49 protein-coding genes and 1 tRNA gene (2 of these 50 only partly in view) are annotated in these 56682 nt (G+C 62.9%); 38 read left to right on the top strand and 12 right to left on the bottom strand.

From position 1 onward, the window contains the following. The 3 genes from A3A9_RS0127510 to aceA form a co-directional block, all read right to left on the bottom strand. Positions 1 to 114 carry the start of a response regulator gene (locus A3A9_RS0127510; protein ID WP_245279136.1) on the bottom strand. Its footprint begins 267 nt before the window's first position, so 114 of the gene's 381 nt are visible here — the first part of the coding sequence; the start codon lies at positions 112 to 114; the stop codon falls past the left edge of the window. A 304-nt stretch (positions 115 to 418) separates the two neighbouring features. Continuing rightward, positions 419 to 661 (bottom strand): SMc00767 family acetate metabolism repressor, encoded by a 243-nt coding sequence (locus A3A9_RS0127500; RefSeq protein WP_006202762.1) that lies wholly within the window; start codon positions 659 to 661, stop codon positions 419 to 421. A gap of 58 nt (positions 662 to 719) precedes the next feature. After that, positions 720 to 2009 carry an isocitrate lyase gene (gene aceA, locus A3A9_RS0127495; RefSeq protein ID WP_027033534.1) on the bottom strand — a complete coding sequence of 430 codons (1290 nt, stop codon included), beginning with the start codon at positions 2007 to 2009 and terminating at the stop codon, positions 720 to 722. A gap of 237 nt (positions 2010 to 2246) precedes the next feature. Between aceA and A3A9_RS0127490 the strand changes: the two genes are divergently transcribed. From A3A9_RS0127490 to A3A9_RS0127465, 6 genes are all read left to right on the top strand, one after another. After that, positions 2247 to 3695, top strand: coding sequence for a helix-turn-helix domain-containing protein (locus tag A3A9_RS0127490; protein WP_027061508.1), 1449 nt, complete (start codon positions 2247 to 2249; stop codon positions 3693 to 3695). Positions 3696 to 3831: 136 nt separating this feature from the next. Further along, positions 3832 to 4803 carry a DMT family transporter gene (locus A3A9_RS0127485; protein WP_027061507.1) on the top strand — a complete coding sequence of 324 codons (972 nt, stop codon included), beginning with the start codon at positions 3832 to 3834 and terminating at the stop codon, positions 4801 to 4803. A 326-nt stretch (positions 4804 to 5129) separates the two neighbouring features. Continuing rightward, positions 5130 to 6227, top strand: a complete 1098-nt coding sequence (locus A3A9_RS0127480) for a polyamine ABC transporter substrate-binding protein (protein WP_027061506.1) — start codon at positions 5130 to 5132, stop codon at positions 6225 to 6227. Positions 6228 to 6310: 83 nt separating this feature from the next. Beyond that, positions 6311 to 7453, top strand: a complete 1143-nt coding sequence (locus tag A3A9_RS0127475; RefSeq protein ID WP_027061505.1) for an ABC transporter ATP-binding protein — start codon at positions 6311 to 6313, stop codon at positions 7451 to 7453. Between the two features lie 9 nt (positions 7454 to 7462). After that, positions 7463 to 8431, top strand: coding sequence for an ABC transporter permease subunit (locus tag A3A9_RS0127470; RefSeq protein ID WP_027061504.1), 969 nt, complete (start codon positions 7463 to 7465; stop codon positions 8429 to 8431). Further along, positions 8428 to 9246, top strand: a complete 819-nt coding sequence (locus A3A9_RS0127465; RefSeq protein WP_027061503.1) for an ABC transporter permease — start codon at positions 8428 to 8430, stop codon at positions 9244 to 9246. The genes A3A9_RS0127470 and A3A9_RS0127465 overlap by 4 nt, the downstream gene beginning before the upstream one ends. Before the next feature lie 92 nt (positions 9247 to 9338). Here A3A9_RS0127465 and A3A9_RS0127460 read toward each other — a convergent pair whose 3' ends face one another. Continuing rightward, complete coding sequence (locus tag A3A9_RS0127460; protein ID WP_027061502.1) at positions 9339 to 11189, bottom strand: AsmA family protein; 1851 nt, start codon at positions 11187 to 11189, stop codon at positions 9339 to 9341. 194 nt (positions 11190 to 11383) lie between these two features. Between A3A9_RS0127460 and A3A9_RS0127455 the strand changes: the two genes are divergently transcribed. Continuing rightward, complete coding sequence (locus A3A9_RS0127455; RefSeq protein ID WP_027061501.1) at positions 11384 to 13345, top strand: acetoacetate--CoA ligase; 1962 nt, start codon at positions 11384 to 11386, stop codon at positions 13343 to 13345. A 258-nt stretch (positions 13346 to 13603) separates the two neighbouring features. On the opposite strand, the gene A3A9_RS0127450 is transcribed toward A3A9_RS0127455, so the two are convergent. Then, on the bottom strand, positions 13604 to 17659 hold the full coding sequence (locus A3A9_RS0127450; protein ID WP_027061500.1) for a PAS domain S-box protein: 4056 nt from the start codon (positions 17657 to 17659) through the stop codon (positions 13604 to 13606). Positions 17660 to 17909: 250 nt separating this feature from the next. On the opposite strand from A3A9_RS0127450, the gene A3A9_RS0127445 reads away from it, so the two are divergent. After that, positions 17910 to 18368: a phasin gene (locus A3A9_RS0127445; protein ID WP_027061499.1), complete on the top strand. Its 459-nt coding sequence runs from the start codon at positions 17910 to 17912 to the stop codon at positions 18366 to 18368. 354 nt (positions 18369 to 18722) lie between these two features. Continuing rightward, positions 18723 to 18799 (top strand) — tRNA-His (locus A3A9_RS0127440). Between the two features lie 29 nt (positions 18800 to 18828). On the opposite strand, the gene A3A9_RS39620 is transcribed toward A3A9_RS0127440, so the two are convergent. Together A3A9_RS39620 and A3A9_RS0127425 are read right to left on the bottom strand one after the other, a co-directional pair. Next, a complete protein-coding gene (locus tag A3A9_RS39620; RefSeq protein ID WP_033838833.1) occupies positions 18829 to 20391 on the bottom strand; it encodes a GMC family oxidoreductase in 1563 nt (520 codons plus the stop codon). 158 nt (positions 20392 to 20549) lie between these two features. Next, the gene (locus A3A9_RS0127425) at positions 20550 to 21263 is read right to left on the bottom strand and encodes a GntR family transcriptional regulator (protein WP_245279135.1); all 714 of its coding nucleotides are present in this window, start codon (positions 21261 to 21263) and stop codon (positions 20550 to 20552) included. Between the two features lie 138 nt (positions 21264 to 21401). On the opposite strand from A3A9_RS0127425, the gene A3A9_RS0127415 reads away from it, so the two are divergent. From A3A9_RS0127415 to A3A9_RS0127370, 10 genes are all read left to right on the top strand, one after another. Further along, positions 21402 to 22238, top strand: a complete 837-nt coding sequence (locus tag A3A9_RS0127415) for an alpha/beta fold hydrolase (protein ID WP_027061496.1) — start codon at positions 21402 to 21404, stop codon at positions 22236 to 22238. A gap of 41 nt (positions 22239 to 22279) precedes the next feature. Beyond that, positions 22280 to 23419, top strand: a complete 1140-nt coding sequence (locus A3A9_RS0127410) for an FAD-dependent oxidoreductase (protein WP_027061495.1) — start codon at positions 22280 to 22282, stop codon at positions 23417 to 23419. A 68-nt stretch (positions 23420 to 23487) separates the two neighbouring features. Further along, positions 23488 to 24081: an amino acid synthesis family protein gene (locus A3A9_RS0127405; RefSeq protein WP_027061494.1), complete on the top strand. Its 594-nt coding sequence runs from the start codon at positions 23488 to 23490 to the stop codon at positions 24079 to 24081. Between the two features lie 30 nt (positions 24082 to 24111). After that, positions 24112 to 24570, top strand: a complete 459-nt coding sequence (locus tag A3A9_RS0127400) for a YbhB/YbcL family Raf kinase inhibitor-like protein (protein ID WP_027061493.1) — start codon at positions 24112 to 24114, stop codon at positions 24568 to 24570. A gap of 71 nt (positions 24571 to 24641) precedes the next feature. Then, entirely contained in the window at positions 24642 to 25364 is a 723-nt protein-coding gene (locus A3A9_RS0127395) for a class II aldolase/adducin family protein (RefSeq protein ID WP_027061492.1), read from the top strand. A gap of 110 nt (positions 25365 to 25474) precedes the next feature. Then, positions 25475 to 27106 (top strand): GMC family oxidoreductase, encoded by a 1632-nt coding sequence (locus A3A9_RS0127390; protein ID WP_027061491.1) that lies wholly within the window; start codon positions 25475 to 25477, stop codon positions 27104 to 27106. Then, positions 27103 to 28032: a 5-formyl-3-hydroxy-2-methylpyridine 4-carboxylate 5-dehydrogenase gene (gene fhmpcd1, locus A3A9_RS0127385; protein WP_027061490.1), complete on the top strand. Its 930-nt coding sequence runs from the start codon at positions 27103 to 27105 to the stop codon at positions 28030 to 28032. Before A3A9_RS0127390 ends, fhmpcd1 begins: the two co-directional genes overlap by 4 nt. Positions 28033 to 28034: 2 nt before the next feature. Continuing rightward, complete coding sequence (locus tag A3A9_RS0127380) at positions 28035 to 28868, top strand: ATP-binding cassette domain-containing protein (RefSeq protein WP_027061489.1); 834 nt, start codon at positions 28035 to 28037, stop codon at positions 28866 to 28868. Further along, entirely contained in the window at positions 28865 to 29680 is an 816-nt protein-coding gene (locus tag A3A9_RS0127375; RefSeq protein ID WP_027061488.1) for an ABC transporter permease, read from the top strand. Before A3A9_RS0127380 ends, A3A9_RS0127375 begins: the two co-directional genes overlap by 4 nt. Positions 29681 to 29701: 21 nt before the next feature. Then, complete coding sequence (locus A3A9_RS0127370; RefSeq protein ID WP_027061487.1) at positions 29702 to 30712, top strand: ABC transporter substrate-binding protein; 1011 nt, start codon at positions 29702 to 29704, stop codon at positions 30710 to 30712. A gap of 36 nt (positions 30713 to 30748) precedes the next feature. Here A3A9_RS0127370 and A3A9_RS0127365 read toward each other — a convergent pair whose 3' ends face one another. Next, positions 30749 to 31174 (bottom strand): hypothetical protein, encoded by a 426-nt coding sequence (locus tag A3A9_RS0127365; protein ID WP_027061486.1) that lies wholly within the window; start codon positions 31172 to 31174, stop codon positions 30749 to 30751. 139 nt (positions 31175 to 31313) lie between these two features. On the opposite strand from A3A9_RS0127365, the gene A3A9_RS0127360 reads away from it, so the two are divergent. From A3A9_RS0127360 to pldH, 7 genes are all read left to right on the top strand, one after another. Continuing rightward, on the top strand, positions 31314 to 32303 hold the full coding sequence (locus A3A9_RS0127360; RefSeq protein ID WP_245279133.1) for a putative B6 ABC transporter substrate-binding protein: 990 nt from the start codon (positions 31314 to 31316) through the stop codon (positions 32301 to 32303). A gap of 76 nt (positions 32304 to 32379) precedes the next feature. After that, positions 32380 to 33939, top strand: coding sequence for a putative B6 ABC transporter ATP-binding protein (locus tag A3A9_RS0127355; RefSeq protein ID WP_027061484.1), 1560 nt, complete (start codon positions 32380 to 32382; stop codon positions 33937 to 33939). Continuing rightward, on the top strand, positions 33936 to 35033 hold the full coding sequence (locus A3A9_RS0127350) for a putative B6 ABC transporter permease subunit 2 (protein ID WP_027061483.1): 1098 nt from the start codon (positions 33936 to 33938) through the stop codon (positions 35031 to 35033). The genes A3A9_RS0127355 and A3A9_RS0127350 overlap by 4 nt, the downstream gene beginning before the upstream one ends. A 3-nt stretch (positions 35034 to 35036) precedes the next feature. After that, positions 35037 to 35972 carry a putative B6 ABC transporter permease subunit 1 gene (locus A3A9_RS0127345; protein ID WP_027061482.1) on the top strand — a complete coding sequence of 312 codons (936 nt, stop codon included), beginning with the start codon at positions 35037 to 35039 and terminating at the stop codon, positions 35970 to 35972. Between the two features lie 48 nt (positions 35973 to 36020). Beyond that, positions 36021 to 36827, top strand: coding sequence for a 4-pyridoxolactonase (gene pldA / locus A3A9_RS0127340; protein ID WP_027061481.1), 807 nt, complete (start codon positions 36021 to 36023; stop codon positions 36825 to 36827). A 26-nt stretch (positions 36828 to 36853) separates the two neighbouring features. Further along, entirely contained in the window at positions 36854 to 38032 is a 1179-nt protein-coding gene (gene ppaT / locus A3A9_RS0127335; protein WP_027061480.1) for a pyridoxamine--pyruvate transaminase, read from the top strand. Positions 38033 to 38070: 38 nt separating this feature from the next. Next, positions 38071 to 38817 (top strand): pyridoxal 4-dehydrogenase, SDR-type, encoded by a 747-nt coding sequence (gene pldH, locus A3A9_RS0127330; RefSeq protein WP_027061479.1) that lies wholly within the window; start codon positions 38071 to 38073, stop codon positions 38815 to 38817. Positions 38818 to 38930: 113 nt separating this feature from the next. Here the strand turns inward: pldH and A3A9_RS0127325 are convergent, their stop codons facing one another. Then, the gene (locus A3A9_RS0127325) at positions 38931 to 39773 is read right to left on the bottom strand and encodes a LysR substrate-binding domain-containing protein (RefSeq protein WP_027061478.1); all 843 of its coding nucleotides are present in this window, start codon (positions 39771 to 39773) and stop codon (positions 38931 to 38933) included. Between the two features lie 92 nt (positions 39774 to 39865). On the opposite strand from A3A9_RS0127325, the gene A3A9_RS0127320 reads away from it, so the two are divergent. After that, positions 39866 to 40867: a bile acid:sodium symporter family protein gene (locus A3A9_RS0127320; RefSeq protein ID WP_027061477.1), complete on the top strand. Its 1002-nt coding sequence runs from the start codon at positions 39866 to 39868 to the stop codon at positions 40865 to 40867. 112 nt (positions 40868 to 40979) lie between these two features. Here A3A9_RS0127320 and A3A9_RS39615 read toward each other — a convergent pair whose 3' ends face one another. Beyond that, complete coding sequence (locus A3A9_RS39615) at positions 40980 to 41627, bottom strand: MarR family winged helix-turn-helix transcriptional regulator (RefSeq protein ID WP_027061476.1); 648 nt, start codon at positions 41625 to 41627, stop codon at positions 40980 to 40982. A 118-nt stretch (positions 41628 to 41745) separates the two neighbouring features. On the opposite strand from A3A9_RS39615, the gene A3A9_RS0127310 reads away from it, so the two are divergent. Next, positions 41746 to 43275, top strand: coding sequence for an MDR family MFS transporter (locus tag A3A9_RS0127310; protein WP_033838831.1), 1530 nt, complete (start codon positions 41746 to 41748; stop codon positions 43273 to 43275). A 30-nt stretch (positions 43276 to 43305) separates the two neighbouring features. Here A3A9_RS0127310 and A3A9_RS0127305 read toward each other — a convergent pair whose 3' ends face one another. Beyond that, complete coding sequence (locus A3A9_RS0127305; RefSeq protein ID WP_027061474.1) at positions 43306 to 44163, bottom strand: LysR family transcriptional regulator; 858 nt, start codon at positions 44161 to 44163, stop codon at positions 43306 to 43308. Positions 44164 to 44260: 97 nt separating this feature from the next. Here A3A9_RS0127305 and A3A9_RS0127300 point away from each other — a divergent pair, with 97 nt between their 5' ends. The 4 genes from A3A9_RS0127300 (at position 44261) to A3A9_RS0127285 (ending at position 49174) form a co-directional block, all read left to right on the top strand. Continuing rightward, positions 44261 to 45595 carry an aspartate aminotransferase family protein gene (locus A3A9_RS0127300; protein WP_027061473.1) on the top strand — a complete coding sequence of 445 codons (1335 nt, stop codon included), beginning with the start codon at positions 44261 to 44263 and terminating at the stop codon, positions 45593 to 45595. A 193-nt stretch (positions 45596 to 45788) separates the two neighbouring features. Then, positions 45789 to 47135 carry an NAD(P)/FAD-dependent oxidoreductase gene (locus A3A9_RS0127295; RefSeq protein ID WP_027061472.1) on the top strand — a complete coding sequence of 449 codons (1347 nt, stop codon included), beginning with the start codon at positions 45789 to 45791 and terminating at the stop codon, positions 47133 to 47135. Between the two features lie 44 nt (positions 47136 to 47179). Beyond that, a complete protein-coding gene (locus A3A9_RS0127290; protein WP_027061471.1) occupies positions 47180 to 48073 on the top strand; it encodes a dihydrodipicolinate synthase family protein in 894 nt (297 codons plus the stop codon). An 81-nt stretch (positions 48074 to 48154) separates the two neighbouring features. Further along, entirely contained in the window at positions 48155 to 49174 is a 1020-nt protein-coding gene (locus tag A3A9_RS0127285) for an NADP-dependent oxidoreductase (RefSeq protein WP_027061470.1), read from the top strand. A 15-nt stretch (positions 49175 to 49189) separates the two neighbouring features. Here the strand turns inward: A3A9_RS0127285 and A3A9_RS0127280 are convergent, their stop codons facing one another. Next, positions 49190 to 50512, bottom strand: a complete 1323-nt coding sequence (locus A3A9_RS0127280) for an MFS transporter (protein WP_027061469.1) — start codon at positions 50510 to 50512, stop codon at positions 49190 to 49192. Positions 50513 to 50722: 210 nt separating this feature from the next. On the opposite strand from A3A9_RS0127280, the gene cyoA reads away from it, so the two are divergent. The 6 genes in view from cyoA to A3A9_RS0127250 are tightly spaced (at most 10 nt apart) and all read left to right on the top strand, a layout consistent with a single transcriptional unit that may run on beyond the window. After that, a complete protein-coding gene (gene cyoA, locus A3A9_RS0127275) occupies positions 50723 to 51901 on the top strand; it encodes a ubiquinol oxidase subunit II (RefSeq protein WP_027061468.1) in 1179 nt (392 codons plus the stop codon). A gap of 10 nt (positions 51902 to 51911) precedes the next feature. Continuing rightward, entirely contained in the window at positions 51912 to 53909 is a 1998-nt protein-coding gene (cyoB, locus tag A3A9_RS0127270; RefSeq protein ID WP_027061467.1) for a cytochrome o ubiquinol oxidase subunit I, read from the top strand. Positions 53910 to 53918: 9 nt separating this feature from the next. Further along, the gene (gene cyoC / locus A3A9_RS0127265; protein ID WP_027033585.1) at positions 53919 to 54545 is read left to right on the top strand and encodes a cytochrome o ubiquinol oxidase subunit III; all 627 of its coding nucleotides are present in this window, start codon (positions 53919 to 53921) and stop codon (positions 54543 to 54545) included. Continuing rightward, entirely contained in the window at positions 54542 to 54919 is a 378-nt protein-coding gene (gene cyoD, locus A3A9_RS0127260) for a cytochrome o ubiquinol oxidase subunit IV (RefSeq protein WP_027061466.1), read from the top strand. The genes cyoC and cyoD overlap by 4 nt, the downstream gene beginning before the upstream one ends. Beyond that, positions 54916 to 55731: an SURF1 family protein gene (locus tag A3A9_RS0127255; RefSeq protein WP_027061465.1), complete on the top strand. Its 816-nt coding sequence runs from the start codon at positions 54916 to 54918 to the stop codon at positions 55729 to 55731. Before cyoD ends, A3A9_RS0127255 begins: the two co-directional genes overlap by 4 nt. After that, positions 55728 to 56682, top strand: the 5' portion of a protein-coding gene (locus tag A3A9_RS0127250; RefSeq protein WP_027061464.1) for an ATP-binding protein. Its footprint extends 398 nt past the window's final position; the window shows 955 of its 1353 coding nt (coding positions 1–955); the start codon lies at positions 55728 to 55730; the stop codon falls past the right edge of the window. Before A3A9_RS0127255 ends, A3A9_RS0127250 begins: the two co-directional genes overlap by 4 nt.

The raw sequence follows: 56682 nt of genomic DNA, 5'->3' as shown, positions 1-56682 counted from the left end.
GTCAGGCGATTCCGAGATCGGCCTGAGCCCGGATCGCTCGACAATTTTTGACACCACCACGCGATTGATCGGCGATTTCCCGACAACAAGCACTTGTGAGGGACTGCGGGTCATCTCGGCGCTTGAATCCTGGGTCACCAGATTCGGATGTTTTGCGGTCTCGCCCTCGCTACTCACTGGGCACCCAAGTCGGCCAAGAAGCTCGCCCCTATTTCAATGCAGAGTTGAATCTGGCCGACAATTGGCGTGAGATCGCCCCCCATGTCAAGTTGAAATAAAAGGCCTTTGGAAACACTTCCTCCGACAGTGGAGTCAAGCAACAGTACTGTACTGCCCTGTCCATGGATTGGTTGCGTAAAAATAAAATTCACCTGCGCATATGCTGCGCAGGTGAAGGGTCGGTTGCAGCGATTTCCGGTCAGCCATGGCTCTGCTGGGTGACGATCACAGGGATCAGCAGATCGCCCCAATTGCCGTCGCCGCCATGGTGCCTGGCCGAGCGCACGAGTTCCACCGAGACGCCCGCCTCGACCGCCTTCATCACCGACTGGTTCAACCTGTGCAGGTCGTTGGCCAGCATCCGGATCGTCGCTTGCTGGTCGACGCTCATCGTGGTCGATTGTTCTTCCGCACGTTCCTTGACGCGGCTTATCGATGCCATTGGTCTTCTCCTGTGTCTGAAGCCCGGTTGGGCGTTTCCTCGGTTGTTTCCTGGTCCGCTATTCCGCGGCCGGCTTGAACTGCGCGTGCTCGGTCGATTCGTGCATGGCGGTGGTCGACGACTTGCCGCCGGTGATCGCCATCGACACGGCGTCGAAATAGCCGGTGCCGACCTCGCGCTGGTGCTTGGTCGCGGTGTAGCCATTGGCTTCAGCGGCGAACTCGGCCTCCTGCAACTCGGAATAGGCTGCCATCTGCCGCGCCTTGTAACCGCGCGCCAGTTCGAACATGCCGTAGTTGAGCTGGTGGAAGCCGGCGAGCGTGATGAACTGGAACTTGTAGCCCATGGCGCCGAGTTCCCTCTGGAATTTGGCGATCGTCGCGTCGTCGAGGTTCTTCTTCCAGTTGAACGAGGGCGAGCAATTATAGGCGAGCAGCTTGCCCGGATGGTGCCTGCGCACGCCTTCGGCAAATTTCTTGGCCTGCGCCAGGTCGGGCTTCGAGGTTTCGCACCAGATCAGGTCCGCATAAGGCGCATAGGCGACGGCGCGCGCTATGCACGGTTCGATGCCGTTCCTGACCTGGTAGAAGCCTTCCACCGTGCGGCCGGCGTCGTAGTCGACGAAGGGCTGGTCGCGCTCGTCGATATCTGATGTCAGAAGCTTCGCGGCTTCCGCGTCGGTGCGCGCCACGACCAGGGTCGGCGTAGCCATCACGTCGGCCGCCAGCCGCGCCGCGTTCAGGTTGCGAATATGCGCGGCAGTCGGGATCAGCACCTTGCCACCGAGATGGCCGCACTTCTTTTCCGACGCCAGCTGGTCCTCATAATGGACGCCGGCCGCACCCGCCTCGATGAACGCCTTCATGATCTCGAAGGCGTTGAGCGGCCCGCCGAAGCCGGCTTCCGCGTCGGCGACGATAGGCGCGAACCAGGTCTCGACCGAAAGGCCATTGCCCTCGGAGGTCTCGATCTGGTCGGCGCGCTGCAGTGTCCGGTTGATGCGCTTGACCAGTTCGGGCGCGGCGTTGGCCGGATAAAGCGACTGGTCGGGATACATTGCCGAAGCGGTGTTGGCGTCGGCGGCAACCTGCCAGCCCGACAGGTAGATCGCCTTCAGCCCAGCGCGCACCTGCTGCATCGCCTGGTTGCCGGACATGGCGCCGAGCGCGTTGACGAAATCTTCCTCGTGGATCAGCTTCCACAGCCGGTTGGCGCCCATTTCGGCGAGACTCTGGCGGATCTGCACCGAACCGCGCAGCCGCTTCACATCCTCCGGTGAATAGGGACGTTCGATGCCGTCGAAGCGACCTTCCGGCGCCGAGGGAACGAGATTGTAAAAATCAGTCATGTGTCACTCCGAAGGATCGCTGCACTATGTCCGCACGCCAATCTTCTGAGGCGTTGGTGTGTGACTTAATTTACATTGCGGTGCAAAATACGCCAGAAAAATCAGGAAACTCAGCTTGAGATAAGAGAAAACCTGTGTTGTGTTTGACAGGCGGCTGCTGTAAATTTGTCATGATTGTAAATGTGAGGGCGATGGAATTGCCGCGAATGCCGTGTAAATTCCTGTCAAGGATAGTCGATGGCTGACCAGAAAATCTTTGCCGGTCCGCGCATCCGCCGCATCCGCAACGCCAAGGGCCTGACCCAGACGGCGATGGCCGAGGGGCTCGGCATCTCGCCATCCTATCTCAACCTGATCGAGCGCAACCAGCGGCCGCTGACGGTGCAGCTGATCCTCAAGCTGGCATCCGTCTACAAGGTCGACCCGCATGAGCTGCAGGGCGAGGCAAGGGGGTCGGTGGCGGCCCTGAAGGAAGTCTTCACCGATCCGCTGCTGGTCGGCGAATTGCCGGGAGACCAGGAACTGATCGAACTTGCCGAGGCGGCGCCCAATGCGTCGGCCGCGGTGATAAAACTGTTCCGCGCCTATCGCGAGCAGGCCGAGCGCCTGTCCGATCTCAACGAGCTCCTGGCGCGCGAGGGTAGGGCGACGGCGCTGTCCGGTGCCCGCCTGCCGATCGATGAGGTGCACGAGACCTTCGAGCGGCGGCCGAACCATTTTACAGCACTCGAGGCGGAGGCCGAGGCGTTCACCGCGGTGCTCGATCCCGGCGACGATCTGTTCGGCGCGCTGAAGGCCTGGCTGAGGCGCGAATACGGCATCGTCGTCAAGGTGCTGCCGGTGGCCACCATGCCGAACTGGCGCCGCCGCTACGATCGCCATTCGCAGCGCTTGTTCCTGTCCGAGCGGCTGTCGCCGTTCGACCAACTGCGCGAAGTGGCGATGGAGGCCTGTCTGATCCGCATGACGGTTGCTGTCGCCGGCGAGATCCAGGCACTCAAGCTGAGCACCGACGAGGCCCGCCGCCTCGCCCGCTTCGAGCTCGGCCGCTATGCAGCGCATGCGCTGATGATGCCTTACCAAGCCTTTCAGGCGGCCGCTATTCGCTCCCGCTACGACATTGACGTCCTGCGCTCGCGCTTCGGCGTCTCCTTCGAGCAGGCGGCGAACCGGCTGACCATGCTGCAGCGGCAAGGCGCGCCCGGCGTGCCGTTCTTCATGCTGGAGGTCGACAATGCCGGGAACCGCTTCCGCAGGGCTGGCAGCCAGGGCTTTCCGCACAGCCGCTTCGGTGGCGGCTGTCCCAAGCTGCCCGTGCATGCCGCTTTCACGCAGCCGGGCCAGGTCTTCGTCGAAGCGGTGGAAATGCCCGACGGCGCCGAGTTCTTGTGCATCGCCCGCACGCTGGAGGGGCCACAGGGCGCATTCTCGGAGCGTCCGCGCCGCACCGCGCTGCTGCTCGGCTGCGACATCGGCTTTCGCGACGACATCGTCTATGGCGCGGCCTTGCCCGGCGTGGCGGTTGCGGGAAAGTCTGGACCAGGCATTGTCGCGGCGACGCCGGTCGGGCCCGCTTGCCGGCTTTGCGAACGCGTAGGCTGCCTGTCGCGCGCAGAGCCGCCGGTGACGCGTCCGCTCGGCCTCGACGAGATGGTGACGGGCCTGAGCGCCTTCGATTTCCAGTAACGCGGCAGCAAAGGTGCCACAATCATCGCTGATGTCTGGATCAGTCGCGGCCTAAGTCTTTGCGCTACGCGAACAGAGCAGTTTTTTGTCGTCCCTTGCGCATCGTCCCGTCCACAAAAGCTCGACAGTCGCGCCCATGACAGACGCAGCATCATCACCGGTCCTTGTCGCATCGCCCGGCGATGTTACCTCGACAGCCTCGCCGCGCGAGGAACGTGTCGGCATGCTTTTGGTCTTCCTGTCGGCGCTGATGTGGAGTTTCGGCGGCACCATCGCCCGCTTCATCACCGCCGGCGACAGCTGGACCGTGGTGTTCTGGCGCTCCATCTGGGCCGCCGTCTTTCTGCTCTCCTTCATGATCTGGCGTGACGGCTGGCGCGGCATGTTGAGGTCATTCCGCGACATGGGCCTGCCTGGCCTTGCCGTCGGGTTCTGCTTCACCATCGCATCGACCGCCTTCGTCGTGGCGCTCGCCTACACCACCGTCGCCAACATCCTTTTGATGCAGGCCGGCGTGCCGCTTCTGGCGGCGCTGTTTTCCTGGGCCTTGTTTCGCGAACGGGTTGGTGCCGTGACCTGGGTGGCGATTGCCGCCGTCATCGCCGGCGTTGCCATCATGGTGTCGGAATCGCTCGATGGCGCCGTCTCGCCCATTGGCGACGGGTTGGCGCTGCTGATCGCCTTGATGTTCTCGATCGCCACCGTCATCACAAGGCGGTTCGCCAGCGTGCGGATGACGCCGGCGACCTGCCTCGGCACGATCCTGGCCGCGGGCTTTGCCGCCTCGCAGGCCTCGACCTTCACCGTCTCGGCCAGCGACATGGGCTTTCTCTTTGCCTTCGGCGTGGTCAATCTCGGCATCGGCCTCGCCTTCTTCGCCACCGGCGCGCGGCTGATACCAGCAGCCATCGCGGCACTGCTTGGTACATTCGAGCCGATCCTTGGGCCGATATGGGTCTGGCTCATCCATTCCGAGGTGCCGTCGGGGCGCACCATCATCGGCGGCGCGGTGGTGGTCACGGCTCTGCTCGTTCACATCGGCCTCGAGTTCAATCGCCAGGCACGACCGCAGCGCGCTGGGGTCACTGGGGTGCCGTCGCCGAATTGATGCAGGCCGCTGAAGCTTTGCCATTGACAATGTTGCTGCCGCCCGGGCAGGCTGGGACTACGGCAACAACAAGACAGGCGTATCTTGCCAAGTGTCCCCGGCGACCCGATCGAGACCGGACCATATTTCTGTATTTCTGTCCGCGCGGCGGCGAAAGCTTCTGACGGCACCGTGATTCCTTCCAGCCCGGTACAATTGCGCGGTCGGAAGCGGCTCACCAATCGGCGCTTGTTGTCCCCTGGAAAGCTCAATAGTCTGAAAGAAATGCCCGGTCGCGCGCATGTCGCGACGAGCCGGCGATGGAACACTCACCAAAGGAGAACAGCATGATCCGCAAAGCGCTCTGGCTTTCGGCAACCTCGGTATTTCTGACATTGTTCACACCCGCCGGGCATGCCGAGGACCGCGTAGTGAATGTCTTCAACTGGTCCGACTACATCGACCCGACGATCATCGACGACTTCACCAAGAAGACCGGCATCAAGGTCGTCTACGACACGTTCGATTCCAACGAGATCCTGGAAACCAAGCTGCTTGCCGGCGGCAGCGGCTATGATGTCGTTGTGCCCAGCGGTAATTTCCTGGCCCGTCAGATCCAGGCCGGCGTGTTCCAGAAGCTCGACAAGTCGAAACTGCCGAACCTCGCCAACATGTGGGATACGGTTACGCAGCGGACCGCCAAATACGACCCCGGCAATGAGTATTCGATCAACTACATGTGGGGCACGGTCGGCATCGGCTACAACATCAAGAAGGTTCAGGCAGCGCTCGGCACCGACAAGATCGATAGCTGGGATGTGTTCTTCAATCCCGAAAGTCTCGCCAAGCTGAAGGACTGCGGTGTCTACGTGCTGGATTCGCCGGCCGACATCATTCCGGCGGCGCTGAAATATGTCGGCCTCGACCCGAACAGCACCTCGCCCGACGACATCGCCAAGGCCGAGGAAGCCCTGATGAAGGTTCGCCCCTTTATCCGGAAGTTCCACTCGTCGGAGTACATCAATGCCTTGGCCAATGGCGACATCTGCCTGGCGGTCGGCTGGTCCGGTGACGTGTTCCAGGCGCGCAACCGCGCGGTCGAGGCCAAGCAGGGGGTGGAGATCGGTTATTCCGTGCCGAAGGAAGGCGCCCAGATGTGGTTTGACCAGATGGCGATCCCGGCCGATGCGCCACATGTCGCCGAGGCGCATGAGTTCCTCAACTACATGATGACGCCGGAAGTGATCGCCAAATCGTCGAACGCCGTGCTCTACGCCAACGGCAACAAGGCCTCTCAGCAATTCGTCGACAAGGCGCTGCTCAGCGACCCGGCCGTCTATCCGGACGACGCGACCCTGCAGAAGCTCTACACGGTCTCTCCTTACGATCCCAAGACCCAGCGTGTCGTCACCCGCACCTGGACCAAGATCGTCACCGGCCAATAAGCAATCCGACACGGTCCCGGCAGTCATCTGCCGGGACCGAATTCCATCTGGGGCAAGAAGCAAGAATCAGGACGGAGTGGGATATGAAATCGCTTGGCAGCATCCGCAGGGATTTCGCGCCATGGAACGACCCGAACGCCAAGCCATACATCCAGTTCGAGAACGTCACCAAGAAGTTCGGTGACTTCACCGCCGTCAACAATTTGTCGCTGACCATATTCGAACGCGAATTCTTCGCGCTGCTCGGTGCCTCCGGTTGCGGGAAGTCGACCCTGCTGAGGATGCTCGCCGGCTTCGAGGAACCGACAGCCGGCCGCATCCTGCTGGATGGCCAGGATTTGCGCGGCATTCCGCCCTACCGCCGGCCGGTCAACATGATGTTCCAGTCCTATGCGCTGTTCCCGCATATGACAGTGGAAAAAAACATTGCCTTCGGCCTCAAGCAGGAAGGTATGCCGGGACCGGATATCGAAAAGCGCGTTGCCGAGATGCTGAAGCTGGTCAAGCTCGAGCAGTTCGCCAAGCGCAAGCCACACCAGCTATCGGGCGGCCAGCGCCAACGCGTCGCGCTCGCCCGCTCGGTCGCCAAGCGGCCGAAGGTGCTGCTGCTCGACGAGCCGCTTGGCGCGCTCGACAAGAAGCTGCGTGAGGAAACGCAGTTCGAGCTGATGGACCTGCAGCAAAATCTCGGCCTCACCTTCGTCGTCGTCACCCACGACCAGGAAGAGGCGATGACCATGGCCGACCGCATCGCCATCATCGACAAGGGCGAGGTGATGCAGGTTGCGACACCGGCGGAAGTCTATGAAGCTCCGGCCTCGCGCTTCGTCGCCCATTTCGTAGGCAACGTGAACATGTTCGAGGGCAAGGTCGCCGAGCGGTCGGCCAACACCACCCGCATCACCGGACCGAGCGGAGCCCAGATCGTCGTCGAGAATGGCGGCGGCGCCGCCGCGGCCAATGCCGATATCGTCTTCGCCATCAGGCCGGAGAAGATCAAGGTCTCGTCGAAGAAGCCGGCAGACGCCGTCAATGCGCTGGAAGGCGAGGTCTATGACGTTGCCTATCTTGGCGATATGACCGTCTACCACATCAGGCTCGACGACGGGCAGATCATCAGGGCAAGCGCCTTGAACGCCGCGCGCGTGACCGAGGATCCGCTGACCTGGAACGACCGCGCCTGGGTGTCCTTCCGGCCCGACGCCGGCGTCGTGCTGGCGCGGTAGGGGGCTGCCATGTCCAACATCGCTGTCACCGATACCGCCATGCCGTCAACTGCCGCCAAGCCGTTTCTGACGCGGCTGGGAGCCGGCTTCGTCAACCGGCTCGTCATCATCGTCCCCTATCTCTGGCTGCTGTTCTTCTTCCTCATTCCCTTCGTCATCGTCTTCAAGATTTCGCTGTCGCAGACGGCGATCGCCATGCCGCCCTACACGCCGGTGCTCGATTTCAAGGGCGGCGTCTCAGGCTTCTTCGCCGGGTTCCGCAACCTCAACTTCGACAATTATGTCTGGCTGACGCAGGACGCGCTCTATTTCAAGGCCTATGTGACGAGCGTGATCATTGCCGCGATCTCGACGCTCTTGACGCTGATCGTCGGCTACCCGATCGCCTATGGCATGTCACGCGCACCGGCCACCATCCGCCCGACTTTGCTGATGCTGGTCATCCTGCCGTTCTGGACCTCGTTCCTGATCCGCGTCTATGCCTGGATCGGCATTCTCAAGCCCGAGGGCCTGCTCAACCAGTTGCTCTTGTCGCTGCACATCATCAACCAGCCGCTGGTCATCCTCAACACCTATACGGCGATCTTCATCGGCATCGTCTATTCCTATCTGCCGTTCATGGTGCTGCCGCTCTATTCGTCGCTGGAAAAGATGGACTATTCGCTGATCGAGGCGGCCAAGGATCTCGGCTGCCCGCCGACATCAGCCTTCTGGAAGATCACCTTCCCGCTGTCGGTGCCGGGCGTCATTGCCGGCTGCCTGCTGGTGTTCATCCCGGCCGTCGGCGAGTTCGTCATCCCCGATCTGCTCGGCGGCTCGTCGACGCTGATGATCGGCAAGACGCTGTGGAACGAGTTCTTCGCCAACCGTGACTGGCCGGTGTCTTCGGCCGTCGCCGTCATCCTTCTTCTGCTGCTGACCGTGCCGATCATGCTCTTCCAGCAAGCGCAGGCCAAGGCGCAGGAGCAGGACAAATGAACGCCACCTGGAGCCGCTTCAACGTCACCTCGATCGTACTTGGCTTTGCCTTCCTGTACCTACCGATCGTGCTGCTCATCGTCTTCTCCTTCAACGAATCCAAGCTCGTCACCGTCTGGGGCGGCTTCTCGACCAAATGGTACGTGTCGCTGTTCCACAATCAGGGCCTGATGGACGCGACCTGGGTCACGGCGCGCGTCGGCGTGATTTCGGCGACGGTTGCGACCGTGCTCGGCACGCTGGCGGCACTGACCCTGACGCGCTACACGCGGTTCAGGGGCAGGGTGCTGTTTTCCGGCATGGTCTTCGCGCCGCTTGTCATGCCGGAAGTCATCACCGGCCTGTCGCTGCTGCTGCTCTTCGTTGCCGTTGGTCTCGACCGCGGCTTCTTGACGGTGACACTCGCCCACATCACGCTGACAATGTGCTTCGTGGCGGTCGTCGTGCAGTCACGCCTGGTTTCTTTCGACCGGTCACTGGAGGAGGCGGCGATGGATCTCGGCGCGACGCCGGTAAAAACCTTCTTCCAGATCACGCTGCCGGTCATCCTGCCGGCGATCGTGTCCGGCTGGATGCTGGCCTTTACGCTGTCGCTCGACGATCTGGTCATTGCCAGCTTCACCTCGGGGCCGGGCGCCACGACGCTGCCGATGAAGATCTATAGCCAGGTCCGTCTTGGTGTGACGCCGGAGATCAATGCGGCCTGCACCATCCTGATCGCCGTTGTCGCGGTCGGCGTCATCATCGCTTCGATCGCCAACAAGCGGCGTGAGGTGCAGCGCCAGCTCGACGAACAGACGGCACAGCGCGGGTGAGCATGATCCCGAAAAGCACCCCCTCGGGCCTGACCCGAGGGTGGAAGCCGATTTTCGGACAGATCATGCTCAACTGAACGAAAGCGCCGGAGTTATTCGCCCGAAACGCCGCGGCTTATCGGGGAAATGAACGGCGTGCTCCATGTTCCGCCAACGAAGAAGGACGACTGGTTGGGTCCCTGCTGGCCGGTCTTCTGCGCCGCCGCCTGGTCCGGCTGGATGACACCGCCGGACAGTGCCAGCCCGCGCCCCGCATAGGAGGCGATGCCGGAAAGCCAGATCTTGGTTTTCGCCGAATTGGCCTCGGCCTTGTCCAGCCTCGCCACGCCTCTCGAAATGGTTGCCTTCAGTTCGGCGCCGTCGATCGGCAGCGTCCCGTCCGAGACGTCGTCCAGCGCGAAGAAGCCGCCCTGTTCGGTATGCTTGAGGAAGGCCGGCAGGTTGAACTTGCTGAGCGCGCCGGGGCCGAAGGTCGCTGAGACCGAGCCGTCGGCATTTTCAAAGATCGAATCCCAGGTTCTGCCCGGTCCCTTGAGGATGACGGAAACGGTGCCCGTGCCGACCGGCACCAGCCGGGTCATGCCGGCCGCCGTGGCGAACGCCCCGCCATCGACATCGGACGCAAGCAGCCGGATCTCGACCTGGTTGCCCTCGGGCTTGCGGTCGAAACGAAGGCTGGTCTGGATGTTGCCGCCAAAGGCCGAGGCGTCGGAGATATCGAAGACGGAAAGACCATCCTTGACCTGGGCGGTCGCGGCAACATCGGCAAGCTGGATGGGGCCTGCCGTGGCATGCGCCGCCGACAGCCTGAGATCGAGGTTGATCCGGTCGGCGAAACTCGTGTCGACTTCAGGTCCTGTATCGTTAGCAGGCGCCAGCGGCGTGAAGGCGGACAGGAACGATCTGAGGTCGAGTGTGTCGAAGGCGAGCGTGCCCGAGATCACCGGCTGTGCTTCGCCAAGCGACAGGTCGAGCGCGCCCATGCCGGGATTGTTGTCCAGCGCAAGCGCGGTGTTTTCGAATTTGATTCGTCCGGCCGACGCCGTGACCTTGCTCGAAATGCTGACCGAGCCGATCGCCGCGCTTGGCGCGATGCCGGCCTGAGACCACTCCAGCACGCGGCGCAGCGAGGGTGCTGCGAACTTGACCTGGCCGTCGAAATAGCCGTTCTCGGACATGCTGGCCATGCCGTCCAAGGAGAAGGTGGCGGGTGCTGCCTTGAAAGACAGAGTGAGCGGCGCCATGCCGCCGGCAAACAACACCAGCGGCTTCGGTGAGGCGGCGTCGAGCGCCACGCTTTCGCCGCGCCAGATGCCGGTTGCGGACAGCGTCGCATTGCTGTTCATCGCCGCCCAATTCGCCTGGCCGTTAAGGCTGCTCAGGATCTCGACGTCCTTGCCGTCGACGGAAGCCACCATGCGGCCGTCCCTGAACTCCACCGTGCCGAAGGCATCGGCCGGCAACTTATCGAGATCGGGCTTGGCGGGGTCTGCACTGACGACGCCGCGCGCCGTGTCGATGGAGCGTGCGATGCGGCCGCCGGTCGGTGCCGTGGGCAGGAACAGGCCATCCACCGTGCGCTGGACCCGGATCGTCGGCCGCACCAGCCGCGCCGTGGAAAACGACACATCGCCCTGCAATGCCGCCATGGCCGAGAGGTCGATCTCGACCCGTTCGGCTTCGACGACCGGCGGCGCATCGGCGTCCGTCCACTTCGACAGCGTCACATCGGTCAGGATTGCGCGGAATTTCGGCCAGACCTCGATGCGTGGCGAGCCGTCAATGGCGACCCGGAATCCGCTCCAGGCGCTCATTTCCCAAGCGATGCGGTCGCGCACGATACGCGTCGAGGCGATCAGCGGCAGCGCGGCGACCACCAGAGCGATGACGATCACGGCAGCGCCGATCGCCCATACTCCGCGGCGGATCAAGGATGACGGCATATAGCCCTATACGCTTCCATTCCGATAAAAATTACCCAACGCCCCATTCGTCACTACGACTTACGACTTAGGCATTTCAAGTCTTTATGGCCCGGCGATGGCATTTGCGCACACCTGGCCGCTTCGGCCCAACAAAATCTTGCTCTGCTGCGCTGCGATATGCATAAGCGATGGCGACCGTGGGAGGATCGATCATGGCTGCCGAAGTACCGCTCTGGACCCCGACGCAAGACCAGATTGACGCTTCGCCGCTGACCGCCTTCCTGAAGGCCGCGGAAACGAAAGCCGGCGCCACATTCGCCTCCTACGCCGAGTTGCACCGCTGGTCGGTCGAGGATCGCGAGGCATTCTGGAGCCTGGTCTGGGATTTTTGCGGCATTGTCGGCGACAAGGGAGGCGAGCGCCTGCTGGCCGACGGCGACAGGATGCCGGGCGCATCATTCTTCCCCGACGCGACGCTGAACTTCGCCGAGAACCTGCTGAATAAGACCGGTTCTGGTGACGCAATCGTCTTTCGCGGCGAGGACAAGATCGAGCGCCGGCTGTCGTGGAAAGAGCTTCATCAGCTGACTTCGCGCTTTCAGCAGCTGTTCCTGTCGCTCAAGGTGAAGAAGGGCGACCGCATAGCGGCGATGATGCCCAACATGCCGGAGACCGTTGCCGCCATGCTGGCCATCGCCTCGATCGGCGCGGTCTGGTCATCCTGCTCGCCCGATTTCGGCGAGCAGGGCGTGCTCGACCGGTTCGGCCAGATCGAGCCCGTCATCTTCATCGCGCCGGACGGCTACTGGTACAATGGCAAGGCAATCGAGGTCGCCGACAAGATCGCGGCGGTTGCGGCCAAGCTTGATACCGTGCGCAAGGTGCTGATCGTCGATTATCTCGGCTCGTCGCGCGATGTCGCAGCGGTCATCGACAAGGCCGTGGCGCTGGAAGAGGCGCTGTCGCCTTTCGCCGCCAAGCCGGTGACCTTCGAGCGGCTGCCGTTTTCGCATCCGCTCTACATCCTGTTTTCATCTGGAACGACCGGCATTCCCAAATGCATCGTCCATTCGGCCGGCGGCACGCTGATCCAGCATGTCAAGGAACACCGGCTGCATGCCGGCCTCAGCGAGGGCGACCGCTTCTTCTACTTCACCACTTGCGGCTGGATGATGTGGAACTGGCTGGTGTCGGGCCTCGCATCCGGCGCGACACTGCTGCTCTATGACGGCTCGCCTTTCTACCCCGACGGCAATGTGTTGTTCAGTTTCGCCGATGCCGAGAAGATGACCTTCTTCGGCACCTCGGCCAAATTCATCGATTCCGTGCGCAAGGCCGGCCTCAGCCCAATCAGGACGCATGATCTGTCGACTGTGCGGGCGATCTCCTCAACTGGCTCGCCGCTGTCGCCGGAGGATTTCCGCTTCGTCTATGACGGCATCAAGAGCGATGTCCATCTGGCCTCGGTCTCCGGCGGCACCGACATCGTATCCTGCTTCGTGCTTGGCGTGCCGACGCAGCCGGTCTGGACCGGCGAGATCCAGGGGCCTGGCCTTGGGCTGGCCGTCGATGTCTGGGACGATGACGGCAAGCCCATCAGGCAGGAGAAGGGCGAGCTGGTCTGCACCAAAGCCTTTCCGTCCATGCCGATCGGCTTCTGGAACGACCCCGAAGGCAAGAAATACCAGGCGGCCTATTTCGAGCGCTTCGACAATGTCTGGTGCCATGGCGACTTCGCTGAATGGACTGATCATGGCGGCATGATCATCCACGGCCGCTCCGACGCGACGCTCAATCCGGGCGGTGTGCGTATCGGCACGGCGGAGATCTACAACCAGGTCGAACAGATGCCGGAGATACTCGAAGCGCTGTGCATCGGCCAGGATTTCGACAATGACGTGCGCGTCGTGCTGTTCGTGCGGCTGGCGGCGGGTGTCCAACTGGACGAGGATCTGGAAAAGCGCATCCGCGCCAAGATCCGCAGCGGCGCCAGCCCGCGCCATGTGCCGGCAAAGATCGTCGCCGTCAGCGACATCCCGCGCACCAAGTCGGGCAAGATCACCGAACTCGCCGTGCGCGACGTGGTGCATGGCCGCGCCATCAAGAACAAGGAAGCGCTCGCCAACCCGGAAGCGCTGGAGCTGTTCAGGAACCTGCCGCAGCTTGCCGAATGAACCCAAGCGCCATGGTTAACGAAATCTGTCGGTAGAATTTACCTAGATTTCATGAGTGGTACACATTCGTAAATTTTTCGACGAGCTGGTAAGGACTTGTTAAGTCCCGGCGTCGATAGTCGCATGTAACTTGAGGGAGAAATCCCGTTCCTCAGCCCCCGGAGGATCTGAATTCGCTCAAGCCCCCGTTGTGACAGCAATCCCATCTCTTAAGGCGTCCTTTGGGCGCCTTTTCTTTTGCCTGATAGGACTGACCTGCTATTCCGCGAGCACCCGGGTCGAGGGGAACGCGACCTCCACCAGCGTGCCTTCGCCCGGCGTCGAATTGATCGTAAAGCGGGCACGGTTTGCTTCCACCATCGCCTTGGTCAGCGGCAGACCGAGGCCGGTTCCGTCGCCGCGTCCGCGCTTCAACGCGTTGATCTGCTTGAACGGCTTCAGCGCCTGCTCGATCTCGGCCAGGCTCATGCCGATGCCGGTGTCGCGCACGCGCATGACGACATCGCCCGAGGTTTCATAGGCGGTCGAGACGATCACCTGGCCACCGGCCTGGGTGTAGCGGATGGCGTTCGACAGGATATTGAGCGCGATCTGGCGCACGGAACGGAGATCAGCCACCACCTCCGGCAGTCGCGAGGCGAAGCTGGAGCGGATGATGACGCGTTCGCGGTTGGCCTGCGGCTGCATCATCGCAACGGTCTCGGCCAGCGTGTCGTTGAGCGACACCGCCTCATAGGCCATTTCCTGCTGGCCGGCCTCGATCTTCGAGATGTCCAGCAGGTCGTTGACGAGATCGAGCACATGGTTGCCCGAGCGGTTAATGTCTCTGAGATAGTCGCGGTAGCGGTCATTGGCGACCGGCCCGAACTTCTCGTCGACCATCAATTCGGAAAACCCGATGATGGCATTGAGCGGCGTGCGGATCTCGTGGCTGATGCGGGCAAGGAAATCGGTCTTCTGCGAGGAAGCCCGCTCGGCCACCGCACGCGCCTGGGTGAGATCTTCCTCGGCCCGCTTCCACTGTGTGATGTCGCGCACAACGGCACAGAACCCGCTGTCATTGGGCAGCCGGCCGATGGTCATGAACAGGGGGATGAAGCGCCCTTGCGCTTCGCGCCCGATCACCTCGCGGCCGTCGTTCATCACGCTCGCCACGCCAGGCTCGGACAGGCCGGTGAGATAGTCGCGCGCTGCCCGCTGGCTTTCGATGGCAAACAGCGAGGCGAACGGCTTGCCGGTCACCTCGTCGCTGTCGAAGCCGAACAGCGCTTCGGCCGGGCGGCTGATCGAGCGGATGGTGCCGTCGCTGCCGATCAGCACGACGCCATCGGTGGCGGTGTCGATGATGGTGCGCATCTCGGCGATGCGCGCCTTGAGCTCGGAAATGTCGGGCTGTGTCGGCTCCTCGCCAACCGCGTGCAGGGCCACAGGCGCGTCATCCTCGCCAGAACGGCGCACGACGAGCATCAGCGCCTTGCCGTCGCGCCAGGGAACGGAGCGCAGGATGGCGTCGATCGGGAATTCCTGTCCGTCGCGGGTCTTCAGCCGCAACGCCCGGTCGCTGCCGTCGGAGGCGCCGTCATCGGCGTAGGGATCGGCAAACAGCGCGCCCAGGCCGCCGGCATCCTCGAGATCCTCAAGCGTGTCGTAGCCGGTCAGGTCTAGGAATTCCTCGTTGGCATAGTGCAACTGGTCGCCCGAATGGATGAGCAGCGGTACCGGCAGCTTGCCGAGCAGCGACGTATCGGGAGCCTTGCTTTCGTTGCCGACGGAAAACGCCGACGGCACGAAGCCTTCGGTCTTGAGCGGCGGCACCTGCAGGCGTGGGCGCTGCATCCCGGCGGCGTCGCTGGCACTGACAATCTCGGCGGCCGGCGCAACGGCTTGCCCGTCGGAGACGGCCGATGGCCCGGCATGTTCCGCGACCTCATCACGAACCGCGGCATCTTCCGCGCCGGCCCAATCCTCATTGTCCTCGGCATCGCGAAAATCGGCCGACGTCATGCTGTCGTCGTCTGCCGCCACATGTCCGGCGTCGGCAGTTGCCGGTTCTTCCTCATCCGCGGCGGGCTCGGCACTTTCGGTTTCCGCGGCTACCGGTTCAGGGACCGTAGGCTCGTCATTGTTCGCGACAGGGTTGGGCTCGTCATTGTGGTCGGCGTAGCTGAGCAGCGAGCTAGTCACGCCGGCCGGCGCGTCGGCGTGTTCCTCGTGAGCCGCGTCGCCCGGATGGGCGCCGTCCAGCCGTGCGAGATCCGCCTCGTGCTCGGCATCGACATCGGTCTCGGATGGCTCGGCCGACACGGCGCCGTTCTCAGGCTCCGCCGCCGGGATTTCGCTGGCCTCTGTCGGCTCTTGATCCGGGACGGCATCAAGTGTCGACGCAACCTCGGCAACAGACTCGATCGGAGCTTCCGTCTTCGCGGTCGGGGCCTCCGCTGTTGTTTCCGCCGCCGGTTCAGCCGGTGTCCTGGTCTCCGGTTCCGTCGGCCTTTGAATGCCGGGCTTTTCCGCTTCCGGCGGCTCGGCCGGCGAACTGTCTTTCTTCAGCCGCTCGCCGATCTCGCGGAAGGCGCTGCGCTCCAGTGTCGACAGCCCCTTGTCGTTGGCCGGCTGCCGGTGTTCGGCCAGCCGGATGACCTTGTCGGCAAAGCGCCGCTCCGGTTTCGGCACGATGGTCAGCGCCGGCACCTCACCCTTGAACGGGTCCGCCGCGTTCGGCTCCTCGGCCTTCGGTTCTTCAACGGGAGGTTCGACCGCTTCCGGTACAGACCCTACAGGGGCCTCGCCGTTGGGCACCAGGGCCATGCCGATCGCTTCCGGATCGACGATCGCGTCGCCCATTCGCGCCACGCCAAAACCACGAAAACCTTCGAAGGCACGGCTGCGGCCATAGACAGGCAAAGCCGCCAGGTCGACGGGGATCTTCAGGTCGGTACCGACAACAGGCCACAGCACGGAGCGGCCGGACCAGGTGTCGCGCCGCTCCAGCAGGCCGGCAATCTCGCCGGACGCGTCGAGGCCGAAGGTGGCCGCGACATCCCTGAAGCGCCGGCCGATCACATCGGCGGCCGGCTTGCCGACGATGTCGGCGAATTCCGGCGACAGCATGCTGAACTTGCCCTCGGCGTCGGTGCGCCAGACAAACCGCATCGGCGCCGCTGAGCGGTCGATCGTTCTGGCGGCCGGGGGAGGTGCGATCGGGGCAGCCGGAGAGGTGGCCTCGTCATGCTTCGGGGTGCTCGCCGAAGCCTCGGCGTTGTTTTTTGGTTCCGGCGTCGCTGGCGCGGGTTGCGCATCGTCTTCGCCGGCATTGAAATACCAATGATCGTGCTGTGCCGGCGTGCCAGCAGCCGGCTGATCGTTGTCGGCAACTGCCGGTGTCGGTCCGGTCGACCCCGCAATCTCTTGCGTTGCCTGTTCCGGCATATGTTCAGCTACGGGCTCGGAAGGGACGGGCTCCTGCTCGATCTCGGCAGCGGGCCGCTCGATCGCCTCTGTCTGCGAAACATCCGCCGTCGGCTGATTGTCCTGGTGAGGATCGGATACAACCCCGGTACTTTCCGCCGCCGCGGCAGTGTCGCCGGTCTCGTTGGCCGGGCTTTCCGCCACTCCGGGGCCTGCCGAAGCCTCTTCAACAGACGCGTTGTCCTCGAGCTGGTCTTCGTCGATTACGACCAGGAGATGCCGCTCCGGCGTCAACCGGGCGAGGCCGGCCGGGTAGGAGGTGTTGCCGCCCGGAACGAGGCGCTTGACGATGCGCTCGCCCTCGGCAGCCACATCGGCCACCAGGGCCGCCAGCGTCGCGGGCTGGATGCCAAGTGCTGAAAAACCGTCGGAAGCGGCCTCGACATTGCCGCCGGCATCGATGAAGGCGATGAAATGGCCGTCTTCGGTAAAGCCGCTGATCGCCCGGCTGGCGATTTCGGCGGCACTGCGCGAGCCTGTCTGCGCCGCAGGCACCGCTAGCATGATTGCCTTTTCGCCGTCGGGCAGCGTCACGGCGCTTGCCTGGAAGCCGATGGTGCGGCTGGTCATGCCGGTCGCCAACCTGACGGTGATGCCACGATCAGTGCCGATTTCGGGAAAACCGCTGGTCGCCATGATCTGGCGGCGAGCAATGAGCGGCAACTGTGCGGAGGCGCCGATGATGGCTTCGATGTCGGGGTAGCCGAACACGGCGGCGCCCGGCCCATTGGCCCAGATCACCTGCTCCAGGTCGACCGACAGGATCGCGATCGCGTCGCCGGCGGCAAAGCGCTGGCGGACCGCGTCGAGCACGGCGACGTCGAGGAAGGAATATTCGGACGGCATGCGCTTGGCGAATCCTCACGGAGCGGCGAAATTTGCAGTTAACGCTTTGTTAATAAAAGCCGGCGGCGCGAAGGTCCACAAGCCAGAACGTGCAAAGGCCGGAATCTGGGCTCTTGGTTAACGGCCCAAAGGAAATTTATGGTGCACTGCAACAAAGATATTGCAATGCACAAAATTTGCCTTTATATTGCCATCATAACTGAACGAGACGGCTTTCTGTCAAAGCCGCTGCCGCTGAAAAGGATGGAAAATGTCCAGGACCAAGACCGCCGAGACGATCGAAAACGTTGAATTCCCGAGCTTCGACGCTTCCAAGGCCACCGACCAGATGCGCGCTTTCGCCGAAAAGGGCGTTGAGCAGTCGAAAGAGGCCTATGCCAAGCTCAAGACCGGCGCCGAAGAGACCCAGAAGGCTCTGGAGTCGACCTACGAGACCGCCAAGACTGTTTCGAGCGACCTGTCGCTCAAGACCATCGCTGCATTGCGCAGCAATGCCGAAGCCGGCTTCTCGCATCTCGAAGCCCTGATCGGCGCCAAGTCGCTGTCGGAAGTCGTCGAACTGCAGACCTCCTTCCTGCGCAAGCGCATCGAATCGACCGTCGAGCAGGCCAAGGACTTCCAGGCTGTTGCCTCCAAGGCGGCCGAAGACGTCTCCAAGCCGATCAAGACCGCCTTCGAGAAGGCCGTGAAGGACATCAAGGCTGCCTAACATTTGCGCATGATCTGAAGATGCAACAAAAGGTCGCATTTTCTTAAAAACTATCAAGCGTAAGATGGTAGCCATCAAGGAATACCCGGCGAGTGGAACCTCCTCCCTCTGCTCCCCGGGGTGACCAGCCAGCACCTCCTCCCGCTGGCTCGTAACAGGAAAAGGCCGGCACCTCCTCCCGCCGGCCTTTTTCTTTGCCTGGCGCTCTGCCCGGGGTAATGACATGCCGATGTGGGCAAGTGCCCTTTGCTTTCCAAAAGCCTTGAATTAAAATCCATAAGCCCGTATGGACGCATCGCCGAACGACGGAGCAGATCGCGGAGACTTTCCGCCTCGATCCGCTCGGGCAAACGTGCCGTTGTAGCTCAGATGGTTAGAGCGCCGGATTGTGGATCCGGAGGTCGCTGGTTCGATCCCAGCCAACGGTACCATCCCCATCCTCAGTGCTGGAATCACCGCGTCAAGATTGTAGGATTTCCCGGTGCCGTCGAGCGAAGGTCTCGGCGATTGCAAGGACCGCGGCATGAATCGGTCCGGTGGCGAGCGTAGGCATGACCGACGCGTCCACGACGAAAACATTGTCGAGCGCCTTCAGTCGTAGATCCGCATCGACGACGGCATCCACGTCCTTCCCCATCCTGCAAGTTCCGCAGGGGTGATGGTGTGTGATGACCGACCGCGCGATGAAGTCGTCGATCTCGGCCGTACTGTGCAGGCTGCCTGGCAGGAGTTCGCGCTCTCGCCAGCCGGCGAGTTCATCTCTATGCCCGATTGTCCGCGCTGCCTCGAGCGCCCTGCGAAACAGCGCGCGGTCCCGGCCGGTCTGCAGGTATGCCGGGTCGATAATCAGTCGATCGTCGAGCTCAGGCCCACTTATGCGCACGCTGCCGCGGCTCGATGGATGGGTGATGCCGAACAGCAGCGAGTAGGCCGTGCCGGCTTCAGGCGCCTGGAAGCATTCGGACACGATCGGCGCGATGCCGCAACCAACGACGATTTCAGGCTGCCCGCCAGCGGTGAAGCTGTCAGCGCGCATATAGGCCATCGACTCAGAATGTTGGAGGCGCGATGGCGGCACAGGCTTGCGGGCTGCATAAAGGTTGCCGGCACCGAGCAGGTGGTCCTGAAGGTTGCGGCCGATTTCAGGCATGTCGATCAGGCAGCCAACGCCGGCGGCATCGAGCACATCATGCGGACCGATGCCCGAGCGCATCAGCAAGGCCGGACTTTCCAGCGCTCCGGCACAAAGGATGATTTGATCCGCAAGGATTTCAACCGAACCCTGTTGCCCGACGACCTCGAGGCCGCGGACCTGATTGCCGCTGAGATTAAGCCGGCGCACCCGGGATTCCGTAAGGATGGTCAGATTCTTGCGGCCTCGGACTGCCCCGGTGAGCCAGGCGTCCGCCACTGTGACCCGCCGCCCGTCGCGAATGTTCAAGGAGTTCGGGGTGACGCCGATCATCTCGCCGCTATTGTGGCCCTCAAGGCGAGGCAGACCCAACGATGCACCGGCCTCGATGAAGGCACGGGCAACCGGACTGACTTCGTCCGATGGCAAATGGATCGGCAACGGCCCGTCCTTGCCGTGAATGCCGTCGCCGCCAAGCGGGTGGTTTTCGTTAGCCTGGAAAACGGGCAGCAGTTCATCCCAGCTCCATCGGCGATCCCCCGTCGCATCGACCCAGGCCTGGAAGTCGGAAGGATGACCACGCATGTAGCCCATCGCGTGCAGGCAACTCGAGCCACCGATCAACCGCCCGCGCGCCCAATGATGCACCCGGCCCGCGGTGCCGGCTTGCGGCTCCGTGCGATAGTCCCAATCGTAGCTGCGGCCCTGAAGCGCCGGCCAGGCAGCGGGGTTCCAGATGTCGGGGTCGCTCGCCTCTTCGCCTGCCTCGATCAGCAAAACCTGTCTGTCCGGCGCTTCACTCAGTCGCGCGGCAAGCAAGCTGCCGGCCGACCCGCCACCGACGATGACGACATCGCAATTTGGTTTGCGCTCGACATTGGCCCTGCTCATCATATCTCCATCTGCAACGGGCTGGCTTGGGTAGTCGGCATGTCTGACACCAACATGGGGAAGACCCCGCGCATTGATCTGCGTTCGGCGGATACCTGATCCGAAACGTCACGCAGGACTTTCGGGCCTTCAGGCGGAACCGCAGTCTTTGGAAGACCTCAAATCCCGTTGTCCATGGAAATCTTGGCTGCCGCTTTCGCCCTCAAGACGTGCTGTTTCGAGGCTTTGCGGGCGGCTTTCTCGTCGCCGGCGGCGATGGATTCGAATATCTCCCTCATCTCTGCCAGGCTGCTTTGCGCCCTGCCTTCCAGGGACATCGACCGCCCTCGAAAGAAGCTTATCCTGGCCACCAGACCGCGATGGACTTCTTCCAGGATTGGATTTCCGCAATTGGCGAGTATGATTGAATAAAAGTCCGCTGCGGTCATGACCTGCGCCAGGCTGTCATTGCTGGATGCCGCCTTTTCGAATGCGGAAAGAGATTTCTCAAGCTCACGCAGCTGCTCAGGCGAAATTCTCAACGCGCATCGTCCCGCCGCCTCGACTTCCAACAGCTCTCGAACCTCGTAGATGGCCGTTGCCACTTCCCAGGAAAGCGCCGGTATCGACGGTCCGCGATTGGGCACGATCTCGATCAGGCGCTCGGCCTCAAGACTGCGCAAAGCCTCCCTCAGCGAAGGGCGGCTGATGCCGAGCTGTGTGCACAGCTGGCTTTCGATCAGGCGGCTTCCCGGTTGGAACAATCCGGAGAAGATGGCGAGCCGTAACTTGTCGACGGTCTCCCGTTGCACGGTCCGTGGCGAAATTCGCAAATTCAAATCTGGGGGCATTGGTAACGCCTCTTGAGCCTTGGGTCGCAATGTCAGCATCATACGCCACGCTCTGGAAATTTGACAGCAGGATAGCCAGATTGTCAAATCTGAAGATTGCAAGAATGTCAGACAATCTGCTTGACGGCCCCCCGGCTGATATGTTCCTTTTGCTGGAGACGGGCAGCGGAGGCGAGGATCATGGACATGGCGGCGGACACACCTTCCGACCACTTCATCTCGCACCGCGTCGACGTTGGCCGCATCACTTTGAACGTGCGCGAGACGGGCAACGGCCCGCTGATGCTGTTCTTCCACGGCATCACCTCCAACTCCGCCGTCTTCGCGCCGCTGATGGCCCAACTATCGGATCGGTTTACGACCATAGCGGTCGACCAGAGGGGGCATGGCCTCAGCGACAAGCCGGAAGCCGGCTACGAGGCGAATGACTACGCGGATGACATCGCCGGCCTGATACGCACGCTCGATCGAGGCCGTGCCATCCTCGTCGGGCATTCGCTCGGTGCTCGAAATTCCGTCACGGCTGCAGCGAAATACCCGGATCTGGTGCGGTCGGTCGTGGCTATCGATTTTACGCCGTACATCGAGACTGAAGCGTTGGATGCGTTGGAAGCGCGGGTGAACGCAGGCAGCCAGCTTTTCGAGGATGTAAAGGCCGTCGAAGCATACCTCGCCGGCCGCTACCCGAACATTCCCGCCGACGCCATCAAGATCAGGGCTGAAAGCGGCTATCAGCCGGTCGACGGCGGATTGCGTCCATTGGCTTCGCCCACGGCCATGGCGCAGACCGCCAAGGGCCTGAGATCAGATTTGGTGCCTGCTTTCCGGGACGTGACGAAGCCCGTGCTTATCATTCGGGGCGAAACGAGCAAATTGGTGTCATCTGCGGCGCTGGCGAAGACAAGTCGGCTGCGTCCGGATCTGCCTGTCGTCGTCGTTCCGGGCGCCGACCATTACGTCAATGAGGTCTCTCCCGAGATCACGCTGAAAGCCATCACCAACTTCATAGGCGCCTGACGGCCAAACGCCGTCTTCTTGTACGCAGCAGGATCCAGAAAATGGCCAACGTAAATAGAACTCCAGGCAAAACCCGTCGCGCCGAAGTCGCCGGCGGCGGCTTTGCCGGCCTGACGGCCGCCATCGCTCTGAGGCAGAATGGTTGGGATGTCAGGCTGCACGAAAAGAGCTCCGAGCTGCGGGCATTCGGCGCCGGCATCTATCTCTGGCACAATGGCCTTCGCGTGCTCGAAGGACTGGGCGCCTTGGACGAGGTTCTCCAGGGCTCGCACACGCCGCCGACCTACGAAACCTGGATGCACAACAAGTCGGTTTCCAAGGAGACGTTCAACGGTCTGCCCTGGCGCATCATGACCCGCAGCCACCTGCATGATGCCCTGGTCAATCGGGCTCGTGCCCTGGGTGTCGACATAAGCGTCAATTCCGAAGCCGTCGCCGCCGATCCGGAGGGACGGCTGACACTCCAGAACGGCGAGGTCCTCGAGGCCGACCTGATCGTCGGCGCCGATGGCGTTGGCTCCAAGGTCAGGGATTCCATCGGCTTCAAACAGGATCGCTGGGTTTCGAAGGATGGTCTCATCCGACTGATTGTCCCGCGCATGAAGAAAGATCTCGGTCATGGCGAGTGGGACAACACCATCGACATGTGGAACTTCTGGCCGCGTGTTCAGCGTATTCTCTATTCGCCCTGCAATGAGAATGAACTCTATCTGGGCTTGATGGCTCCGGCCGCCGATCCTCGCGGATCCGCCGTTCCGATCGATCTCGAAGTTTGGGTCGAGATGTTTCCGTTCCTGGAGCCATGCCTGATCGAGGCGGCCAAGCTGAAAACCGCCCGCTACGACAAGTACGAAACGACCAAGCTGGATAGCTGGACAAGAGGCAAGGTCGCTCTCGTGGGAGATGCCGCGCATGCGATGTGCCCGGCGCTTGCCCAGGGCGCCGGTTGCGCGATGGTCAACGCCTTCAGCCTGTCGCAGGATTTGGAGGAAAGCTCTTCGGTCGAAGACGCGCTTCTCGGGTGGGAAAAGCGCATTCGCCCGATCACGGATCGCTGCCAGGCCCTGTCCGGCGACTATGCGGCGAACCGCTCGCTCTCGAAAGGAAACATGTTCACGCCAGCGGCACTGGAAGCTGCCCGCTACGATCCGCTGCGCCGTGTCTTCTCATGGCCGCAGTAGTGTCGAACGAGCCGGTCAACGAATTAATTGGCGCGTGCGGAAGCGGCGCGCGCCTTCAGGAGATGAAGATGAACTATTCCAGTGAAGTCGAACGAGATTATGATGTCAGGGGCTGGTATTCCTCGGTCCAGGAAAGCCGGCATGACGGCGGCACACCTGGCGAGACCCTCATCAAGGTCGCGACAGGCGTTGTCATCCGCAATCCCTTCGCCGGAAAGTTCGTTGCCGAACTGTCCGAGCTGACGGCTCCGAGTTCGGCCATCGGTCATGCGCTCGGCGAGCGAGCCGTGGCGCTGCTCGGCAACAGGCCGGTCGAAAGCTATGGCAAGGGCGGCATCGCGGGTACGTCAGGCGAACAGGAACATGTCGTCGCTTGCATCACCACGGTGTTCGGAGACCCGCTGCGGCAGCAGGTGGGTGGCGGCAAGGCCTGGATCTCGTCGGTCAGCAAGGTCGCCGTCGCCGGCACCATCATCGATATCCCGCTTGCCCACAAGGACGAGCTCTACATCCGTTCCCACTATGATGCCGTCACTTTTTCCGTGCCGGATGCCCCGCGCCCGGACGAACTTTTGATCTGCGTCGCCGTCGCATCGGGTCCGCGCGTGCATCAGCGCGTTGGGGGCAAATCCGTTGCCGACCTCAAGGCCACCGCTGTCTAGTTCGATCGAAATTTCTGAAGGACGAATTTCATGCCCCTGAATATCAAGGACCTCAAGATTACCTCAGTGGACTTCCAGCCGCTGGGGAAATTGCGCGACGAACACGCGGGCGACAAGGGCAATGTATTGCCCAGGCTTAAGGTCAGTGGCGTCCCGGCCGGTACCAAGGAACTCGCGGTCATCTGCCACGATCCGGACGCGCCGCTCGCCAACGGTTTCACGCATTGGGTCGTCTACGGCATCGACCCCTCGGCCACCGACCTTTCGGACGCGCAGGAGAAGTTCCGCGTCGGCCCCAACGGCGCCGGCCACAAGCAGTATTACGGGCCGCAGCCACCCGCTGGCCATGGAGAACATCACTACTACTTCTGGGTCTATGCCCTGGACACCAAGGTCGAGGGGTCGCCTATCCGGGAGGAGTTCCTGCAAAAATATGCCGGCAACATCATCGAGCAGAATCGGATCGTCGGCATCTACGAAAACAAGTGAAATCCGCGGGCCCTGGCGACCGATAACAATAACAAGAATGGTCGCCATCGCCGCAATGGGAGAATTTGGAAATGACAGACCACAGCCCAGCGCGCCAGAAGGTCTTCGAGGAGCTGGTTACAGCGACGAAGATCCTTCTGAACGAAGGCATACTGGATACGTTCGGGCACATCAGTGCCCGTGACCCCGAGGATCCGGAAAGTTTCTTCCTGGCGCAAAAGCTTGCTCCAAGCCTGATAACGGCCGGTGATATGCAGCGTTTCAACCTCGATGGCGAGACCTCGGATAACAGGCCGTCCTATCTGGAACGCTACATCCACAGCGAGATCTACAAAGCACGGCCCGATGTCCAGTGCGTGCTCCACAGCCATTCGCCGGCTGTCCTGCCCTATTGCTTCACCGACCAGCCATTGCGGCCTGTGACCCATATGGGGGCTTTCCTCGGCGACGCCGTCCCGGTCTACGAGATACGCGACAAGCAGGGAGATGCTACGGATCTCTTTGGCGGCAGCCGGAGCGTCTGTGCGGACATCGCTGAAAGCCTCGGAACCTATCCCGTCGTCCTCATGGCGCGGCACGGCGTCGTCAATGTCGGCACTTCTGTCCGGCAGGTGGTGTTCCGGGCTTTCTATCTTGAACAGGAGGCGGCAGCGCAGACCGCCGGCCTGCGGATCGGCAACATCAAGTATTTGTCGCCGGGCGAAATCAAGGCCGCTGGAAATCTCGTCGGCGCCCAGATCGACCGTGGATGGGATCACTGGTCGCAGCGCCTAAGGGAAAAGGGCCTGGCCTAGCGCCAGCGGGTCTTTGAATATTCCCTGGAAGGGCTTGGTCTCTGCCAGGGTATCCGGCCCCGATCCTCAAATGCTTCGGGGCCAGAGTGTCAGGCGAAAGCAGTAGAACCATGCCGCACGCGGAAAGTTACGACTACATCATCGTTGGAGCCGGATCGGCCGGTTGCGTGCTCGCTAACCGGCTGAGCGCCGACCCGAAATGTTCGGTGCTGTTGCTGGAGGCCGGCGGCTGGGATCGCGATCCCATGATCCACATTCCGCTAGGCTGGGGCAAGATCCTGACCGAGCGTCGCCATGACTGGATGTATTTCTGCGAACCGGAGGACAATGTCGGTGGACGCAGGGTCGAGTGCGCGCGCGGCAAGGTTGTCGGCGGATCATCGTCCACCAACGCCATGGCCTATGTGCGGGGCAATCGCGGCGACTACGACCGTTGGGCAGCCACGGGGCTGAGCGAGTGGTCATACGACAAGGTGCTGCCCTATTTCCGCAAGCAGGAAAGCTGGGAAGGCGGCGAGAACCAGTATCGTGGCGGCGAGGGCCCAGTCAGCACCCAATTCTGCCGCTACAAGGACAAGCTGATCGATGCTTTTGCGCAGGCCAGCGTGCAGGCCGGTTACGAGCAGACAAAAGACTATAATGGCGAGCGTCAGGAAGGGTTCGGCCGCCTCCAGATGACGATTTCAAAGGGCCGGCGTTCCTCGACCGCGACAGCCTATCTGCGGCCGGTCCTGAAGCGGCCCAACCTGACCGTCCTGACGGAAGCGAGTGCTACCAAGATCGTGCTGGAGGGTGCGCGCGCCACCGGCGTCACCATCAACCATCGCGGGACCGAACGCACGGTTCTCGCCCGCAAGGAAGTGCTGCTTTCCGGTGGCGTGATCAACACGCCGCAACTCATGATGCTGTCGGGCATCGGGGCGCAGGATGAGCTTGCCGCCCAAGGGATCCAGACGCGGGTCAACCTGCCGGCGGTCGGCAAGAACCTGCAGGACCACGTCTCGGTCATCCTCATGTACCGGCGCCGGGCTCCGGGCGGCCCGTTCCTGCGCAACATGCGTGCCGACCGGATCGGGCTCGACTTCGTCAAGACCTACTTCACGGGGCGCGGTTTTTCCGGCGATGTGCCCGGCGGTGTCGTCGCCTTCCTGAAGAGCGGCCCGGCCCGACCGTTGCCGGATGTGCAACTGCTCTTCACTGCGGCTCCGCTCGCCGCATGGCCTTATTTCAAGCCGTTCAAGGCGCCGTTCCCGGATGGCTTCGCGACGCGGATCGTGGCGACGCAGCCCGAAAGCCGGGGAGCGGTGAAACTCGCGTCGGCCGATCCTTCCGCGGCACCCCTGATCCATCAGAATTTCCTGGCTTCGCCGAAGGATTGGGAGTCGCTGCGCGCCGGCTTCCGGGTGGCGCGCGATCTCGCGTCGCAGCCCTCCATGCAGCCCTTCATCGAGGCGGAGTTTTTTCCCGGCCCGAAGTGTCAGAGCGACGACGAGATCGACGAGCATATCCGCAAGACCTCCATCACCGTGCATCATCCGGTCGGGACTTGCCGGATGGGCGCCGACGAAGCCTCTGTCGTCGACCCGCAATTGCGCGTTCGCGGCGTTCAGGGTCTGCGCGTGGTGGACGCTTCCGTCATGCCCGACCTGGTCTGCGGAAACATCAATGCGGCAGTGATCATGATCGCCGAGAAGGCCGCCGACCTCATCGCCAGTTCGAAAGACAGCAGGGCAGTGTCATGATCCAGCGTATCGCCATCATCGGTATGGGCACGATGGGTCCGGGCATGGCCGCCCGGCTCGCCAGAGGCGGCCTTCAGGTCGTCGCCTACGACGTTGCCCCGGCAGCGATCGAACGCGCGCAGACCATGCTGGGTGTGGCCGAGACCGTTCTCGACTCCCTGGGGATCGCGCCGCCGCCGGCCGGCGTTGGAACGGTTCGCTTCACCGACGACATCAGCGATGCGGTATCCGGCGCCGATCTCGTCATCGAGAACGTTCCTGAAAACATTTCGATCAAGGCCGACGTCTATCGCACGATCGACGGCCTGGTCGCATCGGACACGATCGTCGCGTCGGACACGTCCGGTATCCCGATCACCAAGCTGCAGGCGCATATCTCGCATCCCGAGCGGATGGTGGGCATGCACTGGTCGAACCCACCGCACATCATCCCGATGATCGAGGTGATTGCCGGGGAGAAGACGGCGCCGCAGACCGTGACTGTCATCCGCGACCTGATCCGCTCCATCGGCTTGCTGCCGGTGGTGGTAAAGAAGGATGTTCCGGGCTTCGTCGAAAACCGCGTGCTCTATGCGCTGCTGCGCGAGGCGGTCGACCTTGTCGAGCGCGGCGTCATCGATCCCGAAGATCTCGACACCTGCGTGTCGTGGGGCATCGGCTACAAGATCGCCGTGATCGGGCCGATGGCGCTGCTCGATATGGCGGGCCTCGATATCTACAAGTCCGTCTCCTCCTTCCTCAATGCGGATCTCTCCAATCGCGACGATGTCGCGCCGATGGTGCTGGAAAAGACCAACGCGTCGAAGTTCGGCATCAAGTCGGGCGAGGGCATGTTCGCCTACACGCCCGAGCAGACCAAGGCACTGCAAGGCGAACGGGCGCGCAAGCTCGTCGCGGTGCGGCGCATCCTGGAGGGCCGGGAGTAGCCATGCGCATGGAACCCATTCGAGCAGCAGGCGGCCGGCCGGCCCATATCCGCCACGATGACGATCTGATCTCCGCCAAGGGCGTCTCGGTCGTCATGGCCAGGCAACTGGTGCTGCAGAACATTGATCTCGCGGTACCGAAGGGGTCGTTCGTCTCCCTCATCGGTCCTTCCGGATGCGGCAAGAGCACCTTGCTCAAGGTTCTGGCCGGGCTGGTAAATCCGACGAGCGGCAGCGTTTCGATCGCTGGGCTTTCGCCGGTCGAGGCGGCGCGCAAGCGTATGATCGGCCTCGTCTTCCAGGACGCCAACCTGCTTCCCTGGAAGAATGCCGTCGACAACGCTTCGATGCTGCTGGGCATCACCGACAAGTCGCTCTCGCGCACGGATTTGCGGGCGCGTGGGCAGGAGATGTTGGAACTGGTTGGGTTGGGTGACAGCGCCCACAAGCGTCCCCATGAATTGTCCGGCGGCATGCGTCAGCGCGTCGCCATCGCGCGGGCCCTGGCGCTTGATCCGGCGGTGCTGCTGATGGACGAGCCGTTTGGCGCGCTCGACGCCATAACCCGCGATTCGATGGGCCAGTCGCTGCTGGAAATCTGGCAGCGCACCGGCAAGACCATCGTGCTCGTCACCCACTCCATAGACGAAGCCATCCACCTGTCGCGCCATGTCCACGTGATGGGGATCAAGCCCGGGCGGATCACCGAGAGCCTCGACATCGGTCTGCCCTATCCGCGCGATCTGTCGGTGACGGAAGATCCGGAGTTCGTCAGGCTGGCGGTTCAGCTGCGGATGATGCTGCGCGCCAGCCACCAACCGGGAGGCACGTCGTGAGCGATCAGCCCATCACCAATCTCTCCGAGCCGCGGCTTGCCTCCAGCTGGGCAGCGGCAACAGGCAGCTGGCTGCCGGCGGTCATCCTTCTGCTGGCGACGATCATCGTGTGGGAAGCCGTGGTGCGGATCTTCGCCATCTCCGCCTTCATCATCCCCGCCCCCTCCGAGATCGCCCAATCGCTGGTCGCGCAATGGGCAACGCTGATGCAAGCGACACTGGTGACGGCAGGCGAGATCCTGTTCGGCTTCATTGTCTCTGTGGTGGTCGGCATCGCCATTGCGCTGGTCATCGTGCGTTTCGACTGGCTGGGGCGCGCGCTCTATCCGCTGGTGGTGCTGTTCCAGAATGTGCCCAAGGTGGCACTGGCGCCGATCTTCATCCTCTGGTTCGGCTACGGGCTGGCGCCCAAGATCGGCCTGATCCTGGTCATCGCCTTCTTCCCGGTGACATTGTCGATGCTGGCGGGCATGCAGTCGGTCGACCGCTCGCTGCTCTCGCTGATGAATTCGGTCGGCGCCAGCCAGACCCAGATCCTGTTCAGGATCCGTGTCCCGCATTCGCTGCCGAACCTGATGGCCGGAACCAAGATCGCCGCGACGCTCAGCGTCATCGGCGCCATCGTCGGCGAGTTCGCCGGCGCCTCGGACGGGCTCGGCTACGTCATTCAGTTCGCTTCTACCCAACTCGACACGGCACTGGTCTTCGCGGCGCTGCTGCTCGTTTCGGTGCTGGGCATCGCCTTCTATTACGCCGCCGAGATTCTCGAACGCATCGTGGTGCCGTGGGCACCGAAATTCAGCCAGGCCTAGGTCTCCAGGAAGGATAGAACAATGCTTAGACGCTCATTCATCAAGGCAGCCACTCTTGCAGCGTTTGCCGGCGCGCTTGGCTTCTCCGGCGCGGCGCAGGCGGCGGACAAGGTAAACGTCCAGCTCGACTGGGTGGTGCGCGGCAACCACGCCATGTTCTTCGTCGGCAAGGAAAAAGGCTTCTTTGCCAAGAACGACATCGACGTGACCGAGATCCGCAAGGGTTCCGGCTCGCCAGACGCCATGCGGCTGGTGGGCAACGAGAACGCGGATTTCGGTTTCGGCGATCTTCCTACGCTGGCTGTCGCGCGGTCGCAGAATGTTCCAGTGGTGGCGCTGGCCGCCGTCAACCAGCATTCGCCGCTGGCGATCATGTCGCTGGCCAAGACGGTGAAGCTCACCAAGCCGGCCGATCTCAAGGGTCTCACCATCGGCATTCATCCGGCCGGTTCAACCTACCTCTTCTTCAAGGGCTTCCTGGCGGCCAATGGCCTGACCGAAAAGGACATGACGCTGAACAGTGTCTCGCCGCCCTATGAAAGCTACCTGCTCCTGGGCCGGGTTCAGACGGTGATCGGCTATGTCGATGCCGAGGTTCCCGAACTGGAGGCCAAGGCCGGCGGTCCCGGATCGCTCAGCATCATGTTGGGCGCCGATTACGGCTGGAAGGCTTACGGCTCGGGCCTCTTCACCTCGCAGGCGATGATCAAGGACAAACCGGACGTCGTCGCCCGCTTCGTCAAGGGCTACAGGGAGGCCTTCGATTATGTCGTGGCGCACCCCGAAGAGGCTGCCGAGATCACGGCCAAGGCAGCACCCGGTTATGCCGACAAGAAGGATGTGCTGCTGGCGCAGATCAATGCCGACATCGCCTCCACCTTCACCAGCCCGGACACCAAGGAACACGGCCTCGGCTGGATGACGAAGACGCAGTGGGAAGAAACGCTGAAGACGCTCACCGATCAGGGCGTGCTCAAGACGGCTCTCTCGGCCGATGATGTCTTCACCGACACCTTCCTGGCAACCAAGTAGGAGGCGCCCGGTGTTGGGCGGGCAATCGATGAGCGCCTACCGGCAGACAAGACTGTCCGGCGCCATGGCGCAGGACACGGCGCGCTCGCCATTCGCCGCGTCGGTGCGGTCGAGCGTGATCTGCACGCGGGTCGCATATGCGCGGCCCGACAGGCCGCACCACAGCCGCTCGACGGGCAGGTTCTCGCGCTTGTCGTTGAGGATCGTGAACGTGCCGGTCTTGGGATCGAACCAGAGTTCGACACGGGCGCTCCTGCCCGGCTCGACCGTGGCGATCCCGGCGGAATACCAGTGGGCGAAGTCGGCATTGCAGGACAGGCCTTCGCTGCCCGCATTCGAAATCGTCAATGGCACCATGTCGAGCCCGTCAGTTCCGGTGCGGACGGTGACATGGTGCAACTCAACCGCATTGGCGAAGGACGTGAACGCCAGCATCACCGGGAGAAAACAACGAATCTTCACTTTGCCTGAGCTCCGTTGGGTGGGTTTGTGCAGGCAGTCTATCTCGCTTCCGCGCAATAACAATAAGAATAATGATTGGTAATCAACCAGAGAGGGTAAAATGTTAAAGCTTCTTAAAAGCAGTGTAAGCGCACTTATATTGAGCAGTGTCTTGCTTGGCGGCGCGTTTGCCGGCGAAGTCAAGTCGATCGCCATCCTGACGCCCGAAGAAGGCACGGATTATGGCTGGAACCAGCAGGGCATCGACGCGGCCAAGGCTGCGGGCAAGGCAGCCGGCGTCGAAGTGGTCGTGGCTCAGGGCCTCGGCTATGGTGACGTTCGTCCGACCATGCGGGAACTTGCGTCCGATGGCGCCAGCCTGCTGATCGCGCATGCCAGCGGCTACAACACCTCGGCGCCCGAAATCGCCAAGGAGCTGAAAGTTCCGGTGGCGATCGTCGACACGCCCAACGGCCTGGAGAAGGGCCTCGTCGCCGACTACACGCTGAGCGGCCACCAGGGCGCCTATCTCGCCGGCCGTCTCGCCGCCAAGATGTCGCGCTCGAAGTCGGTCGGCATCGTTGTCTCGGGCGAACCGCCGTCGTGGAACTCACAATCGGCGGCGTTCGCGCAGGGCGTTAAGGCCGAGAACCCGGCCGTCAAGATCACCTATGCGGTGATCGGACCGGCCGCCTACAGCGATGCGGCCGGCGGCAAGCGCGTCACCGAAAGCGTGATCGCGTCGGGTGCGGACATCATCTTCGGCCAGGGCAACGGTTCGAGCTTCGGCATGTTGCAGGCGGTCGAGACGACCAAAGCGGCTGACGGCGGCAAGGTCTATTTCATCGACGTCATCGGTGACAAGTCGCCGATCGACAAGGGCTTCCTGCTGTCGTCGGTGGTGTGGAACATCGAGCCGGTCTACGCGGCGATGATCGCTGACCTGAAGGCCGACACGTTCGGCACCAAGCACTATGCGATCGGCCTCAAGGACGATTCGGTCAAGCTGCTGAAGACCGCTGCGATCCCGGACAATGTCTGGGCGGAAATCCAGACGCTGCGCGAAGACGTCATTTCCGGCAAGATCAAGGTCGATCCGGTGTTTGACGCGGCCGCCGTCAGGGCGCTGATGACAAGCGTCGCCCAGTAAGGCGATCAATACAGGCTGCCGGAGGGGTGATCCGTCACCCCTCCAGACCTTTCCCGTTTTTCAGTGCTGGGCCTTCATGAGCAGTTCTTCTTCATCGTCCGTCGGCAGGCGCGACATCGTCGCGCTCGAAGGCGTGACCAAACGCTTTCCCGGCATCGTCGCCAATGACAGCATCGACCTGTCGATCCGTCCTGGCGAAGTGCATGTGCTGCTTGGCGAGAACGGCGCGGGCAAATCCACGCTGATCGGTATGTTGTCGGGCCTGCAGCAGCCGGATGAAGGGCGCATCCTGGTCGATGGCAAACCGCTGCCGATCACTTCGCCGCGCCATGCGCTTGCGCTCGGCATCGGCACTGTTTTCCAGCACATGATGCTGGTGCCGACGCTGACGGTGGCGGAAAACCTGTTGCTTGGCGGGCCGTGGTGGCAGCGACCCAAGACCGAAGAACTGGCGGCGCGCGTCGCCGAGATCACCCGCAGCCTCGGCCTCACGGTGAAACTGCATGCCAAGGTGGCGGAGCTTTCACTTGGCGAGCAGCAACAGGTCGAGATCCTGCGCGCGATGGTGCGCAACAGCCGGCTGCTGATCCTCGACGAATCCACCTCGATGCTGACGCCGAAGGGCATCGATGAACTGGGCGCATTGATGCGTCGTCTGGTTGAGCAGGGGCTCGCCATCGTCTTCATCACGCACAAGCTGAAGGAGGCGGCAGCCTTCGGCGACCGCATCTCGGTGCTGAAGCTCGGCCGCAAGGTCGGCGAGATCCCGCCCGAACGTTTTCGCGCGCTGGGCGAGCAGGAGATCATCTCCGAAATCGTGGAATTGATGTTCGGCAAGCAGAAAGACGATCCCGAAGCGGTCGAGCGTGCTGTCCGCGCTGATGCCGCTCCGCTGCTTCAGGTCACGGATCTGGCGGTCGCGCCGACGGACAATGCGCCAGGCCTGTCATCGATCTCCTTCGATATTCTTCCAGGCGAGATTCTGGGCATCGCCGGCATCGACGGCAACGGGCAAAAGCAGCTGGCGGAAGCCTTGGCCGGCCAGCGTGCCACCACCGGTGGTTCGGTGCGGCTGGAAGGCGCGGCAATAGAGGCGCTGAGCGTCGGCGAACGCCGCCAGCGTGGCCTTCGCTACCTGACCGACGACCGGCTGGGCGAGGGCACGGTCGGCACCTTCCCGGTCTCGATCAACTTCTTCCTCAAGCAGGTCGGCGCGGCTCCGTTCTGGCGCAACGGTGTCGAACAGCGCGCCGAGATCGACAAGCGGGCCGCGCAGCTGGTGCGCGACTATGATGTGCGCACGCCAAGCCTGAAGACGCCGGTCGCGCGGCTGTCCGGCGGCAATATCCAGAAGGTGCTGCTGGCGCGTGAGCTGGCCGAAGGTGCCAAGGTGGTGATCTTCAACAAGCCAACCTACGGTCTCGATCTCGCCAACACATTGGCGTCGCGGCAGCGCATCCGCGACACGGCGGCGCGTGGCCTCGCCGTACTGCTCATCTCCACCGACCTCGAGGAGCTGCTCAGCATGTGCGACCGCATCGCCGTCATTGCCAACGGAGCGCTGGTCGGCACCGTCGAGAACACCGACGATGCGCGAACCAAGGTCGGGCGCCTGATGATCGGACTTGCGGCATGAGCATCGACACCGCACCCACCGCCAGTGCAACCGCGCTCGATGCCACGAGCGCGGCGGCGACGCGCCGCGACATACTGCATCGGCTGCTGATGACGCTCGGCCCGATCCTCATCGCTCTCGTCATCGCCGGCTGCATCCTGCTTGCCGTTGGCGTCGACCCGCTCGCCTATTATGGCTTCGTGCTGGAGAAAGGCCTGTTCTCGCCGCTCGGCATCCAGCAGACGCTGACGCGCATGGCGCCGCTGCTGTTCCTTGCCGCCGGCCTTATCGTGGCCTTTCGCGCCGGCATGTGGAACCTCGGCGGCGACGGACAGTTCCTGCTCGGCGCGGTGACGGCGGCTGCCAGTGCCCCCGTGTTGGTTGAGATCATGCCGGCCTGGCTGGCGCTATTCTGTTCGTTCCTCATCGCCATGGTGGTGGCGATGATCTGGTCGTTGGTGCCGGCCCTGCTGCGCGCCTATCAGGGTGTCAACGAGATCATCACCACGCTGATGATGACGTTCCTTGGCACGTCGTTCGCCAATGTCCTCGTCAAACTGGCGTTTCGCGATCCCTCCACGACCGTGCCGCAAACCCGCACGCTGCCGGTGGAAGACCGGCTGCCGCGTCTGTTCGACACGACCATCACCAGCGGTCTGCTGCTTGGGCTGGCGACGATTATCATCGTGCATCTGGTGATGACGCGCACGTCGTTCGGGCTGAAGTTGCGGATCGTCGGTGCCAATCCGCGCGCCGCCGTTCATTCGGGGCTCGGCGTGCCGGGCCTGACCGTCGCCGTCTTCGCCATTTCCGCAGGGCTCGCGGGCCTTGCCGGCGCCGTCGACATCATCGGCGTGCAAGGCAATGTCCGTGCCGACTGGAACCCCGCTTACGGGCTGGCGGTCATTCCGGCCGTGTTTCTCGCCCGCATGAACGGTTTTGCCGCGATCGGTTTCGTATTCCTGCTCTCGGTGCTGTCGATCGGCGGCGAGAGTGCTGCTCGCCGGCTTGGTGTGCCCAACACTTTCACGCTGGTGCTGGTCTCCATCGTGCTGATCGTGCTCGCACTCGCCGAGTATGTCGATCACCGCTATCATCAGTCCAGAAAGGCCTGACGCATGACCGGGCTGTTCAGCGAAGTCTTTCTCAGTGCGCTCCTGTTCGGGGCGGTCACCGCGGCGATCCCGCTGCTGCTCGCGGGGCTTGGCGAGCAGATGTCGGAAAAGGCCGGCGTGCTCAATATCGGTATCGAAGGCATGATGCTGGCCGGCGCCTATCTCGGCTTTGTCGGCGCCTTCTATTCCGGGTCGCTGTGGCTGGGCTTTCTCACCGGTGCGGCCGGCGGCGTGGCGGTGGCGCTGATCATGGCGCTGCTCTGCGTGCGCATCGGGCTGAATCAGATCGTTATCGGCATCGCGCTGACGCTCGGTCTCGAAGGGCTGACGGCGCTGCTGCACCATTTCCAGTTCTCGCGCAGCTATCCCCGCTTGCCGGCGGCGGACGCGACCGTCATTCCGCTGCTGTCGGACATTCCGGTCATCGGTCCGGCCTTCTTCAAGCATCATTTGATCGTCTATCTGGCGGTCGCGCTGGTGTTCGCCATGAGCTACCTCTACCGGCGCACGCAACTCGGACTCAATTTGCAGGCCGCCGGCGACAAGCCGGCCGCACTCGATGTCGCCGGCATAGACGTCATCAGGACGCGCACCATCGCGGTGCTGACAACGGGAGCGCTGGCCGGGCTTGGCGGCGCCTATCTCGCCAATGTCGGCGCCGGCCTGTTTATTCCGTTCATCACCAATGGCGCCGGCTTCCTCGGCATCGTGCTCGCCATGCTGGCGCGGGGCCGGCCGATCTGGGTGCTGTTCGGCGCCCTTCTGTTCGGCGTCTGCCTGTCGCTGACGACGGCCATGCAGGTGGCCGGCATCAACATACCGACCGACGTCATCCAGATGCTGCCATTCCTGGCGGTGATGATCATGCTGGTGCTGTTCGGCAGGCGCGCCAGCCTGCCGGCAGCGCTTGGCATTCCTTATGAGCGCGGCGCGCGTTGACAACAATCAGATGCGCGGAAGAGACCCGCGCCAGAAACGGAGGCAAAAATGTCGGATACCAAGGTCTACCTGCTCGACGGCGGCTCGCTCGTTCTCGACGGCTACCATGTGTTCTGGAATCGCGGCCCGGGCGGCGAAGTGCGCTTTCCCGTTTATTCGATCCTGATCGAGCATGCCGAGGGCCGCTTCCTCATCGACACCGGCTACGACTATGACCACGTCATGAAGGTGCTGCCGTTCGAAAAGCCGATCCAGGAAAAGCACCAGACCATCCCCGGTGCCCTGGCGCTGCTCGGGCTCGAGCCGAAGGACATCGACGTCGTCGTCAACTCGCATTTCCATTTCGACCATTGCGGCGGCAACAAGTATTTTCCGCACGCCAAGAAGATCTGCCATCGCACGGAGGTGCCGCAGGCCTGCAATCCCCAGCCTTTCGAGCATCTCGGCTATTCCGACCTGAGTTTCTCGGCGGAGGCAGCGGAAGCGCGTGGCGCGACCGCGCAATTGCTGGAGGGCACCACGCGCGCCAACTCGACCTTCGAGGGCATCGACGGCGACATCGATCTCGCCAAGGGGGTCAAGCTGATCTCGACGCCCGGGCATTCGATCGGCCATTACAGCCTGCTGGTCGAGTTCCCCAACCGCAAGCCGATCATGTTCACCATCGATGCGGCCTACACTCAGAAGAGCCTTGAAACGCTGTGCCAGGCTGCCTTCCACATCGACCCGGTCGCGGGCGTCAATTCGATGCGCAAGGTCAAGAAGCTGGCCGAGGACCATGGCGCCGAGCTGATGTACTCGCACGACATGGACAACTTCAAGACCTACAAGACCGGCACGCAGTTCTACGGCTGACCGCCGCAAATCCGGAGACCAAGACCATGCGCTATCTCGAACACGCCGATCCGGTCATTACGCTGACCGCGGGCCCGGTGAATGCCTATCCCGAAGTGCTGCGCGGCCTTTCGCGCACGGTGCTCTATGATTACGATCCGGCGTTCCAGCTCTTCTACGAGAAGGTGGTCGACAAGGCGCAGAAGGCGATGCGGCTGTCCAACAAGCCGCTCATCCTGCATGGCGAGCCGGTGCTGGGCCTGGAGGCAGCGGCGGCGTCGCTGATCACACCTGACGACGTGGTGCTCAACCTTGCCTCCGGCGTCTATGGCAAGGGCTTCGGCTACTGGGCGAAACGCTATTCGCCGCATCTGCTCGAGATCGAAGTGCCCTACAATGAGGCGATCGACCCGAAAGCGGTGGCCGACATGCTTAAGGCGCATCCGGAAATCACCATCGTATCCGTCTGCCATCACGACACGCCGTCTGGCACGATCAATCCGATCGACGCCATCGGCGCGCTGGTGTCGGCGCATGGCGCCTACCTGATCGTCGACGCGGTCTCTTCGTTCGGCGGCATGAAGACGCATCCCGAGGACTGCAAGGCCGACATCTATGTGACTGGCCCCGGCAAGTGTCTTGGCGCGCCGCCGGCGCTGACGATCATGGGTGTCAGCGAGCGCGCCTGGGCGAAGATGAAAGCCAACAAGGCAGCCCCGCGCGCATCGGTGCTGAGCATCGTCGACTGGGAAAATGCGTGGTCGCGCGACAAGCCGTTCCCGTTCACGCCGTCGGTGGCCGAAGTGAACGGCCTCGACGTCGCGCTCGATCTCTATCTCAACGAAGGCCCGGAAGCTGTATGGGCGCGCCATGCGCTGACGGCAAAGGCCATGCGTGCGGGCGTCGTCGGCATGGGCCTGTCGATCTGGGCCGCGAGCGATGCAATCGCCTCGCCAAGCACCACGGCCGTGCGCACGCCCGACGGCGTCGACGAGAAGGCGCTGCGGGTCGCGGCGCGCGCCCGTTACGGCGTCGTCTTCTCGTCGGGGCGTGGCGAGACATTGGGCAAGCTGACACGCATTGGCCATATGGGGCCGACGGCGCAGCCGATCTACGCGATCGCGGCACTGACGGCACTTGGCGGCGCTATGAACGCAGCAGGCCAGAAGCTTGCGGTCGGCAAGGGGATCGAAGCGGCGCTGGCCGTCATTGACGCCGACGCCTGAACAGACATCACCAGATCAAGGATTGAGGGAGCATTTTCATGACTGAACGGCTTGCGGGGAAGACGGCGCTGGTTACGGGCGCGGCACAAGGCATCGGCAAGGCGATTGCGACGCGGCTTGCCGCCGACGGCGCAACCGTCATCGTCAGCGATATAAATGCGGAGGGCGCCAAGGCGGCCGCCGCATCGATCGGTGGCAAGGCGAAGGCGATCGCCGCCGACATTTCCGATCCGGCATCGGTCAAGGCGCTGTTTGGCGAAATCCAGGCGCTGACGGGCGGCATCGACATTCTGGTCAACAATGCCAGCATCGTGCCGTTCATCGCCTGGGACGACGTCGATCTCGACCATTGGCGCAAGATCATCGACGTCAACCTGACCGGCACCTTCATCGTCAGCCGCGCCGGTACCGACCAGATGCGTGCGGCGGGCAAGGCCGGACGGGTGATCAACATCGCATCCAACACCTTCTTTGCCGGCACGCCGAACATGGCGGCCTATGTGGCGGCCAAGGGCGGCGTCATCGGCTTCACACGGGCGCTCGCCACCGAGCTTGGCAAGTACAACATCACGGCGAATGCGGTGACACCCGGCCTGATCGAGAGCGACGGCGTCAAGGCGAGCCCGCACAATGAGGCGTTCGGCTTCGTCGAGATGCTGCAGGCGATGAAGGGCAAGGGCCAGCCCGAGCACATCGCCGATGTCGTATCGTTCCTGGCCAGCGAGGACGCCCGCTGGATCACCGGCCAGACGCTGAATGTCGACGCCGGGATGGTCAGGCACTAGAGCAATTCCAGGAAAAATGTGAGCGGGTTTTCCGTCCGGCATTGCGGAAAACAAAGAGTTAGAGAGCAATTCGCCGAAAACGGAGACATTGGCCTACAGCCCTGCGCAGCGGCTCAGCGCAGGGCTTTCACCTTGGCCAGTATATCTTCCGAAAGCGCCGAGACGAGTGCGCGGTCCGCTCCCTTGCTCGGGATCAGGACGAATTCCACATCCTCCAGCTGCGGTAGGCTGCCGACTTCCTTCAGGCCCGAAGGCGACATGCTTTGCGGTTGCACCAGAACCCCCATGCCGGCGCGGGCGGCGGCCGTCAGCCCGCTCAGGCTTCCGCAGGTGCAGACAATGCGCCACGGCATGCGGTGCCGCTCGAGCACTTCCAGCGCAATGCTGCGTGTGACGCTGGGCGCCGGGAAGGCAATCAACGGCAAGGCCGCGAGCGACAGAACGTGTTCCGGATCGCGGGCGAGCCAGACAAGCGGCTCGCGATAGACGAGCTGACCACGGCTGTCGCCCAGCCGGCGCTTTGCCAAAACGAGATCGAGCTCGCCATTGTCCTGCATCTCGTAGAGCAGGCCGCTCAGCGCGACCGTCAGTTCAAGATCAACGGATGGGTGAGACCGGACGAAATCCTCCAGCACGACAGGCAGACGGCTGGCAACCAGGTCCTCGGATACGCCGAGCCTCAAGGTACCCCGCAGCTTCTGCGCGGTGAACAGCGCCTGCATCTGCCCCTCTATGGACAACATGGTCCGGGCATGGCCGAGCAGGGCTTCGCCGTCCGGCGTCAGCATCACCTTGTGCGTATCGCGGGCCAGCAACTGCCTGCCAATCGCAGCCTCCAGCTTGCTGATGTGCTGGCTGACGGTGGATTGCCCGAGCCCCAGCCTCTCAGCCGCGAAGGTGAAGCTTCCCATCTGCTGGACGGTAACAAAGCTGCGAAGTTGGACCAAATCGAGCATTGATATCTCAAATCGCGATAACTGTTATTCCTTGTATCCGATATCGCAATGTATGAAAAGAAGGCGTCGGACCCACTCGGAGCGAACATGTCATGCGCCGCTTTCTGCCGGACTCCTTTCTGATCCTCCTGCTGTGCACCGTCGCGCTTGCATCCGTCGCGCCTGCAACCGGGACGTTTACGGGCTGGTTTGCGATCGCGACCAATCTTGCCGTGGCGCTTCTGTTCTTCCTGCATGGTGCGCGGCTTTCGCGTGATGTCGTCGTTGCCGGCCTGATGCATTGGCGCCTGCACCTGGTGATCCTTCTGACGACCTTTGGCCTGTTCCCACTGCTGGGCCTGGCGCTTGGCTATCTGCCTGTTTCGATCCTGCCCAAGCCGCTCTATCTCGGCATCCTGTTTCTGTGTGTCCTGCCGTCTACGGTCCAATCCTCGATCGCGTTCACCTCGATTGCCGGTGGAAATGTCCCTGCCGCCATCTGCTCGGCTTCCGCCTCCAACATCTTCGGCATGTTCCTGACCCCCTTGCTCGTCGGGTTACTCTTCTCCATCGGGGGTCATGGCGGATTTTCGTGGGATGCGGTGGAGCAGATCCTCGTGCAACTGCTCCTGCCCTTTGCACTCGGGCAACTGCTGGAACCCAGGATCGGCGACTGGATACGCTCTCGCAAGACGCTGCTGATGCCGGTTGATCGCGGTTCGATCCTGATGGTCGTCTATCTGGCCTTCAGCACGGCCGTCGCCGAAGGGCTGTGGCACATGTTCTCGCTGCGCGATATCGCCGTGGTCGTTGTCGCCGATATGGTGTTGCTTGGCCTAGTGCTTCTGTTCACGAGCTATGGCAGCCGGCTTCTCGGCTTCGGCAAGGCCGACCAGATCACGATCACTTTCTGCGGCTCGAAGAAGAGCCTGGCGAGCGGCGTGCCGATGGCCAACGTCATCTTCGCCGGTCAGGGCGTCGGCGCGATCGTTCTGCCGCTGATGCTCTTCCACCAGATACAGCTCATGGTCTGCGCTATGATCGCACAGAAATATGCCAGGGCGGCAAACCGGTCCGCCGTGCCGCAAGCCGAGCCGACGGCCTCGGTGGCTTAGTTGGGGTTGCGTATGTCGAAAGAAGGCGCGCACCGCGGACCGGGCAATCAGATCTTCGCCTTTGTTCCGGCCGCTGTGCCGATCGATACGCGATGCCCATGGCCAGCCACCCCTATTTCGTCTCGGGCAGTCCAGGCTCCGTCTCGTCCATCATCTGCTTGACGGCATCGGCCGACCTGCTCATCCCCGCGTCGTCGATGGCCCAACCCGCGAAGCGTTCCAGCAGGGCGGCGAACGTCACCAGGTCCTGCTCATCCCATTGCGCCAGTGCGCCAGCGAAGATGCGCCATTTGGTCTGACGCACCGCCGTCACCAGGCGCTCGCTCTTGACGGTGGGTCTGAGGCAAATGCGTCGGGCGTCCAGTTGCGATGCGACGCGGAAGGCGTAGCCACGCTCGACGAGATCGGCAGAGATGCGGCTGGCGCGGGAGGGGTCGATCCCCATGCGCTCGGCGATGATGCCGACCGTCACCTCGTCCTGCGGGGTGTCGCTGACAACCGCGCTGAGCGCGATAATCGCGTCGAGATGGCTCACTTCCAGCGAGGGATCGACGCGAGCCAGGATCAAACGACCGAAGTCCCGGCGCTGGACCGAACGGCGCACCTTGGTCATCACCGCATCGATGGCGGCGACGGCCCCGGCTGCCGCTGCGGACATGCCATTGCTGCGCGCCAGGTCGGCGAGGTCCTGGTCGCCTTGCGTCTGGCAAAGGGCTGAAAATCGGTCGGCGCTGCCCGGCCCGGTATCGTTGGTGTTCATGCCACAGCGCGCTAGCAAGAATACATGCTGATGTCAATTGCATGCTGATAGCATATAATTGATGTTGACATATATCTGCTGCAGGCACATAAACCGCGCCCAAACGTCGGAGACATCCATGAGCCTTGACTCAACTCTTCCAGATGCCGCGCCTGTGGAGGCCGGGGCCCGGCCCGATCTCACGACATTGATCGTCTATTTCGGCGCGCTGATCGCCATGTTCATGGCCACCATCGACATGCAGATCGTCGTCACCGCCTTGCCCACCATTGCCGGCGAACTGGGCAATCTGCATCTGTTCGGCTGGGTGGGCGCCGCCTATCTGCTCTCGACCGCCGCGGTCGCGCCCTTCTACGGCAAGCTCGGTGATATGTATGGCCGCAAGAACGTGGTGTTGACGGCGATCACCTTGTTCCTGTTGGGCTCGCTGGTCTGCGGCATGGCATGGTCGATGGAGAGCCTGATCGCGGCGCGCGTCCTGCAAGGTATCGGCGGCGGCGGCCTGATGGTCTCGGCCTTCGCCATGATCGGCGAACTGTTCGGACCGCGCGACCGCGCGAAGTATCAAGGCTACAGTTCGGCGGTGTTCGCGCTGTCGTCGGTGCTCGGCCCGTTGGCGGGCGGCTATATCACCAGCCTGTTCGGTTGGCGCTGGGTGTTCCTGGTCAATCTGCCGATCGGCATCGTCGTGCTGGCGGTGATCGGGTTCGCCATGCGCAGCCGGTTCAACGAGAAGAAGCACCACGTCGACTATCTCGGCGGCCTGCTGCTGGCCATCGGCACCACGGCAATCGTCTATTGGGGCTATCATGTGCTCGACCCCGCCGGACCGGATCTGCTCACCTTCGCGCTGCCGGTGATCGCGGTGGCGGCAATCGCCTCGTTCATCATGGTCGAGCGGCGGGCCGAAGAGCCGATCGTGCCCTTGCGGCTGTTCGACGTTTCGACCGTCCGTATCGTCTCGGGCGTGTCGCTGGTCGCAGGCTCGGTGACGCTCGGCATGTTCTTCTATTTCGCGCTCTACATGCAGACGCTCACGGGTCTCAGCCCGGCAGAAGTCGGCTTCCTGTTCCTGCCGGCTTCCGTGACCTCGATGGTCATCTCGATACTGGCTGGACGGCTGATTGCCGCAACCGGTCGCTACAAATGGATGCCGGTGGTGGCGATGGGCATTGGCGGGCTGCTGATGATAGGCTTTGTCTTCATCAACTCGCACACGCCGATCTGGGTGCTGGCGACGATGATGGGAGTATTCGGCATCAGCATGGGCCTGCAATTCCAGGTTCTGATGGTGGCGATCCAGGCTGCCGCGCCGCTGCAGGACATCGGCGCGGTGACCTCGCTGATCACGCAGTCGCGGACCATCGGGGCATCATTGGGACTTGCATTGAACGGCGCGGTGATGACCTGGGCCTTGAACCGGCAGATGGGCGAGCTTCCCGCCGACGCAGCCGCCCTGCTGCCGGACGGCCTGACCGGACTGACCCCGCATCTGGCGTCGAGCCTCCCGGCCGCGATCCGCGATGTGGTGCTCGGCCACTATTCGAGTGGTTTCAACGTGATGTTCATCTGGGTGGCGGTGCTTTATTTCGTCGCCATGGCGCTGACGCTTCTGCTCGAGGACATACAGATTCCGAAGCGCGGCTGAGCCGGGCAGGCGGCCGCCAGTTCGATCACTTCAAAGCGACGGAAGAACACTTCGGATGTGGCCTGCAAAGGCCTCGACCGCAGGCGATCGCTCCGAGTCGGCAAAGGCGATCAGAATGCCCAGGCGAGGCAGCTGAGGAAGCGGCGCGTTCAGAATATGGAGGTCGGCTGGGACCGCCTCCTTGGTCATCACGCTGATGGCCAGCCCGGACCGCGCGACGGCAATCAATCCGGCGAGGCTGTTGCTGGCATAGGATATCTTGTAGCGCAGCCCGGCACCGGCCATGGCTTCACAAGCTGCCTTGTGGTCCAGGGCGTTCGACGCCGACAACGCCAGCGGAACGGTGTCGCCAAAATCGTAAAGCTCCAGCGACGGCTTGCTGCCCACCCACACCAGCGATTCCGTGCGCACGATGTCCGGCGTCTGGTTTGCATTCGGCGCGGAAACAAGCGCGAGGTCGATCTGGCGCGCGTTGAGAAGCGTTCGCAATTCGACCGTTGGCGCCGAAACGACCTTGATCTCGACATCGGGGTACATAGTTCCAAAACTCTTTAGGAGCGCGGGGAAGAACGCGCTCAGATAATCTTCGGGACTGCCGAAAAGGATCGAGCCGTGCAGGCCTTTGTCGGAAAGCGCCGAAATCGCCTCGTCATGGATTTTCAGGATGCGCTCGGCGTAGGCCAGGAAGCGCTCGCCGCTGCCGGTCAGTCGCACCCCACTGCCGCTGCGATGAAACAGGCTCTGGCCGAGAGCCTCCTCGAGCCGCTGGATCTGCATGGTCACCGCTGACTGCGTGCGTCCAACCTGCACCGCTGTCGCGCTCAACGTTCCCGAATGAGCGGCACGAACGAATGTCGCCAGCAGCCTGAGGTCGAGTGGACCTTGCATATCAATTCCGTTGATATCTGAATCCGATTACTATCAATTTTACTGCACCCGCACCATCGGCTAATTTCCGCCCCGAACACTTTGGCGGAGCAGCAGCATGTCGAAAAATTCGGATCGTCAATTCTGGGATGCGGCGCAAAAACATCTGATCCGCTATGGCGGTACGTTTGAGCCCGCTATCATAGAACGCGCCGCAGGCTCGTTCGTTTATGATGCGGACGACCGGCCCATCCTCGATTTCACCTCCGGGCAGATGAGCGCACTGCTCGGGCACAGCCATCCCAGGATCGTTTCGACGGTCAGCCGGCAGGTCGAAAAGGTCGCGCATCTGTTCAGCGGCATGCTGTCACGTCCGGTGGTCGAGCTTGCGCAACGCCTTGCGGCGCTGGCGCCCGGCCTCGATCGGGTGCTGCTGCTTTCGACCGGTGCCGAGTCGAACGAAGCGGCCATCCGGATGGCGAAGCTGGTGACCGGCAAACATGAGATCGTCGCCTTCTCGAAGAGCTGGCACGGCATGACGGGTGCCGCGGCGTCAGCAACCTACAGCGCCGGCCGCAAGGGCTATGGACCCGCCGCCGTCGGCTCGTTGGCCATCCCGGCGCCCAACAGTTTCCGCCCCCGCTTCAAGCATGCGGATGGTTCGCTGGACTGGCTCACCGAACTCAACGATGCGTTCGACCTGATCGACAGCCAGTCGACGGGGAGCCTGGCTGCCTTTGTCGCCGAGCCGATCCTGTCGAGCGGTGGCATATTGGAGCTGCCGCAAGGCTATCTGGCGGCGCTCAAGCAGAAGTGCGGTGAGCGTGGCATGCTGCTGATCCTCGATGAGGCGCAGACAGGCATCGGTCGAACAGGCGATATGTTCGCCTTTCAACGGGATGGCGTCACGCCCGACATACTGACGCTGTCCAAGACCATCGGCGCGGGGCTGCCGCTGTCTGCCGTGATGACGACGGCTGAAATCGAGGAGGCGGCGCACGCCAATGGCTTCCTGTTCTACACCACGCATGTCTCCGATCCGCTGCCGGCGGCGGTCGGCCTGGCAGTGCTCGATGTGGTCGAGGAAGAAAAGCTTGTCGAACGGGCACGGTATCTCGGCGCGAAATTGTTCGACGGACTGTCGAAGCTGAAGCAGCGCTACGACTGTGTCGGTGACGTGCGCGGCCGTGGCCTTCTGCTCGGGGTCGAGATCGTCAACGGCAAGGGCAGGGAGCCCGACCACCAGCTCGGCGCCCGCATTGCTGCGGAAGCGTTTCGCGGCGGCCTGAGCATGAACATCGTCAAGCTTCCCGGCATGGGCGGCGTCTTTCGCATAGCACCTCCTTTGACGATTTCAGAAGAGGAACTCGACCTCGGCTTGCGGATCATTTCGGACTCGATCGAAGCCGGGCTTGCCGCAACCGCTGGCCTTTCCGGCATTGCTGCCGAGTGAATGCATGGCGATGGCTGCGAAGGTGGCCAACAACTTTATCGCACTGGCACGCAAATTCTCCAGGCCCGCAGTGTAGTGCTGGCCATCGGTCTCTTGGCGCGTTGCCGACTACCCATGGATGCGGCTAGGTCTAGCCCCGCCAGGCAAGTCTCGCGACCGGACACAGTCGTGGCGCGATAGAGGATAGTACGCATTGACGATCTTCCCTTTCACTGAAGCCACTCCGATCCAGTTTCAAGCGCCGCTGCCGAAGACCTCTGAGGTCGTGATCGTCGGCGGCGGCGTCATCGGCGTGACCACGGCGCTTTTCCTGGCGCGGCACGACATCTCGGTCACCTTGCTGGAAAAAGGTCGCATCGCCGCCGAGCAATCCTCGCGCAACTGGGGCTGGATCCGGCAGCAAGGCCGCGACGTCGACGAACTGCCGATCGTCATCGAAGCGCAACGCCTCTGGCGCCAATTGGCCAAGGAATCCGGCGAGGACATAGGGCTGACGCAGACAGGCGTCACCTATCTTGCGCGTACCGACAAGGAGATGGCCGGGTTCGCCAAATTCCTGAAGATCGCGGAGGCTCATGGCGTCGACACGCGTCTGCTTGATCAAGGTGAGGCGGCCCGGCTGATCCCGGCCATGTCGCGCCCCTTCAAGGGTGCGATGACCACGCCATCGGATATGCGCGCCGAGCCCTGGGTCGCGGTGCCCGCACTTGCCCGCCTGGCCGCCCGGCAAGGCGTCACCATCATCGAGAATTGCGCGGCACGCATGCTTGATGTCTCGGCGGGACGCATCAGCGGCGTCTGGACCGAGCAGGGGCGCATCGCCACGTCGAGCGTGCTCGTCGCCAGCGGCGCATGGACGTCGCTGTTCCTGCGCGCGCATGGCATCTCCATCCCGCAGCTCAGTGTCAGAACAACCGTCGCCGCGACCGCGCCGCTGCCGGAAATATATGCGGGCGCCGCCGCGGACGAACACATCGCGTTCAGGCGCAGGCAAGATGGCGGCTACACGCTGGCGGCGGGAGGCAGCCACGTGCTCTATGTCGGGCCGGACGCCTTGCGCCATGCGCCGAAATATTTCCCTGCTCTCAAGGCAAATCCCCTTGGCACGCGCTACCGCCCGGCCGCGCCGCGCGGATACCCGGACAGCTGGTCGACCCCGCGCAAATGGGATGCGGACAAGGAAACCCCGTTCGAGCGGATGCGCATTCTCAATCCGGCTCCCGAGGCCAAGGCCCTTCGCGCCATCGACCGCGAGTTCAAGGGGCTTTTCCCGCAATTCGAGACTATACCGCTCAGGGCGAGCTGGGCGGGCATGATCGATGCGATGCCGGATGTCGTGCCTGTCGTCGATCGCGTCACAACGATCCCGGGCCTCGTCATCGCGACCGGCATGAGCGGTCACGGCTTCGGCATCGGACCCGGCATGGGCCGCATCCTGTCCGATCTGATTCAGGGCAACGAGATAGGGCACAATCTCCACAGGTTCCGTCAGTCCCGGTTCAGCGACGGCAGCCCTATGCAGCTGGGGCCTTCGCTTTAGATGAGATCATCCAGCCCTGGCCGCGAGCAAGAGGAGATCAAGACATGACCTGGACCGGCGTTTTTCCCGCGGTCACCACCAAGATGCAGGCATCGGGATCCATTGATCTGCCGGCCACCCAGGCAAGCATTGATCGCTTGATAAAGAACGGCGTTTCGGGCGTGATCGTGCTGCCGATGCTGGGTGAAAACGCGACCTTGACGCAGCAAGAGCGCGACGCCGTCGTCACCGCCGCCAGCGAGGTTGTCGCGGGCAGGGTGCCGCTTCTGTCAGGTCTGGCCGAACTGTCGACCGACAATGCCATTGGCGCGGCCCGCAACTACCAGAAGCTTGGCGCGCAAGGCCTGATGACCTTTCCAAGTCTTGCCTACCGCACGGATCGCCGTGAAACGGTCGCATGGTACAAGGCCGTTGCCGAGGCGAGCGACCTGCCGGTGATGATCTACAACAACCCCATTGCCTACAAGGTTGATGTCGACGTCGAAACCCTCAAAGCGCTGGTGGATGTGCCCGGCATCGTCGCCATCAAGGAAGAGACAGGCGACATCCGGCGCGTGACCGACCTTTTCAACGCCTTTGGCGACCGCTTCGACATCTTCTGCGGCGTCGACGATCTTATCCTCGAAAGCCTGGCGCTCGGCGTCGTCGGCTGGGTTTCCGGCATGACCAATGCATGGCCGGCGGAATGCGTGGCGCTCTTCAACGAGGCCAGGGCTGGAAACTTCAAGGCCGCATTGCCGCAGTACAGGTTGATGACGCCAGCCTTCCATCTCGACACCGACGTGAAGCTGGTTCAGTACATCAAGCTTGCCGAACATCTCGTCTACGGCGCGCCCGAATTCGTGCGCAAGCCACGCCTGGAGATCGAAGGCAGTGAGCGTGTGTCGGTTGAGAAGGTCATCAGGGCCACGATCGCCGATCTGGGCAAACGGATCTGAAGCAGCGCTTGCGGAATCTTGCTCCCGACAATCATGTCGAAAGCCACCTGCCGGCGCGGGAGTTCCAAGAGGGAGTATCCAATGTCGACTGAGACGAACACCCGCATCGTGCTTGCATCGCGACCCCAAGGCCGGCCGAAGCCAGGCGACTTCCGCATCGAGTCCGTGGCGATCGCGGAGCCGGGTGAGGGCGAATTGCTGCTCCAGATACTCTATCTGTCGCTTGATCCCTATATGCGCGGCCGCATGAACGCCGCCAAATCCTATGCCAAGCCGGTCGAGGTGGACGGGGTGATGGAAGGCGGCACCGTCGCGCGGGTCATCAGATCCCGCCATGCCGGCTTTGCTGAAGGCGATATCGTGCTGTCCCACTCGGGATGGCAGGGTTTTGCCCTGTCGGACGGTGTCGGGCTGCGCAAGCTCGACCCTGCCGCAGCGCCGATCACGACCGCGCTCGGTGTGCTGGGCATGCCGGGCTTCACCGCCTATGCTGGTCTGCTGACGATCGGACAGCCAAGGGCTGGCGAGACGGTGGTCGTGGCGGCTGCCAGCGGCGCTGTCGGCTCGGCCGTTGGCCAGATCGCACGCATCAAGGGCGCCCGTGCCGTTGGCATCGCCGGTGGCGCTGACAAATGCGCCTTCGTGCGGCAGGAGCTCGGCTTCGACGCTGTCGTCGACCACCGGGCCGACGATTTCGCCGAGCAGTTGAAGGCTGCCTGCCCTGATGGCATCGATGTCTATTTCGAGAATGTCGGCGGTCCTGTCTGGGATGCGGTGTTTCCCCTGCTGAACGAGTTCGCTCGCGTGCCGGTCTGTGGGTTGATCGCGCAATACAACACCATCGCGACATCAGGTGCCGACCGGCTGCCGACGTTGATGCAGCAGGTGCTCCAGCGCAGCCTGACGATAAGGGGCTTCATCCAGCGCGAATTTGTCGACCAGCGTCCGGCCTTCTATCGCGAGATGGCCGGATGGATCGCGTCCGGGCAGGTCCGCTACAGGGAAGATATCGTGGAGGGCCTTGGGAACGCGCCACAAGCCTTCCTTGGCCTTCTCGACGGCAAGAATTTCGGCAAGCTCATCGTTCGGGTCGCGCAATAAATGCGCCTCGCAAAATCAGTCGGCTTGACGGTCCGCAGCCGGACGGCGCCCGTCGATCCACAGCGCAAGCAATGTGCAGGCAGCACCCGACAGCAGATAGGCGCCGGCGGCGATGAGGCCGAAATTGCCGGCCAGTAGCAAGGCGGCCAGCGGCGCGAAGCCGGCGCCGAACATCCAGGCCAGATCCGAGGTTATGGCCGAGCCAGTGTAGCGATACTGGCGGGAAAAGCTCGAGGCGACGACGCCCGATGATTGTCCGAAACTCAGCCCCAGCAGGATGAAGCCCAGCACCATGAACAGCGCTTCGCCGACAGCGCCGCCATCCAGAAGCTGCGGGGCAAAGCCGCTGAACGTCGCGATGGCGATCGCCGAACCGCCGAGCAGCGCACGGCGCCCGACGCGATCGGCCAGCGGGCCCGATGCGACGATGGCCGCAATGCCAAACAGCGCGCTCACCGCCTCGATCACCAGGAAGCGCGCCGGCCCCTCATTGGTGAACAGGAACACCCAGGACAGCGGAAACACCGTCACCATATGGAAGAGGGCGAAACTCGCCAGCGGCGCGAAGGCGCCGATGACGACGTTGCGGCCCTCGGCCTTGATCGTGTCCCTTATGCGCGTCGGCTGCAGGTCGCCGCTCTCGTACAGTTTCGAGAATTCGGGCGTGACGACAATGCGTAGCCGGGCAAACAGCGCCACGACGTTGATGGCGAAGGCAACGAAGAAGGGATAGCGCCAGCCCCAAGTCAGGAAGTCGTCGGCCGACAGATTGGCGACGAAGAAGGCGAAGAGAGCGGCTGCCACGATAAGGCCGATCGGTGCGCCCAGCTGCGGGATCATGGCATAGAAGCCGCGCCGGTTCTCCGGTGCGTTCAGCGCCAGCAGCGAGGGCAGCCCATCCCATGTTCCGCCAAGCGCCAGACCCTGTCCGATGCGGGCAAGCGCGAGAAGCCAGATCGCCACCGCGCCGATGTCGCCATAGGCCGGCAGAAACGCGATGGCCACGGTCGACGTGCCGAGCAGGAACAGCGCGATCGTCAGTTTCGCACCGCGGCCATAGGCGCGATCGATGGCCATGAACAGAACCGAGCCGAACGGTCGCGCGACGAAGGCCAGCGCGAAGATAGAGAAGGAATAGAGCGTCCCGACAAGCGGATCGTGCGTCGGAAATATGAGCTTGGGAAACACGATGACGGACGCGATCGCATAGACGAAGAAGTCGAAGAATTCCGACGTCCTGCCCACGATCACGCCGACCGCTATATCGCCGGCACTGACCTGGCCATGATGCGAGCCGATCAGCTCGCTGTTTGTTTCGGCAGTCGAAGTCTGAGCCATCTTATCCGTCGCCACCGCGTGGAATGAAGTGTCCGGGACCCAATTCTGGGGATTCCCTAGAGGTTCCATTGTGCACTGCACACTGCGCCAAAGCCATGCCGGCTGGGCATTGGACAAATTGTCCAATGTTGCCGCGGCGCCGCGAGCAGTAGCCCTTGATGCCGCACTGCAACATGAACGGTTGCGGTGGTCCATTGAGGGCAGCGTTTGATGAAACGATTTGGAGCCTTGCTTCTGTTTCCCCTGGCCGGGCTGCTCAGCGGCTGCGATCTCGTCGTGCTTGCGCCCGCCGGCGATGTCGCGCTCCAGCAACGTGACCTGCTCGTGGTCTCGACCGTGCTGATGCTGATCATCATCGTGCCCGTCATGGCGCTGACTGTCTTCTTCGCCTGGCGCTACCGGCATTCCAACGCCTCGGCGACCTACGCCCCGGACTGGGATCATTCGACGAAACTGGAGTTGGTGATCTGGGCAGCGCCCCTGCTCATCATCATATGCCTTGGCGCGCTGACCTGGCTCGGCACGCATCTGCTCGACCCCTACCGCCGCATCGACCGCATCGAGCCCGGCCAGCCGGTCACAGTGCTGCACAAGCCGCTGCGGGTCGAGGTCGTGGCGCTCGACTGGAAATGGCTCTTCATCTATCCCGACTATGGCATCGCCTCCGTCAATGAGCTGGCGGCGCCGGTCAACCAGCCGATCGACTTCCGCATCACCTCCTCGGCGGTGATGAATTCCTTCTACATTCCAGCCCTTGCAGGGCAGATCTATGCAATGCCGGCGATGGAGACCAAGCTGCACGCCGTCATCAACCGGCCGGGCACGTATGTCGGCTTCTCAGCCAATTACAGCGGCGCCGGCTTTTCGGGCATGCGCTTCGCCTTCCACGGTCTGTCCGACCAGGCTTTCGACCAGTGGGTAGCGCAGACCAGGACCGCGTCGGCGGCGCTTAACCGCGACAGCTATCTCGAGCTCGAAAAGCCGAGCGAGAACGAGCCGGTCCGCCACTATGCCTCCGTCGATCCCGACCTCTATGGCGCCATTCTCAATCTGTGCGTCGAGCGCGGCAAGATGTGCATGAACGAGATGATGTCGATCGACGCCAAGGGCGGCCTCGGTCTTGCGGGTGTCCGCAACACGGTGCCGCTGCAATACGACAAGCTCGCCCGGCGCGGCGCGGTGTTCGGCAACGATCCGTCGTATGTCGCCACCATCTGCACGGCTGAGGAAGCGGCTGCCTCCCGCGCGGCCAGCAATGCCACGCCGACGGATTGGCCGGCCAGGAATCTTTCCCCGCTGCGCGGGGCAGGGCTGCTGAGGCCAGGCACCGAGAGCCGTCGCGCCGAGGCGGATGCGCCGCCGCTTGGCCTGCTGCGGCAAGAATTGTGAGAGACAGCGGATGCCCGACTCTTTGACCAAATTCATCTTCGGCCGTCTCACCTTGGACTCGCTGCCGCTGCACGAGCCGATCGTCGTCGCCACCTTCGCCGCAGTGGCGCTCGGCGGCATCGCCCTTTTCGGCGTCATCACTTATTTCAAGCTCTGGACCTATCTCTGGCGCGAGTGGTTCACCAGCGTCGACCACAAGAAGATCGGCATCATGTACATGGTGCTCGGCCTGGTCATGCTGCTGCGCGGCTTCTCCGATGCCATCATGATGCGCCTGCAGCAGGCCATCGCCTTCAACGGGTCCGAGGGCTACCTCAACTCGCATCACTACGACCAGATCTTCACCGCACACGGCGTGATCATGATCTTCTTCGTGGCGATGCCCTTTGTCACCGGGCTGATGAACTTCGTCGTGCCGCTGCAGATCGGCGCGCGCGACGTCTCCTTCCCCTTCCTCAACAATTTCAGCTTCTGGATGACGGTCGGCGGCGCCATCCTGGTCATGGCATCGCTGTTCGTCGGCGAATTCGCCCGCACCGGCTGGCTCGCCTATCCGCCGCTTTCCGGCATCGGCTACAGTCCCGACGTCGGCGTCGATTATTACATCTGGGCGCTGCAGGTGGCGGGTGTCGGCACCACGCTGTCGGGCATCAACCTGATCTGCACCATCATCAAGATGCGCGCCCCCGGCATGACGATGATGCGTATGCCCGTCTTCACCTGGACGTCGCTGTGCACCAACGTGCTGATCGTCGCCTCTTTCCCGGTGCTGACGGCGGTGCTCTCGCTGCTGGCGCTCGACCGCTATGTCGGCACCAACTTCTTCACCAACGATTTCGGCGGCAATCCGATGATGTATGTGAACCTCATCTGGATATGGGGTCACCCGGAGGTCTACATCCTCATCCTGCCGCTGTTCGGCGTCTTTTCCGAGGTCACATCGACCTTCTCGGGCAAGCGCCTGTTCGGCTACACCTCGATGGTCTACGCCACGGTGGTCATCACCATCCTGTCGTACCTTGTCTGGCTGCACCACTTCTTCACCATGGGCTCGGGCGCCAGCGTCAATTCCTTCTTCGGCATCACCACGATGATCATTTCGATCCCGACCGGAGCGAAGATCTTCAACTGGCTGTTCACAATGTATCGCGGCCGCATCCGCTTCGAACTGCCGATGATGTGGACGATGGCCTTCATGCTCACCTTCACCGTCGGCGGCATGACCGGCGTGCTGCTTGCCGTGCCGCCGGCGGATTTCGTGCTGCACAACAGCCTGTTCCTGATCGCGCATTTCCACAACGTCATCATCGGCGGCGTGCTGTTCGGCCTGTTTGCCGGCATCGCCTACTGGTGGCCCAAGGCCTTCGGCTTCAAGCTTGATCCGTTCTGGGGCAAGGTGTCGTTCTGGTGCTGGGTGGTCGGCTTCTGGTTCGCCTTCATGCCGCTCTATGTCCTCGGCCTGATGGGCGTGACGCGCCGCATGCGCGTCTTCGACGACCCTTCGCTGCAGATCTGGTTCATCATCGCCGCTTTCGGCGCGGTGCTGATCGCCTGCGGCATCGCCGCCTTCCTGATCCAGATCTACGTCTCCATCCGCAGGCGCGAGGCCCTGACCGATCCGACCGGCGACCCCTGGGACGGCCGCACGCTCGAATGGTCGACGTCCTCGCCGCCGCCCGCCTATAACTTCGCCTTCACGCCGGTCGTGCTTGACAACGACGCCTGGTGGGACATGAAGAAGGCCGGCTACAGCAGGCCGCTCTCGGGCTTCAAGCCGATCCACATGCCAAGCAACACCGGCACCGGCGTCATCCTGGCCGCCTTCAGCGTGGCGCTCGGCTTCGGCCTGATCTGGTACATCTGGTGGCTGGCGGCGCTGAGCTTCGTCTGCCTGATCGCCACCGCGATCGGGCACACCTTCAACTATATCAGAGACTTCCACATTCCAGCTGCGGAGGTCACACAGACGGAAGAGGCGAGGACGACGCTCCTCGCCGCCCAGGGCTAGGGTTTGAGCATGGCTTCGATTGCAACCACGTCCGGACCTGAGCCGGTCTTCCACCTGGAAGAAGAGCATGCGCATGCCGAAGGCAGCAGCACCATGCTCGGCTTCTGGCTCTACCTGATGAGCGACTGCCTGATCTTCGCCATGCTGTTCGCGGCCTATGGCGTGCTCGGCGGCAACTACGCGGCGGGGCCGGCTCCAAAGGACCTGTTCGATCTCGATCTGGTGGCGGTCAACACCGCCATGCTGCTGTTCTCCTCGATCACCTACGGCTTTGCCATGCTGGCCATGGACAAGGGCCGCGTCGCGGCGACGCAAGCCTGGCTTGCCGTGACCGCCCTGTTCGGTCTGGCCTTCCTGTCGATCGAACTCTACGAATTCTCCCACATGATCCATGAAGGCGCCACGCCGCAGCGCAGCGCCTTCCTGTCCTCCTTCTTCACCCTGGTCGGCACACACGGCCTGCACGTCACCTTCGGCCTTGTCTGGCTGGTGACGCTGATGACGCAGGTCGCCCGGTTCGGCCTCATCGAGGCCAACCGTCGCCGGCTGATGTGCCTCTCGATGTTCTGGCATTTCCTCGACGTCGTCTGGATCGGCGTCTTCACCTTCGTCTATCTGATGGGGATGTTGCGATGAGCGCTCACGAGCATGCCGAGGGTCACGACCACGCCCATGGCGGCGCCGCGCATGGGTCGTTCAGGGGCTATCTGATCGGCTTCGTGCTGTCGGTCATCCTGACCGCCATCCCGTTCTGGCTGGTCATGAGCGGTGCCATCGACGACAAGCAGGCCACGGCCATCGTCATCATGGCCTTCGCTGTGGTGCAGATCGTCGTCCACATGGTCTTCTTCCTGCATATGAACACCGCCTCCGAGGGCGGATGGTCGATGCTGGCGCTGATCTTCACGCTGATCCTGGTCGTCATCGTGCTGACCGGCTCGCTCTGGGTGATGTACCATCTCAACGCCAACATGATGCCGGGGCTTCACGACATGCGCGAAATGCCATGAGCCCGGCGCCGGGCGCGGAGAGGACCACTACCGAAGTACGGATCGTGCAGGCCGGCATTGGTTCGCCCGCCGCGTCACGAAAGAACACCGGCAGATCGCCGGCGTCGCGGCTTTTCCTCCTCCTGCTCGGGCTCCTCGGTGTGCTGGTGTTTGTCGGGCTCGGCATATGGCAACTGGAAAGGCGGGTCTGGAAGCTCGATCTGATCGCCCGCGTTGACCAACGCATCCATGCCCCCGTTGTCGATGCGCCTGGCCCACTGAGCTGGAGCGGCATGACCGCTGCCGGTGACGAATACCGCCATGTGCGATTGGCGGGGCGCTTTCTGGGCGGCGCCAACACGCTGGTGCAAGCGGTGACGGAGCTTGGCGGCGGCTATTGGGTGCTGACGCCGATGCAAACAGATCGCGGCTTCGTCGTGCTGGTCAACCGCGGCTTCATTCCCCAGGAGCGCAAGCCTGAGTTCGAGCGGGAAAGCGATGGCATCTCGTCGCCGGCAGTCATTGACGGGTTGTTGCGCATCAGCGAGCCCGGCGGCGGCTTCCTGCGCAACAACGATGCCACGGGCAATCGCTGGTATTCACGGGACGTCGCTGCCATCGCAACCGCGCGCGGCCTGACAAAGGACGTCGCGCCCTATTTCGTCGATGCGGAGGCATCCGGCGACTGGCCGCGTGGCGGCCTGACTGTCGTGACTTTCCGCAACAGCCACCTCGTCTATGCTTTGACCTGGTTCACGCTCGCTGCGATGCTTGCCGCAGCCCTGGCGGCGCCGATGACCGGTCGCCGCCGGCGGCAAGGACCGGCAGGATGAGCGTCTCGACGTCAGCGCCTGGCTACGACAAATCCTTCGCGACGGCATCCCTTGCGGACAAGGCCGGTGCGGTCGCCAATCCCGATGCGGCGAACAGGAAGAACCTGCTCCTGCTTATCCAGCTGCGTTGGCTGGCGGTGGCGGGTCAGGTGCTTACCATTCTGGTGACGGAATACTGGTTCGACATCCCGCTGCCGCTGGCGGAGATGGCCGGCGTGGTGCTTTTCCTCGTCGTGCTGAACATTTTCAGCCTGCTGGCTTCGCGCGGCCAGCGCCCGATCAGCAACGCGCAGCTGTTCGTCGCGCTCATTTTCGACATGGCGGCGCTAACGATCCAGCTTTACCTCAGCGGCGGTGCCTCGAACCCGTTCGTATCGCTATACCTGCTGCAGATCACGCTTGGCGCCGCGCTGCTGACGCCCTGGTCCACCTGGATCCTGGTGGCGGCCGCTTCCGCCTGCTTCGTCTTCCTCACCTTCCAGTTCCAGCCGATCGCGGTCCCGCATCACGGCGGCAGCGACCTGTTGGCCCTGCATATCAGGGGCATGTTCATCTGCTTCGTGCTGGCGGCGGGCCTGATCGTCATCTTCATGACGCGCATCAACCGCAATTTGCGTGAGCGCGACGCCTATCTCGCCGATCTGCGCCAGCGCTCGGCCGAGGAGGATCACATCGTGCGCATGGGCCTGCTGGCCTCGGGTGCCGCGCATGAACTGGGCACGCCGCTTTCGACCATATCGGTCATCCTGTCCGACTGGCGTCAGATACGCAGCGTCACCCGCAACCGCGAGCTGGCCGGGGACGTGGCCGAGATGCAGGCGCAGATCGAGCGCTGCAAGAGCATCGTTTCGGGCATCCTGATGTCTTCGGGGCAGGCGCGGGGCGAAGGCACGATCCGCACCAGCATCCGCCATTTCCTCGACGATCTCGTCCAGGAGTGGCGCACCAGCC

This window comes from Mesorhizobium loti CJ3sym, from assembly GCF_000472785.1.
Classification (GTDB): domain Bacteria; phylum Pseudomonadota; class Alphaproteobacteria; order Rhizobiales; family Rhizobiaceae; genus Mesorhizobium; species Mesorhizobium loti_E.
The sequence above is the reverse complement of the archived record's forward strand: the minus strand, read 5'-3'. Positions and strand labels throughout refer to the sequence as shown.

What these genes read in the sequence shown, in the direction of transcription:
- A3A9_RS0127305 (WP_027061474.1), bottom strand. Translation starts at nt 44,163, where the DNA reads ATGCAAGGTCCACTCGACCTCAGGCTGCTGGCGACATTCGTTCGTGCC.
- A3A9_RS0127405 (WP_027061494.1), top strand. Translation starts at nt 23,488, where the DNA reads ATGAACTATTCCAGTGAAGTCGAACGAGATTATGATGTCAGGGGCTGG.
- A3A9_RS0127465 (WP_027061503.1), top strand. Translation starts at nt 8,428, where the DNA reads ATGAACGCCACCTGGAGCCGCTTCAACGTCACCTCGATCGTACTTGGC.
- A3A9_RS0127380 (WP_027061489.1), top strand. Translation starts at nt 28,035, where the DNA reads ATGCGCATGGAACCCATTCGAGCAGCAGGCGGCCGGCCGGCCCATATC.
- A3A9_RS0127500 (WP_006202762.1), bottom strand. Translation starts at nt 661, where the DNA reads ATGGCATCGATAAGCCGCGTCAAGGAACGTGCGGAAGAACAATCGACC.
- A3A9_RS0127285 (WP_027061470.1), top strand. Translation starts at nt 48,155, where the DNA reads ATGTCGACTGAGACGAACACCCGCATCGTGCTTGCATCGCGACCCCAA.
- A3A9_RS0127300 (WP_027061473.1), top strand. Translation starts at nt 44,261, where the DNA reads ATGTCGAAAAATTCGGATCGTCAATTCTGGGATGCGGCGCAAAAACAT.
- A3A9_RS0127400 (WP_027061493.1), top strand. Translation starts at nt 24,112, where the DNA reads ATGCCCCTGAATATCAAGGACCTCAAGATTACCTCAGTGGACTTCCAG.
- A3A9_RS0127425 (WP_245279135.1), bottom strand. Translation starts at nt 21,263, where the DNA reads ATGATGCTGACATTGCGACCCAAGGCTCAAGAGGCGTTACCAATGCCC.
- A3A9_RS0127320 (WP_027061477.1), top strand. Translation starts at nt 39,866, where the DNA reads ATGCGCCGCTTTCTGCCGGACTCCTTTCTGATCCTCCTGCTGTGCACC.
- A3A9_RS0127455 (WP_027061501.1), top strand. Translation starts at nt 11,384, where the DNA reads ATGGCTGCCGAAGTACCGCTCTGGACCCCGACGCAAGACCAGATTGAC.
- A3A9_RS0127310 (WP_033838831.1), top strand. Translation starts at nt 41,746, where the DNA reads ATGAGCCTTGACTCAACTCTTCCAGATGCCGCGCCTGTGGAGGCCGGG.
- A3A9_RS0127460 (WP_027061502.1), bottom strand. Translation starts at nt 11,189, where the DNA reads ATGCCGTCATCCTTGATCCGCCGCGGAGTATGGGCGATCGGCGCTGCC.
- cyoD (WP_027061466.1), top strand. Translation starts at nt 54,542, where the DNA reads ATGAGCGCTCACGAGCATGCCGAGGGTCACGACCACGCCCATGGCGGC.
- A3A9_RS0127415 (WP_027061496.1), top strand. Translation starts at nt 21,402, where the DNA reads ATGGACATGGCGGCGGACACACCTTCCGACCACTTCATCTCGCACCGC.
- fhmpcd1 (WP_027061490.1), top strand. Translation starts at nt 27,103, where the DNA reads ATGATCCAGCGTATCGCCATCATCGGTATGGGCACGATGGGTCCGGGC.
- A3A9_RS0127470 (WP_027061504.1), top strand. Translation starts at nt 7,463, where the DNA reads ATGTCCAACATCGCTGTCACCGATACCGCCATGCCGTCAACTGCCGCC.
- A3A9_RS0127255 (WP_027061465.1), top strand. Translation starts at nt 54,916, where the DNA reads ATGAGCCCGGCGCCGGGCGCGGAGAGGACCACTACCGAAGTACGGATC.
- pldH (WP_027061479.1), top strand. Translation starts at nt 38,071, where the DNA reads ATGACTGAACGGCTTGCGGGGAAGACGGCGCTGGTTACGGGCGCGGCA.
- A3A9_RS0127290 (WP_027061471.1), top strand. Translation starts at nt 47,180, where the DNA reads ATGACCTGGACCGGCGTTTTTCCCGCGGTCACCACCAAGATGCAGGCA.
- cyoC (WP_027033585.1), top strand. Translation starts at nt 53,919, where the DNA reads ATGGCTTCGATTGCAACCACGTCCGGACCTGAGCCGGTCTTCCACCTG.
- A3A9_RS0127355 (WP_027061484.1), top strand. Translation starts at nt 32,380, where the DNA reads ATGAGCAGTTCTTCTTCATCGTCCGTCGGCAGGCGCGACATCGTCGCG.
- A3A9_RS0127450 (WP_027061500.1), bottom strand. Translation starts at nt 17,659, where the DNA reads ATGCCGTCCGAATATTCCTTCCTCGACGTCGCCGTGCTCGACGCGGTC.
- A3A9_RS0127390 (WP_027061491.1), top strand. Translation starts at nt 25,475, where the DNA reads ATGCCGCACGCGGAAAGTTACGACTACATCATCGTTGGAGCCGGATCG.
- A3A9_RS0127445 (WP_027061499.1), top strand. Translation starts at nt 17,910, where the DNA reads ATGTCCAGGACCAAGACCGCCGAGACGATCGAAAACGTTGAATTCCCG.
- A3A9_RS0127395 (WP_027061492.1), top strand. Translation starts at nt 24,642, where the DNA reads ATGACAGACCACAGCCCAGCGCGCCAGAAGGTCTTCGAGGAGCTGGTT.
- A3A9_RS0127280 (WP_027061469.1), bottom strand. Translation starts at nt 50,512, where the DNA reads ATGGCTCAGACTTCGACTGCCGAAACAAACAGCGAGCTGATCGGCTCG.
- A3A9_RS39615 (WP_027061476.1), bottom strand. Translation starts at nt 41,627, where the DNA reads ATGAACACCAACGATACCGGGCCGGGCAGCGCCGACCGATTTTCAGCC.
- aceA (WP_027033534.1), bottom strand. Translation starts at nt 2,009, where the DNA reads ATGACTGATTTTTACAATCTCGTTCCCTCGGCGCCGGAAGGTCGCTTC.
- A3A9_RS0127350 (WP_027061483.1), top strand. Translation starts at nt 33,936, where the DNA reads ATGAGCATCGACACCGCACCCACCGCCAGTGCAACCGCGCTCGATGCC.
- A3A9_RS0127325 (WP_027061478.1), bottom strand. Translation starts at nt 39,773, where the DNA reads ATGCTCGATTTGGTCCAACTTCGCAGCTTTGTTACCGTCCAGCAGATG.
- A3A9_RS0127370 (WP_027061487.1), top strand. Translation starts at nt 29,702, where the DNA reads ATGCTTAGACGCTCATTCATCAAGGCAGCCACTCTTGCAGCGTTTGCC.
- A3A9_RS0127345 (WP_027061482.1), top strand. Translation starts at nt 35,037, where the DNA reads ATGACCGGGCTGTTCAGCGAAGTCTTTCTCAGTGCGCTCCTGTTCGGG.
- cyoA (WP_027061468.1), top strand. Translation starts at nt 50,723, where the DNA reads ATGAAACGATTTGGAGCCTTGCTTCTGTTTCCCCTGGCCGGGCTGCTC.
- A3A9_RS0127410 (WP_027061495.1), top strand. Translation starts at nt 22,280, where the DNA reads ATGGCCAACGTAAATAGAACTCCAGGCAAAACCCGTCGCGCCGAAGTC.
- cyoB (WP_027061467.1), top strand. Translation starts at nt 51,912, where the DNA reads ATGCCCGACTCTTTGACCAAATTCATCTTCGGCCGTCTCACCTTGGAC.
- A3A9_RS0127490 (WP_027061508.1), top strand. Translation starts at nt 2,247, where the DNA reads ATGGCTGACCAGAAAATCTTTGCCGGTCCGCGCATCCGCCGCATCCGC.
- ppaT (WP_027061480.1), top strand. Translation starts at nt 36,854, where the DNA reads ATGCGCTATCTCGAACACGCCGATCCGGTCATTACGCTGACCGCGGGC.
- A3A9_RS0127475 (WP_027061505.1), top strand. Translation starts at nt 6,311, where the DNA reads ATGAAATCGCTTGGCAGCATCCGCAGGGATTTCGCGCCATGGAACGAC.
- A3A9_RS39620 (WP_033838833.1), bottom strand. Translation starts at nt 20,391, where the DNA reads ATGAGCAGGGCCAATGTCGAGCGCAAACCAAATTGCGATGTCGTCATC.
- pldA (WP_027061481.1), top strand. Translation starts at nt 36,021, where the DNA reads ATGTCGGATACCAAGGTCTACCTGCTCGACGGCGGCTCGCTCGTTCTC.
- A3A9_RS0127485 (WP_027061507.1), top strand. Translation starts at nt 3,832, where the DNA reads ATGACAGACGCAGCATCATCACCGGTCCTTGTCGCATCGCCCGGCGAT.
- A3A9_RS0127480 (WP_027061506.1), top strand. Translation starts at nt 5,130, where the DNA reads ATGATCCGCAAAGCGCTCTGGCTTTCGGCAACCTCGGTATTTCTGACA.